This is a genomic window from Lebetimonas sp. JS032 (genome assembly GCF_000523315.1).
GTDB lineage: Bacteria > Campylobacterota > Campylobacteria > Campylobacterales > Nautiliaceae > Lebetimonas.
In genome coordinates, this window is sequence record NZ_ATHS01000001.1 from 1,014,208 (window position 1) to 1,069,794 (window position 55,587).

Sequence of the window (55,587 nt, forward strand, 5' to 3'; positions counted from 1 at the left end):
GCTTGAGCCTTGCTCCCACATAGGAAAAACACCGTCATGTGCAAATTTACTCTCAGTTTTAAAACCAAAAAAAGTAACAATCGGCTGGCTTGATCCAATAATTGAACACAGCGGCGGGGCTGGAATACTTAAAAATGCCGGTATTGAAGTTGAAGTAATTAATGATAAAAGATGTTTTGATTTGATTGAACCTTTTATAAAATGGAATAAAGATAAATTTATATTTTTTAAATTAGCCCAGAGTTTAAACGGGGTAATTACAGGAGGATATATAAGCAGTGAAAGCTCTTTAAAGTGGGTGCATCAGATAAGGGATAAAATTGATTTATTGGTAATAGGCGGGAATACCGTCAGAATTGATAGACCCACACTTGACAGCAGGAGAGTAAAAGGAATTGCTCCGGATGTGCTTATTTATTCAAAACAAAAAGAATTTGATAAAACTATTCCTTTGTTTAATGTAAAAGGACGAAGAGTTTTTATAGAGGATAATTTAAAAAGGCTAAATGATTATAATTTTATAATGGTTGAAGGCGGTGAAAAATTATATAATGAGCTTAAAGATTTTGTAGATTGGAAAGTTTTTATAATAACTCCTAAAATGTTTATGAGAAATAATTTTAAAACAAATGATGAAATTGAGATAATGCATATTGAAAAAAAAGATGATTTTGTTGTATGGGGGAGGTGATGGATTCGTTTAAAATTAATCAAAGAAGATATTTAGGAAATAAAACAAAAGTTTTAGATTTAATAAAAAAAATAGTAGATGAAAATGTAAAAGAATATTATTCTTTTTGCGATATTTTTGCAGGTACTGGAAGCGTTGGGGCTTTTTTTAATGAAGAAAATAAAAAAATAATTGTTAATGATTTTTTATATCATAATTTTATAGCTTTAAAAGCTTTTTTGAGCGATGAAAAATTTGATGAGAAAAAGATATTGGAATTAATAGATGAACTAAATAATCTAAGTGTATTTGAAGAAAATTATTTTTCTATAAATTTTGGAGATAAATATTTTTGTAAAAAAAATGCTATTAAAATAGGGGCTATTAGAAAAAAAATAAATAATTGGTTTTTGGAAAGTAAAATAAATGTGAAGGAGAAAAATATTCTTTTAACTTCTTTAATTTATGCGATTGATAAAATAGCAAATACAGTTGGACATTATGATGCATATATAAAAAAAGTGATAAAAGAAAAAGAATTTGAATTAAAAATGCCTGATATTGATTTGAAAAGAAATAAAAATAATGAGATTTATAATATGGATGCAAATACTTTAATTAGAGAAATTGAGTGTGATATATTATATGTTGATCCTCCTTATAATTCAAGACAATATTCAAATATGTATCATCTTTTAGAAAATTTAGCTTTATGGCAAAAACCGGAAGTTAAAGGAGTTGCAAAAAAATTTGATACTACTCATTTAAAAAGTGGATATAATCAAAAAGAAGCTGTTAAATTTTTTGAGGATTTAATAAAGAATGCTAAAGCTAAATATATTCTTTTTAGTTATAATAATATGGAGGATAAAGGCCATAGTAGAAGTAATGCAAGAATAAGTGATGAGAATATTTTTAGAATGCTAAAACACAAAGGAAAAGTGGAAGTTTTTGAAAAAGAGTATAAAGATTTTAGAAGTGGAAAGAGTGAAAGAAACAATCATAAAGAAAGAGTGTTTTTTGTGAAGGTTATGAAATGAATGAAATAAAGTTTCAAACATATAGTTGGAGTTATGGAACTACTTCTTTTAGAGTAAGTGAATTAAAATATAAAATAGAAAGACAACTTATTAGATTAAAAGAATTAAGAAATATTTATCCTGATAAAAATTGGAAAGATTTACAAGAAATTTATTTTGAAATGTTATTAGAAGAAGGATTAGCAAAAGAAACTTCAAAAAATAAAGCAAAAGATGCAAGACAAAAAACATCTCCATTGGTAGATTTGGGATTAGTTGATAATGAAAGACAATTAACAGAGATAGGAAAAAAACTATATAAAATTAATTATGATAAAAATTATAACTTTAATAATTTATTTTTTTTAAGAAATGATGCATTTTTATATTTTAAACAACTTTTAAAAATAAATTTTAATAAAAATAAAAGAGCATATAAAAATTTCAATATAAATCCTTTTTTGTCATTAATTTATTTACTTATAAAATTTGATTCTATTTCTAAAAAAGTTTTTATGTATGCTCTTAGTTTATGTCAAAATTTTAATGATATTTTAGATTTAGAAAAATTTTTAAAACAGAATAAAAATTTTAATATTTATGAATATTTAGAAAATAAAATAAAAGAAAAAAATAATTATGAAAAGGCATTAAAATTTTTTTTAGAAAATGATAAAAATTTAAAAACTTTTGAAATAGTCTTAATGGATAGAAAAAGTAAAAAAAATTTACAAATTTTTTTAGAACTTTTTAATGAATTGAAAACTTTTAATAATTCAAAAGATAAATTCACAAAATTAAAAGAGATAGTTAATAAATTTGATTCTTCAAAACTTAAACCAGAATTTAGAAAAAGACTTTGTTTAAATAGTTTTGAAAAATTTAAAAAATTAAAATTAGACAATTTGAAAGATGAAGAATTATTTTATTTTTTTCACACTTCAAAATGGAAAGTTAATTTAGAAGATTATTATGATTTAAATAAAAGATTTATTGAATTAAGTGAAGTAATTATTTTTGATAATGAAAATATTTATTTAGATGAGTTAGTAAAATTATATTTTGAGGATGAATTAAATAATGAAAAAGATTATAATAAATTATTATCAGGTGTATTAAAGTTTGATGAAAACTATTTTTTCAATAAAATAAAAGATAAATATAAAATTGCTAAAGATGAAAATTTAAGGCAGTATATCAAAAATATTAAGTTACAAAATAAAAAAAGAATATTTGATAAGTTAGTTAATAAATATTTTTCTAATGATAATTTGATAACATTATTTGAAAAAATAAAAAAAAGAGAAGATAAGTATATAAGTTCGTATGTGGATTGGGATGCAAATATTCCAACTATTTTTGAATATTTAATAGGGATAGTTTTTTATAAAATAAGTAAAACTATCGATTTAGATTTTTTGAATATGAGTTTGAATGCTTCTATGTTACCTATTAGATTTGCAAGTGGAAATAAAGCTGATATAGTATTTAACTTTGATGAAATGGATATGATTATTGAAGTTACTTTGACAACCGATGAGAATCAAAGGCGAATGGAACTTGAACCTGTTATTAGACATATTGGAAGACATAATTTTCAAAAAAAAGCATTTGGTGTTTTTATAGCTCCTTATTTAGACCCTAATGTTTTAGTCATTTTTAGAGCATATAAAAATTTAAATTTTTATGATATAAAGGATTATAGTAAAGTTATAAAGGGACTTGAAATTTTGCCATTAAGTATAGATGAAATAATTTATATTTTAAAGCAAAATATAGATTTGAACGATTTTTTAGATATTAAAAATAGTTGTATTTCTGATAAAGAAAATGATGGAGTTAAATGGTATAAAAGTGTGGTAAAAGGAAAATTTAATGCAAATCAATAAAATATATAATGATGATTGTCTTAATGTTTTAAACGATAAAAATAAAATAGAAGATAATTCTATTCAATTAATTTTTGCAGACCCTCCATATAATCTTAGTGGTAATGGATTAAAACTGGTGGGTAATAAAACAGGCGGGGATTACTTTATGGTAAATGAAGAGTGGGATAAAATGAGTTTTGAAGAGTATAAAGACTTTACAAATAAGTGGATAAAAGCTTGTAAGAGAATATTAAAAGAAAATGGAAGTATTTTTATTTGTTGTAGTTATCACAATATTGGTGAATGCACTATGGGGCTTAAAGAAAATGGATTTAAGATAAATAATATAATTACTTGGCAAAAAACTAATGCAATGCCAAATTTGACAAGAAGAGTTTTAACTCATTCAACTGAATTTATTATTTGGGCTGTTAAAGGTAAAAATTGGATTTTTAATTATGAAATTTTAAAAGAATTAAATCCGGAAAGAACAAAGGATGGTAGGAAAAAGCAGCTTAGAGATGTTTGGCAGATACCTTTATGTCAGGGGAAAGAGAGATTAAAAGATGAAAATGGTAAAGCTCTTCATCCTACTCAAAAACCGGAAGAGTTATTAAAAAGAATAATTTTAGGTTTTTCAAATGAAGGTGATATTGTGTTTGATCCATTTGCTGGAAGTGGAACAACACCATATGTTGCAAAAAAATATAATAGAAAATTCATTGCTATTGAAAAAGAAAAAAAATATTATAAGGCTATTTTAAAAAGATTAGGGGAGTTTTATATAGATAATATTACTGATAAAAGAAAAGAAAAAACTCTTTTTGATTTTGTAAATTAATGAAAGAGAAAGAAATTATGTCTAAATATGGAAAATACGAATTAGTAAAAAAAGAGTATCAAAGATTTAAAGCTGATAGTAACAGAAACCATAAAGCTGATAAAACTTATGAATATTTGCACATTTTAAGGAAATAGATGGATGTAAAAATATACGACAAACTTGCCCGCCGTTATGATTTGGCTACAAAAATAGTCAGTTTCGGGATAGAAGAAATCTGGAGATGTATGTTTATCAGAAAAATAAAAAAATTTATAAAAAACGGGGTGATGATTGACGCGGCAAGTGCTACGGGCGAAATGGCAAAAACAGGTTTTGATAAGATTTATTTTATAGAACCAAGCTCTGAAATGGTAAAAATAATGGTGGAAAAATTTAAGAGTGCCGGATTTGAGGAAGAAAAATTTGAAGTACAGTTCCAGGAAAGACAGTATATTAAGTTAAAAAAAGATAAAAAAGAATATATAATTATTCAAGATACGGCTGAGAATTTTAAGATTGATGAAAAAGCGGATTTGATTACTTCTTTTATGGGACTTAGGAATTTTGATAATTTACAAAAAGGAATGAATAATTTAACGGCTCATTTAAAAGATGGGGGATATTTTGCAATTGTGGAAATGGTAAAAAACGATTCATTGATAGCTAAATTAATTATGTGGTACATGAATAAAATAGTGCCTTTAATTGCCGGGATACTGCTTGGAATGAAAGAGGAATATAAGTTGCTGGGGAAAAGTATAAATTCATTGAATGAAGAGGATATTTTAAAAAATTTAAAAGGTTATGAAATAGTAATGAAAGAAAAACTTATCTTTCCCGTTGCGACATTAATAATAGCAAAGAAAAATGGACGACAGGATATTTGAAATAAAAATTGCTGACAATATTGAAGTTGTTATAGATTCAAGATTTAAGATAAAGGGTTTTATAGAATTCATCAGACTTTCTTTCAATAAACTTGAAATAAAAGAGAATGTTTATAAAATTTATTTTGACAAAAATAATATTGAAAAACACAAATTGTTGATAAACGCCATTGGCAATATGTATAAAAAGAGAAAAGATTTTAATAAAGCCACATATAAAAAACTTATTTTAAATTTTAAAAAAGACTGTATTGTAAAAATAAAAAAATATCAGGTTTTATTTGATGAAAAAGCAGTTTATATTACTGTTAGAAAAATTTCTTCCAAAGAGTTTGAAATTCTTTTTGCAAATCCGAAAGAAAAAGTTTTTAATTATATAAAAGGGATTTTTCTATTTGATATTTTGGATTTTAGCAAAGATAAAATTATCGTTTCGCTGAACGGGGAGAGTAAAAGATTGGTAAGTGCCCTTATTTCAAAGTATTCCGTTATGGGATATAAGGTTGAATTTAGGGTAAAAAAAGAGGAATTTGAAAGCACTGAGAGTTTTAACGTCGAAGGTTCGTTAAAAGAATATTTAACTAAAATAAAAAATGCATTGGAATTATTCGGTGTCGATAATATTTATGAATGGAATAAAATAAAAAAAGAATACAGACGTCTTGCAAAAAAATATCATCCCGATTTACACAGGACTAAACCAGAGCTTATTAGAAAAATATATGATAAAAAATTCAGAAGGGTAAAAGAGAGTTATGAGCTTTTGGAAGAATATTATAATAACAGAGCAAGCCGTTAAATTTTCGATATAATAAAAAAAAGGTATTTTTATGGATATTGAAGATATTTTAAAATTAGACCAAAAAGCTTTTGAGATAATTGCTTCAGCAAACAGTGAAATTTCTGATATGTATGAAGTGTGGGAAGAAGAAAAAAGGGAAATTCTTAAATCTTTTCAGGTAGACATTAAAAAATATGAAAATATTTTACAAAAACAGATGAAAAAAGAAATAGAAAATTATAAAAAAGAAATAATTAAAAAATATGAAGAAAAATTAAATTTTTTAAATTTTGATGAAAAGAAACAGATTAATAAAATTTTTGAAAGCATAAAAGAAGAATTATGTCCGCATTAAAATATGCATATATAAATGCTTTGGTAAGAAGTCTTAAAACAAAAGAAATTTCAAAAGAAAAACTTTTTGAGTGTAATAATCTCTCTGATTTATATTCATTGCTTCAAACAACTGTTTATAAAAATTTTTTAATTTCTCCAAAAAATGATGATTTATTGATTTCATTAAAAAATTATTATCTAAATTTATTTTTTAAAATAACAAAAAATCTAAATAAAAATGAAAAACATTTATTTACTCTCTTTTTTTTTGAAAAAAATCCAAATATTGATGATTTAAAAAAAGCTGTTTTTAAAATTTCAAAAAATGACAAAAAAGATATAGAAAAAATAATAAAAAATTATGTTGATGTCCTTAATCTAATTACCATTTTAAAATATAAAATAATATATTCTCTTAAAATAGAAAAATTTTTCGCATATCTTATTCCATACGGAAACAAATCATTATCGGAACTTAAAGAAATAGCGTCATCAGAAAATTTATATGATTTTTCAAGTAAGCTGGGATTAAATGTAAATGATTATTCTCTGGTTAAAAAAGCACTTTTTGATAATTATTATGATTTTTTAAGACAAGTGTGGTATGGATATCCTTTTAAGCTTTCAGTGCCTTTTGTGTTCTTGCAGATTAAACAAAAAGAAATTAAAAATATTTCTTCTTTTGTCATAGGATTGAAATATTCCCTAGACAAGCAAGAAATAAAAAAAATGGTTGTGTAATGCTTTTTCCTGAAACAATGTATAAGGTAACCTTTAAAGTTCCTGAAGATAAGATAGATGATTTTTTGGATTTTTTAATTAAAAAAAAGATTTTACATATAAAAAAAGAAGAAAATAGACTTTTCAAAGAAGAGTTTTATAAAGTAAAAAATTTACTTGCAATTGCAAAAAAATATATTTCAATTTCTCAAGTTCCTCCTGTTAATGCAAAAAAAGAAAATTTTACGCTTGATGAAATTGAAAAATATTTAATGGGTATTTCTGAAAAATTTGAAAAATATATCAATTTAAAAAAAGAAATTTTAAGAAAAGAAGAAAACTTAAATAAATTAAACACTTTTTTAAATATTGTAAAAACAGGTAAAGAATTTCTGAATTCTTTGAAATTTTTAACTTTTGAATGTGCAAATATACCTGTTGAACATTTTGAAAAAATAAAGTTTTTAATGTTGAATTACAATATTCTTTCTGTTTATGAAATAAAAAACAATAATGTATATACTGTTTTTATCTCACCACCTAAAAGGCATAATAAAATTTTTGAAATTTTAAAAGAATTTTCAATCATTACGATAAATAAAGATTTATTTTTATTAAAAAAAGAAGATATCGCAAAAGAAAAAAAGGTATTAACAGCCCTTGAAGAAGATATTAAAAAAGAAAAAGAAAAACTTATAAAAGTCTATTCCCATTTAAAATATTTGTATCAGATTTATGATGTAAAAAGTTTTTTACAGCAAAAGGACGGTTTTTATATTTTAGAGGGCTGGATTCCAAAAAGCAGATTTGAAAAACTTCCTTTTTTAATTTCAAAAAAAACAGATTATACTGACGCGCCTACTCTTTTGAATACTCCTAAAATTTTTAAACCGTTTGAACTTTTGGTAAAAAATTATTCCCTTCCGAAACCTTATGAAATAAATCCGACAGTTGCATTTGCCATTGTGTTTTTGTTTTTGTTCGGTTTAATGTTCGGGGATATGGGACAGGGGTTGATTTTGGCAATTTTAGGATATGTTTTGTCTAAAAAATCATTATTTGGCAATATTCTTTTTTTAAGCGGAATTTCATCAATGATTTTCGGTGTTATATACGGGCATTGTTTCGGATTTGAAATTTTTCATACCTTTTCCCCTTTGGAAAATATAAATTCTTTGATTGTTATCAGTATTGTAGCAGGTGTTTTTATTATTAGTTTCGGTTTTTTTATTTTTATGTTTACTAATTATAAAAAAAATAATTTAAAAAAATTAATTTGGGGTGAAAACGGAATAGTAAGCTTTATGATTTATATGTTGTTAATCTGGATAGGTGTAAAAACATTTGTTTTTAATGTTTCCATAAAAATAGATTTGGCTATGCTTTTTGTTTTAGCGGCTGTATTTTTGGGACATTTGATTTATGAGAGTAAAAAAACCTCCGAATCATTTTTTGAAGTATTGATTGCTTTTTTGGAAAACATCACAAATACTATTTCTTTTGTAAGAGCAGGTGCTTTTGCCCTGGCTCACGCTGCTTTGTTTATGGCTATTTTCAGTATTGCCAGAATGTTAAATGAGAGCGGATATTGGATTGTTGTTTTTTTTGGCAATATTTTTATTATAATACTGGAAGGGGTTGTTGTTTTTATTCAGACATTAAGACTTGAGTATTATGAATTTTTTAAAAGATTTTATGAAGGAGGAGGATATGAATACAAACCGTTTGGGAGTTAAAGTTATTTTGTTTTTGTTGCCTGTTTTAATGTTTGCAGATGATAATGCATATGCATATATTGCCGCTGCCCTTTCAGTGGGACTTTCAAGTATTGCAGCAGGTATTGCTGTAGGGCTTGTGGGTGCGGCTGCTATGGGGACAATAGGTGAAAAACCTGAAATTTCAACTAAAGCTCTTATATTTTTAGGTTTGGCTGAAGGTATAGCAATATACGGTCTTATTGTTTCAATTATGATTTTAGGGAAAATATGAAAATAGTTTTTTTAGGAATAAAAGAAGAGTGTATCGGTTTTTCTCTGTGTGGGATAGGCACGCTGGAAGTCGGCGATTTTAAAAAAGATTTCAAAGAAGTAATTAAAGATAAAGATGTGGGTTTAATTATTATTGCAGACAGGTATTATGAAATTTTTAAAGAAAATTTTTCCCATTTTATCAAAAAAAAAGCCGTGCCTTCTATTGTGTTTGTCCCTTCTTTTGAAAAAACATATTTAAACGAAAATATAAAAAGGTATCTTTCAAATGTTCTTGGAATCAGACTTTAAGTTTTTAGAAGAAGAAACTTTAAAAGAAGCCATTGAAGAGAGAAACAAAAAGATAAATGAGGCTAAAATAAAAATCAAAAAAGAAAAAGAAGAATATTTAAAGCAGCTTGATATTTCAACAGAAAGAAAATTATTAAAAGAAAAATATGAAAAGCTTATAAAAATAAAAAAACTTCAAATTACCAAGCATTATATTGATTTATATAATAATTTTTTTAAGAAAAAATATGATGTTATGAAAAGTTTGATTATGGAAAAAATTGAAAAAGAAAAAGATTATCTAATAAACTGTTTTATTAAAAAACTCGAAAAAGAATATTTTGAAGGCGAACTGTTTATTCCCGAGGATGTAAACATTACTTCAAAGTTTACAATAAAAAAGCATAAATTAAAAACGGTTATTTTTAAATATAAAAGAAAAAACATTGTTTTGGATTTTAATGAAATTATAGAAAACAAATTAAAGAGTTTAAAATGGTAGAAATCACTTCAGTAAACGGGCCTATTGTAAATGCAAGATATAAAAATGAAAATCCTTTAATGAACGAGTGTGTTTATGTAGGGGAGAATGAATTAATAGGTGAAATTATAAGGGTTACAAAAAATGAAATTACAATCCAGGTATATGAGGATACAACATCTCTTAAACTTAAAGAAAATGTAAAACTGACTTCTTCTCTTTTAAGTGCATATTTAGCCCCCGGAATTTTGGGAAGCGTTTATGACGGAATTCAAAGGAATTTGTTTAATTTAGAAGAAAGAATTGTAAAAGGGGCAAAATCTTTTCCTTTGGATATGGAAAAGAAATATTATTTCAAACCTTCTGTAAAAAACGGGGAATATATAAAAAGAGGGCAGATTTTAGGATTGGTGGAGGATAATAATTTTGTATATAAAATTTTAAGTGAATTTGAAGGAATAATAGAGGGTTTAAAAGAAGGGGAGTTTAATATAAAAGAAACAATTGCAATAGTTGGGGAAAACAGTGTTCAAATGCTTACAAAAAGACCCCTAAGGATTACAAATAAAATAAAAAGGGTGCCGTTAGACGAGCCGTTAATTACAGGACAGAGAATTATAGATTTTATGTTTCCTATAAGTAAAGGCGGGAGTGCTTCAATTCCTGGGGGGTTTGGAACAGGAAAAACCGTTTTGCAGCAAACACTGGCAAAATATTGTAATGCGGATGTGATAATTTATATCGGGTGCGGTGAGAGAGGCAATGAAATGACCGAAATTTTAGAAGAATTTCCCAAATTAATTGATCCTAGAACCAAACAGCCTTTAATGAACAGAACTGTTTTAATAGCCAATACGTCAGATATGCCCGTTTCCGCAAGAGAATCATCCATATATCTTGGCATTACCATAGGTGAATATTTTAGGGATATGGGATATAGTGTGGCTTTAATGGCAGATTCTACTTCAAGATGGGCTGAAGCTATGAGAGAACTTTCCAGCAGAATGGGTGAGCTTCCGATGGAAGAGGGTTATCCTGCAGATGTTTCGTCAAAAATCGCTTCTATTTATGAAAGGGCCGGAAAAATTGAAACGGTAAATAAAGAGGCCGGTTCTTTAAGCATAATAGGTGCGGTTTCTCCTGCAGGAGGGGATTTTTCAGAACCGATTACTATACATACCAAAAGATTTACAAGCGTTTTCTGGGCTCTTGATAAGACACTTGCAAATGCAAGATTTTATCCTGCAATCAATTACTTGAACAGTTATTCCAACTATATTGAAAATTTAAAACAGTGGTGGGGAAAAATAGGAAATTGGAGTGAAATCAGACAGGAGTTTAACAATATTCTTTCAAAAGACGAGCAGCTTCAAAAAATTGTTAAACTTTTAGGGATTCAGGCTTTACCTGAAGAAGAAAAGTTAACCGTTTATATTGCGGAAATTATAAAAGAGGCTTTTTTACAGCAAAATGCCTTTGATGAGGTGGATGCGTTCTGTTCAGCTGAAAAACAGATGGAAATTGCAAAAACCATTTTGTTAATTTATAATATTTTCAAGCAGGGGATGGTTCAGAAAATTCCTGTAGAAATATTAAAAAATCAAAAAATAATAAACGAATTTATACAGAGTAAATATTTTATAAAAAATGATGAATATGAAAAATATAAAGATTTAAGGGATAAAATAAAGCAGTATTATGAAGATTTTATAAAAAATTACGGAGAATAACATGAGAATTGAATATGAGGGTGCGCTTGAAATAAAAGGAAATCTGCTTTTCTTTGAAACAGTAGAAAATGTGGGGTTAAACGAAGAAGTTGCTATCCGTTCAAATGAAAAGATTTTAAAGGGAATTGTCTCTTCTATAAATGAACAAATTACCGTTATAGAAATATTAGGTGAAGTTTATGAACTTGATTTACAAAATATAAAGGTTGAATTCAAATACAAACCTGTACAAATACCTCTTAGTGAAGAGATGAGCGGAAAAGTGTTAAATTCTTTTGGAGAAATTTTAGATAAGAGTATAGTAAACGTAGAAAAATATCAAAATATCAATGTAGGGGCATATAATCCTGCAAAAAGACTTTATCCCAAGGACATTGTAAAAACAGGGTTTAGCTCAATTGATGCATTAAATACCCTTATAAAAGGGCAAAAACTTCCAATTTTTGCATTAAGCGGCCTTCCCAACGATGAATTTGTCGCTAAACTGGCCACCCAGATAGAAATTGAAAATTCTGTTGTAATTCTTGGGGCAATAGGACTGAGGCATGAAAGAGCCGAATTTTTAATTGACAATATTGTAAAAAATAATCAAAATGTAACGGTGTTTTTGAATCTTGCCAACGAACCTGCCGTAAATTCACTTGTATTGCCAAGAAGTGCGCTGACATTTGCAGAATATATGGCTTTTGAAAAAGGTAAAAATGTAATAGTGATTCTTTATGATATGACAAATTATGCAAATGCTTTAAGGGAAATTTCAGCTAAAAAAGAAGAAATTCCGGGTAAAAAAGGATATCCAGGTTATATGTACAGTGATTTGGCGAGTATTTATGAAAGGGCCGGTATTTTAAAAGGAAAAGAAGGTTCTATTACGCAAATTCCAATACTGACACTTCCCGATGATGACATAACGCATCCGATTCCTGATTTGACAGGTTATATTACTGAAGGTCAAATAACGATGGATAGAAATTTATACAAAAAAGGTATTTTTCCACCCGTAAATGTTTTAACCTCTCTTTCAAGACTTATGAATTCAGCAATAGATAAAACACATAAACGGTTTGCTTCACAGCTTTATTCTTCATATGCCAAAGCAAAAAAAATAGAAATGTTTGCCTCAATTATAGGAGAAGAGGAGTTAAGCGAAACAGAAAAAAAATATCTTCTTTTTTCAAAAAAATTTGAAAAAGAATTTATAAATCAGGATATTGGCAGAACTTTTGAAGAAACATTTAACAAAGGCTGGGAATTATTAAAAATACTTCCTGAAAGTGAACTTATACGTCTTACTGACGAAGAGATTAAAAAGTATATAAATGGTTAAGAATAAAACCACCTTATTGGAATTAAAAACCGAACTTGAAATAATAAAAGAAGGAGAAAATGTACTTGAACAAAAAAGAGACGCACTTATTAAAGAAATAATGAAAATAGTTGATATTGTTGATACAAGAAGAAAAAAACTTAACGAGCATATGAGGAGCTGTTATAATGTTTTGATAAAAGCTTTTATGGAAAACAGTGGAAAAATTGAAAAAGAAGGCTTTGTTAAAACTGAATTAAAAGTAGTTGAAAAAACATTTTTAGGTCTTGTTGTACCAAAAATTGATTTTAAAATATCATCAAAACCTAATATAAAAATAGATTCGAATATTTTCACAGATTTAGCAAGGGAAAATTTTTTTGAAGCATTAAAAATGATTTTAGAACTCAGCGAAATGGAGATTAAAATATGGAAACTTTCAGAAGAACTTAAAAAAACAATGATTAGAGTAAATGCCCTTAAATTTTATTATACACCAAAATATGAAAAAGAAATAAAAGAAATTAAAAATCATTTAGAAGAAAATGAAAGAGAATTTATTAGTATTATTAAAAAATTAAAAAATTATTAATTTAATTTTCAATTGCTATTACATCCATTCAATCAGTTTTTCTACTTCTTTTACTTCATAGCATTTTAGGGGTTTTTCAATAGGTAAAGTTGGCACAATGGCTTTTTTAAATCCTAAATTTGCTGCTTCTTTTACCCTTATGTCAAGCCCGGGGATTTCCCTTATGTCTCCGACCAGGCTTACCTCCCCGATAAAAACTGTTTCTTTGCTGATGGGTCTGTTTCTGAATGAACTTACTATTGCGGCAATAACGGCTAAATCCGCTGCCGTTTCGTTTATTTTTATTCCACCTGTTACATTTACGAAAACATCGTATTGATTAAAAGGGAGATTTAGTTTTTTTTCAAGCAAAGCCAAAATCATATTGAGTCTAGCGAGGTCAAATCCGGTAGCGCTTCTTTTGGGTATGCCGTAGCTTTCACTGACCAGTGCCTGAACTTCGAGAACTATTGGACGAGTCCCTTCAAGTATTACTGTAATTGCACTTCCGGGAAGCGCTTTTTTTGAAAAGAAGCTTCTGTTTTTTGCACTGACTAATCCCTGTTTTGTCATTTCAAAAATACCTATTTCGCTGGTTGAACCGAATCTGTTTTTAAATGCCCTGAGAATCCTAAGTTCCCGGCTTGCATCCCCTTCAAAATATAAAACCGTGTCTACCATATGCTCAAGCACCCTTGGCCCGGCAATTGAGCCTTCTTTTGTGATGTGGCCTATTATAAAAACAGGGATTTTAGTCTCTTTTGCCACCCTCATAAGCTCAAATGTAGCTTCCCTGACCTGCGAAACACTTCCGGGGGCTGATGAAAGGTTTTCTGAATAGATTGTCTGAATGGAATCTATTATTACCAAATCATAATTTTTTATTTCTTCAAGTATGTTTTCAATTACAATTTCGGGCATAATAAAAAGATTTTTGTTCTTAATGCCGAGCCTTTCAGCCCTCAGTTTTATCTGCCCTGGGCTTTCTTCCCCTGCCACATATAAAACTTTTTTATTAAGTTTTCCCGCAAGTTTTAGCATTAATGTTGATTTTCCGACTCCCGGACTTCCGCCTATTAATACTAAACTGCCCGGCACTATGCCGCCGCCCAATACCAAATCGAGCTCACTGTCTAAAGATGAAAAACGTTCAATTTCCTCTTTTTCAATATTTTCGAATTTTATAATTTTTGAAGGTTTTGAAGATGTTTTGCTTTTTTTTGTTTCACTCACTTCAACAAAGCTGTCCCACGCTCCGCAGGCGGGGCATTTTCCCATCCATTTTGCGCTTTTGTAACCGCACTCGGTGCATTCGTAAGCCGTTTTATTTTTTGCCATTGAATTCTTCTATCGTTTTATTGTATTTATTTATCTGCATCATTTTTGCCTCAACCATCAAATCTAAAATTCTCCAGGAGATTATGGCCATTACAAGTAATATAATATATATTGCCACAATCCATTTATGTTTTTTTAAATCAATTTCATCGTCTTCTTTAAATCTTTTTATTGCAAGGCCTGTAAAAAAAACTATTATAATAATGCTTCCAAAATAAAAAACTATGTTATTCACTGTAAATGCCCTCTAACATTCCTTCTATAAATTCATTTTTATCAAATTCAATTAAATCTTCTTTTTTTTCTCCGACCCCTACAAAATATATAGGGATTTTAAGTTCATTTACTATGCTGAATAAACTTCCGCCTTTGGCTGTTCCGTCCAGTTTTGTGACAATTATTCCGTCGATTCCCACAACTTCGTTAAATATTTTCGCCTGGTTTATTGCACTGCTTCCCTGTGTTGCGTCAATTACCAAAAATTTTTTTTGAGGTGCGTTAGGATATGCTTTTTTTGCGACATTTACTATTTTTTTAAGTTCATTTTGAAGATTTTTTTTGTTATGAAGCCTTCCCGCAGTATCAATAAGTGCTATATCAAATCCTTTTGCTTTAGCCGAGCTTATAGTGTCGTAAGTCACCGCCGCCGGGTCATGCCCCTGACGGGTTTTTATAATAGGAACATCTAAAATTTCAGCCCAGCGGCTAAGCTGTTCGATTGCAGCGGCTCTGAAAGTGTCCGCAGCCCCCAGGATTACAGAATAACCGTCATTTTTGAATTTGTATGCTAATTTGGCAATTGTTGTTGTTTTTCCAGCCCCGTTTACCCCGATAATTAAAAACACATACGGTTTATCGTTTATTTCAATTTTGTTTTCAGGCAGATTAAAAATTTTATCCAATTCTTTTTTAAGTCTTTCTCTGCTTACCTCATTTGGAAGTTTATTTAGAAGTTTTTCTACCAAATCATAATCTATGTCCGCTTCAATTAAAGCTTCTTCAAGCAAATCTTTTGGAATTTTTTCTTTTTTTTCCGCTCCTACAATCTGTTTAATTGCTTCTTTTGTTTTATTTAAACTTTTTTTTAAAATTTTGAACATTTAAAATCCTTTTAATATTTCAACAGGTGTGAAATTTTCTAATTTTACGGTTTTGTTTTTATCTAAAATAACAGTGGTAGGATAGATTTTTATTTTAAAATAATCCTGTAAAAATTTATTGTCTGTTTTTATATATTTGATTTTCAGGTAATTTAAGACATCTTCTTGCATTTTTGAATAATTTGATTTATTATAAAAAAGAAGATAAGTTTTTTTATTGGGATAAATTAATTTTTTATTTTTGAATGTTAAATTTATATCATTTAACCTAATAACTGTAATGTTTGATTCCAGGGTTTTTTTAGTGATTTTTGTTTTAGATTTTTGCAAATTATTGCTATTTTTTGTATGATAATTATTGCAGCCTAAAAATATAAGAATTATTAAAAAAAAATATTTCAAACCAATCCTTTTTATGTAATTTTATCAAAAAGGTATAAAAATGAAAAACAAGTTTAGAAAAAAATGTTTGGATAAAAAAATTTATAACAGATATTTGCTTTCAAAGAAAATATCAAAAGAAATATATAATTTGGCGAAAAATTATAAAAATATACTTTTTTTTATCCCTTTGAAAAATGAGCCTGATATAAAAGGGGTGATTAACGCTTTAAGAAAGGAAAAAAAGAATATTTTCGTCCCGTTTATGCAAGATTTAAGCTTTAAGATGGTAAAATATCAATTGCCGATAAAAAAGAAAAAATTCTCAATTTTCGAGCCTGTAAACAAACAAAAAACTTTACAAAAAATAGATCTTGCAATAGTGCCTGTTGTGGGAATAACACAAAATTTTCAAAGAATAGGGTTTGGCAGGGGAATGTATGACAGATTTTTCGCCAATCTCAAATATAAGCCAAAAATTGTTTTCTTGCAGTTAACGCCTTGTGCCACAAAATTAAATGTGGCAGATAAGTTTGATATTAAGGCGGATGAATATATAAGTTTTAATATAAGGAGAAAAAATGAACGTTTTAATAATTTTAGCCGTTTCGATATTATCCGCTCTGGCGGGATACTTTATAGCCAGAAAAATTGATGTGGCAAAATATGATATTTATCTTTCAGAAGCCAAAGCCAAAGCAAAAGCTATTGAACATGAAGCTGAAATTTTGCTTGAAAATACAAAATCAAAATCAAAAGAAATAGAACTTGAAGCTAAAAATTCTTTGGAAAAACAAAAAATCGAGCTTCAAAAAGAGTATGAAAACAAATTAAATGAAATTTTGAAAAAAGAAGAAGAAATTGAAGAATTGGTTGAGCAGCAAATGCAGGATGCACAAAAACTTGAACGGGAAAAGAATTTATTTGAAAAAGAAAAAAAAGTTATTGAAAAATTAAAAAACACTTTTAACCAAAAAATAAAAATACTTCAGGAAAAACTTGAAAATGCGGCAGGTCTTACAAAAGATGAAGCAAAAGAAATTTTATTAAATTCCTTAAAAGAGGATTTAAAAGATGATGTGGCGCATCTTACCAGAAAAATTATCAAAGAAGCTGAAAATAACGCAAAAAAAGAAGCGCAGTTTATAATAGCACAGGCAACTACGAGATATGCAGGAGATTTTGCAGGTGAGAGGCTTATAAATGTTGTTCCAATAGGAGATGATGAAATGAAAGGCAGAATTATAGGAAAAGAGGGTAAAAACATAAAAACACTTGAAATGGTGACAGGCTGCGATATTATAATAGACGATACCCCGGAAGCCATAACTGTCAGCAGTTTCAATATTTACAGACGTCAAATTGCAGTTGAAACCATAAAAAGGTTGGTGGAAGACGGAAGAATCCAGCCTGCCAGAATCGAAGAGATTTATAAAAAAGTTACAGATGAATTTGAAGAAAAAGTTTTAAAAGAGGGTGAAGATATAATAATAGATTTAGGACTTACAAGTGCCAAAATACATCCCGAAATTGTCAAATTAATAGGAAGGCTTAAATACCGTGCAAGTTACGGACAAAATGCACTTGCGCACTCTTTGGAAGTTGCACATTTGGCAGGCATTATGGCTGCTGAAATGGGAGGAGACGAACTTTTGGCAAAAAGGGCAGGTCTTTTACATGATATAGGTAAAGCTCTGACTCATGATTTTGGAGGAGACCATGTAACGTTAGGGTATGATTTATGTAAAAGATATAAAGAACCGGAAGTTGTGCTTAATGCAATAAAAGCACATCACGGACATGAAGAAGCTAAAAGTATTGAAGCTGCGGCTGTCTGTGCGGCAGATGCCCTTTCTGCCGCAAGGCCGGGAGCAAGAAGAGAAGTTCTTGAAGCATTCTTAAAAAGGGTTGAATCGATAGAAAATATCGCCACTTCTTATCCTGAGGTATTAAATGCTTATGCTCTTAATGCGGGAAGAGAAGTTAGGGTAATAGTTGAAGCCGATTTGGTAAATGATGATGAGGCGGTTCTTTTAAGCAGAGAAATTGCAAAAAGAATTGAAAATGAGGTTAGTTTTCCGGGTGAAATTAAAGTAACCGTTATCAGGGAAAAAAGGGCCATATCTTTTGCGGCGGCATAAAATAGTGAAAATGGTGAGTAGTGAGTTGTGAGTGGTGAGCATGCCCGGCCGCTTGCAAAGCGGCGGGGTAGTGAATTATGAATTATGAATTATGAATTGAAAGTGGTCAAGTTCCACCAAGTAGCCAAGTTCCAAGCGAAAAGTGAGCTTGCTCACCTGGCTGCTTGAAAAGCGGCCATGGTGTAAAATGAATAATTAAGGTAAATAATGGAAGTTTTAGCAAGGCCATTTGGAGAGTTTCAGACAAACTGTTACATACTAAATAAAAAATTAATAATAGACCCTGGAATAGGGGCGTTTGAATGGATAAGAGAGAATGTAAAAGACCCCGTTGCAATAATAAACACCCACGGACATTTTGACCATATCTGGGATGATAAAAAGATTAAAGAATATTTTAATATTCCAATTTACATTCATAAAAATGATGCATTTTTCTTGGAAAACGACCAGTTTGGTTTTAACCCTCCAAAAGTAAAGCCGGATTTTTTACTTAATGAAGGTAATTATAAAATAGGGGATTTTGATATTTTAATCAGTCATTTTCCGGGGCATACACCGGGCAGTATCACTGTTGAAATAGGGGATTTTATGTTTAGCGGTGATTTTATATTTGACGGAAGCATAGGAAGGGTCGATTTTCCTTATTCAAATCCTGAGGATATGAAGGAATCAATCAAAAAATTTTTAAAAATTCCTTATGATAAAAAAGTTTATCCGGGACACGGATCTGCCACAACAATAAAAAATGCCCAGAAATTTCTGCCGATGTGGCTTGAATATCTTTAAAACTTTATTCCTTCTTTTAACAGGGCTTTATGAATATGGCTCATTTGAACAGATTTGTTTTTACACCACTTGGGAGCAAGCAGGTTTTCAGTTCCTGCCGTCATTCTTTGTATTGATACGTTTTGCGGCAGCATTTTAATGGCTTTAATTAATGTGTCGATATAAAGTTCTTCGTCTATCGGTTCAAAATTTCCTTTTTTATATTCAAGCGCTAAAAGTGTGTTTTGTGTTACATATAACGGATGAAATTTAACTGAATCCACTCCGAGATTGATTACATCTTCTACGGATTTTAGCATATCTTTTTGTGTTTCCCCCGGAAGTCCGAAAATTATATGAGCACATACATTTATCCCCATTTCTTTTGTTTTTTTTATGGTTTTTGCAATGTCTTCAAAAATTTCGGCCCTGTTTATTTTGGCAAGTGTTTTATTGTTAGAACTTTGAACCCCGTATTCCATCCATATTTCATAATTTTTACTGAGTTCTTTTAAATAATTTAAAGTATTTTCATCTATACTGTCGGCTCTTGTGCCGATGCTGAGACCAATTGCGTCGGGCAAATTCAAAGCTTCCTGATAAAGTGTTTTCAGAGTTGAAAAAGGGGCGTAAGTGTTTGTGTAACTTTGGAAATAGACTAAAAATTTTTCACTTTTATACAAATCTTTATAAAGTTTTACGGTTTCATTATATTGGGAATGCAGCTCTTTTAACTGTTTTTTTAAAAGAGGGTTTTCTTTTTTTAAAGGGGTTAAAGTTTTCTTTTTTAAAATTGGGGGAAAAGCTTTCATTTTCACAAAACACACACCCTCCCCTGGCTTTAGTCCCGTCAATATTCGGGCAGGTGAAACCCGGAACTGAAATCGGTACTTTTTTTATTCTTTTATCAAATTTTTGTTTTAAATATTTTCCGAATGTATATAATTTATCCATCAACCTTCTTTTTTATCTTTTTATAACAAAAAAGAGAAGAAAAGTCTATATAGGTTTTAATAATGTTTAAAAAATTTTTCTATTCATAAATAAATTTTTTATAATAAAAATATATTTAAATTTGAAAAAAGAAGAAACAGTTTTAAGAGGGGCTCAAATGTTTTCTAAAAAAGTTCCTTTGTTGGTAAGAAATCCTTTTTCTTTTAGTGCTTTGTTAAGTTCAGCTATCAGTTTATTTTTTAACTCTATTTTTAAATCTATATAATTTAATTTGTTTAAATTTCTTTTTCTTATTTTTGTATTTTCCATCCTTTCCCTTTAATTATTTTAAAAAACAGGAGAAAAATATTTCCCCTTAATGTTTTAAAGTGCATGAATTAAAATGGGAGCATCCTTTACATGTATTGCATGCATTTGAATTTCCATTGGCATCTTTTTTCGTGTAATATTTATAAACATACCATATGCTTGCTATGCCTATTAATCCAATTATTAAATTTTCCATTTTTCACTCCTAAAAACCGAACAATAGTCCGATTTGATAAATTAATGTTGAAACTATATAAGGAACTATTGTTGTAAGTGCAACTGCACCCCCAACCATTTTCCATCCAAATTCCTGATAAATAGCCCCTAATGTAACAATACACGGAATCCATAGTAAACAAAATACCATATAAGAAAATGCTGAAAGCGCTGTAAAACTTTCTTTAATTTTCTTTTGCAAAGGAGTTGGTTCATTTTCTAATTCAAACATTTCGGTCATTATGCTTCCAAACATTGCGCTGATAGAATCTTTGACAGCACCAAAAAAACCTGTAAACTGTTCTTTTAAATCTTCCATAAAAGTGGTTTTTTCATCTGAATCTTCATCTTCCTGAACATTATATACCTGAGATAAAGAACCGATAACCGCTTCTTTTGCTATAGTACCAGGAATCAATGCAGCAACAGGTCTCCAGTCGTCAAATCCCGCAGGTTTAAAGATAGGCGCAATTGCTGTGGCTGTTTTCCCGAGAATTGTATCCTGAGGTTTCGCCCCGTAAGGAATATTTATAAAAGCCCATAAAATAACCATTGTAGCCGCAATAACCGTTCCCGCTTTTTTTACAAAAGCCCCGGTTCTTGAAGCAATGGATTTCCAAAGCATTTTTCCTGTAGGAAATCTGTAAGGCGGCAGTTCCATAACAAAAGGCGGAACTTCTCCTTTAAATGCGGTTTTTTTCAAGATAAGACCTACAACAATTGCCACTGCAATACCGATAAGATACATAAGTAAAACAACACTTGCCTGATGCGCTTTAAAAAATACGGCTGTAAAAAGCGCATAAATAGGCAGTCTCGCGCCGCAGGACATAAAAGGCACAAGCAGTGCTGTCAGTTTTCTGTCTTTTTCGTTTTCCAATGCTCTCGTAGCGTAAATGGCAGGCACATTACAACCAAAGCCTATAATCATAGGAACAAAAGATTTACCATGAAGTCCTATGCTTCTCATAGCCCTGTCCATAACGAAAGCGGCTCTTGCCATATATCCGCTCTCTTCAAGAAGTCCTAAAAAGAAATATAAGAAAAACATTAAAGGCACGAAAGTCAATACAAGACCGACCCCTCCGATAATTCCGTCCACAACTAAAGACTGCAGCCATCCTGGTGCTGACGAGAGCATAACACCTGTCCATTTTCCAAGAAAACCGTTTATAAGTCCGTCTGTCCAGTCGATAAACGGTCCGCTTCCGTCAAACGTCAGTTTGAAAACAATATACATCATAAAAATAAAAATAGGAATTCCCAAAAAACGGTTTAAAAATATGGAATCAAGAATATCTGTTAAATCTTTTTTCTTTGGAAGGGTGGATTTTAATGTCTGTTTAGTTAAAACTGAGATATATGCATATCTTTCTTCGGAAATAACACCTTCGGCATCATTATCAAAAAATGCTTCAAATTCATTGTGTAAATCCATACATTTTTCAGAATCAGGCAGCTTTTGAATAATTTCTTTTTCCCCTTCTAATATTTTAATAGCCGTCCATCTTTTAGGATATGAAAAATCTGAAGGGATTAATTTCATAGCCCTTGTTATAAATTCTTCGGTATCGTCTGAATATTTAGGGGTTTTTGGCTTTTCTTTTGTATTGCACATTTCTTTTATTTTATCTAAAAGTTTGTCTTTTCCCCATCCTTTCGTTGCAATAGTAGGCACTGCTTTAATTCCTGTAAGTTCATAAAATTTTTGTATATCAAACTGATATCCTTTTTCTTCAAAATCATCCCACATATTTAAAGCCGTAACCATTGGAATTTCCAATTCCATCAATTGGACTGTAAGATAAAGATTGCGCTGCAGGTTGGTAGAATCCACCACATTAACAACACTATCCGGTTTTTCCTCAAGAAGAAATTTTCTGGTAATTCTCTCTTCTATGGAATAAGGGCTTAAACTGTATGTTCCCGGAAGGTCGATAAGTTTTAAAGTCATATCTTTGCTTACAAGGTCTGCTTCTTTTTTTTCAACCGTTACCCCCGGCCAGTTCCCGACTTTTAAATTTGCACCTGCAATAGTATTAATTAATGCGGTTTTTCCCACATTCGGGTTTCCTGCAAAAGCAACTGTACAATTTTTCATTTATTCTCCTTCCACTTCAATCATTTGAGCCTCATTTTTTCTAAGGGATAGTTTATATCCTTTGATGGTTATTTCTATCGGGTCTCCAAGAGGAGCCATTTTTTCAACTTTAATTTTTTCTCCTCTGATAATTCCCATATCTCTTAATTTTCTTTTTATTGTTTTATTTTCTCCCACCACTGCTTTAACAATGGCTTCTTTTCCAACTTTTAATTCGGAAAGTTTCATTTTATCTCCTCCACAATTATTTTGTTTGCAAGTCCAAATCCAAGGGCGATTCTGGATTCTCCTGCTTTTATAAGCAAAGGTCCTCCGTCATTTTTTAAAAGTGTAATTTCAATGCCGGTTGAAATTCCCATAGCAAGTAACCTCTCCATTGCTTTTTTTCTTCCGCAGATGTCTATAATTTTTAATCTGCTGCCTACATTAGCCATACTTAGAGGCATATTTTAATTTCCTTATTTAATATATTCAACGAAAATCTTATCTGCAAGTCCTTCACCTATCACATGTTTTTTGCCTGTTTCTTTAACAGTTACCATTAAAGGTATTTTTTCTATATCTTTAATGTATAAAACTTCAATGTTTGAACCTTCTTTTATCCATAAATCATCAAGCACTTCTTCTTCCCCGTGAGATGCATATACAAAACTTATAACACCTTTTTCCCTTTTTTTCATAAGTCCGATTTGTTTTTCCCCTTCTTCTGTTTTAACAAGAATTGCTTTTGTTGCTCCGACAGGAACTACTTTTTCATCTTCAATTCTTATAATTCTTTCTTCCCCTTCCGGTAAAAATTCTTCAACTGTTACTTTTTCCCCTATATCAATACCTAAATCTTTAAATCTTTTATACTCTTCTTTCCCACCTTCAAAATTTGCAACATCTGCACTCTCCCCCGGACTTAACTCAGCCAGTCTTTTTCCGTTTTCCATAATAACAGCTCTTGCCGATTCAAATCCTATAAGTCTTTCTTTATATTCAACATTTACAAGAAGTTTAGATTGAAAATGGGTATTTATTATAATAGTAGACCCTTCATCAATATTAAATTCAACCAATTTTGTATTAGAATATTCACAAAGTGAATCTTCAAATCCCACAACCTTTAATTCTACTCCCCTGTTTGCTTCTGCTAATTTCATTTTTTTCTCCTTATATTTTTTTAATAGCCCTAAAAGGGCAGTTTTCACATGCACACTCCATTGCACATAATTCTTTTTCACATTGCGGCTGTCTTGCTATTTCATAAAATCCGTCAGAAGCTTTTTTTATCAATCCTTTTCCTGCTCTCAGGGCTTTTGCACATTTACGACATTTTGATTTGTCTATTACAAAAGTAGGCATTGTCAACTCCTTTTAGTAATTTTGATAATTACTATCAAAGAAATAGTAGCATAAAAATTTTTTTATGTTATAAAATTGACAATCATTCTCATTTTTTTAACTAATTTTTTATTTATATAAAATTAAACAAAAATGATAACTATTATCAACTTAATATTTGTTTAATAAAATGCGAGTATTATTCTTTTACAGAAATGATAATTATTATCATAATTATTTTAAAGGGGTTTTTATGAATGGTTTTTATGAAAAAGTCAAAAATAAAAAAATAAATTATTCATGGTCGAGAGAGGCAATATACCGTATATTCTCAGAGAATAAAGACAGATGTTTTTGTGTTATAGGTATAAAAAAACAATTATTAATGAAATATAACAGAAATGTTTCACTCAATACAATTTACAGGCACCTTGATTTTTTTGAAGCAAACGGTTTATTAGTAGTCGTTCAAAATGACGATAAAAAAGCATTTTACTGTTTAAAAGAAGATAAACCTATAGCGTTTATAGTCTGCAACAAATGCCACAGAGTTATAAAAACTAATATTGATATAGAGTTAGAAAAATGTAGTGAAATTTTTAAAGATATAAAATATTTAACCATTCATAAAACTTGTGAAATATGCAGTAAAAAATTCACAGGAGGGGGTTGAACCCGTTGCTACCCTTTCTCCTTTGAGTTTTTTACTCTTTTACATCAAATAAATTTACAAGGAGAATAAATGAAAAAAATAACACTTAGCGCAGTGGCGTTTCTTATGTTAGGCGGAGTTGCTTTTGCGGAAAACAATAATGTTGTAAATTCAGATCTTTTAAAAAAAGTAGATGGTTATGTTAGGCTTGGTTATCAACACGATGATAAAGATTCAAAAACTGATTTGGCAATAGGCGGTAAATTGCATGCTGAAACTAAATCTTTTAGTGGAATAAGTGCAGGGGTCAGTTTTTATACAACCAATGCTATAAGAAATAATCACGATGGGGGAAGTGTTCCTTTTTTTGATGCTGACAATAAATCTTATTCTATTTTAGGTGAAGCTTATTTACTTGGAAAATTTAAAAATACAACTATTAAAATAGGTAGACAGGAACTTGACACACCTTTTGCAGATACAGACGATAACGGAATGATTCCTAATACTTTTGAGGCTGAAATTCTTACAAATACGGATTTGCTTGGAACTACAATTGTTTTAGGTCAAATTCAAAGATGGGCCGGGGTTGATACTGACGAGCCTTCTAAATTTACTAAATTAATTGATAAACACAACGTTCAGGTAGGCGGTATTACTTATGAAGGTATAGAAAATCTTGCTTTATCGGCTTGGTATTACAATCTTAAAGATAATGATATAGACAGGATTTTTTATACAGATGCAAATTATGAGGGTGAAAAGGATGATTTTTCTTATAGCTTAGGCGTTCAATATGCAAATCAGCATTATAATGCTTCTAATGAAGATTCAGCTAAAGTTTACGGATTTAGTGCAAGTGCAGGGTATAAAGGTTTTACATTAGGTGTTGCTTATAATAAAAGCAATGATAACGGAGCTGATAACGGATTTGGGGGAGGGCCTTTCTTTACATCTGCAAACTTCTTAACAATTGCTGAGGCTGGAAAAGACGGAGATGCAGTATTGGTAAACGGAGAATGGGACGCAAGTGATGTTATAAAAGGTCTTAGTTTAAATACCGGATATGTGACTTTGCATGATAAAGATGATACAAAAAGCACAGAATTTGATGCAGGGCTAAGTTATGCGTTTAATGACAATTTGAGCTTGGATGTAATTTATTCAGATGTTGATGACAAGATTAATGATGATAAATTTAAAAATACAAGAGTGTTTGTAAATTACGCTTTTTAAAGACACTTTTTTGTGTCTTTAAAAAAAAAGGTGGATAGAATGAAAATAAAAAAATATTTAATTCAGGGTATTGTTTTATTTTTGGCAATATTTTCTTCTGTTATAATTTATACTGCTGTTTTTAATATATTAGAGAAAATTGATTTTGGAATGTTGGAATTAATTTAAAAATATTTTTTGTGTTATAATATGATTATCATTATCAAAAAAGGAAGATAAATGAAAAATTTCGATTACAATAAACTCCTGGATGAATTTAAAAATATCCTCAAAAAAGCGGGGCTTAAATTTACAAAACAAAGGGAAATTATATTTTCTACGCTTTATAAAAATCCTAATCATCTAACAGCAGAGGATTTATATCTTGTAATAAAAAAACAATACCCTGAATTGAATATAGGAATAGCAACGGTTTATCGCACACTTGCAATGCTTGAAGAAAACAGTCTGATTAGTTCTATTCACTGTAACAATGGTAAAAAATTTGAAATAGCAAAATCCCATCACGATCATTTAATCTGCACTTCTTGTGGAAAAATAGTTGAGTTCCATAATGATGAAATAGAAAAACTGCAAGAAAAAATAGCAAAAGAAAACGGATTTAAACTGACTAATCATATTTTGCAGTTATACGGGCTTTGTGAAGAATGCCAGAAAAAAGAAAAAAAATCATAAAACAGGGTAATTGTCGTCAAAACAGGCAAAACAGTAATTTTCTTTTTTATCTTTTATAGCTTTTATAATTCCGTCAATTGTAAGATATGCAAGGGAATCAGCTTCAATATATTTTCTGATTTCCTCCACATTCATTTTGCTGGCGATAAGCTCTTCTTTTGTAGGAGTGTCTACACCATAATAACAAGGTGCTATGGTTGCCGGAGCCGCTATTCTCATATGAACTTCTTTTGCACCCGCATCTCTTAGCATTCTGACTATTCTTTTGGATGTTGTCCCCCTGACGATTGAATCGTCAATTACAACAAGTCTTTTACCTTTTATTTTTTCAATAATTGGAGAGAGTTTCATTTTAACTTTTAAATTTCTTATTTCCTGTGTAGGTTCAATAAATGTTCTTCCTACGTAATGGTTTCTCATAATTCCCATTTCAAACGGGATGCCGCTTTCTTCTGAATACCCCAGAGCCGCTGCAACCCCGCTGTCTGGTACAGGAATAACCATATCGGCAACAACCGGAAGTTCTTTTGCTAATTCTCTTCCCATCTGTTTTCTTGCAAGATAAACATTTTTTCCAAAAACATCGCTGTCAGGTCTTGCAAAATAGATATATTCAAAAATACACTGCTTTGGCGAAGGCTTGAAAACCATTTCGCTTTTAATTTCATTATCTTCAAAAATAATCATTTCTCCTGGTTTAATATCTCTTATAAATTCGGCATCTACCAGCTCAAATGCGCATGTCTCGCTGGCTACAATATAACCGCCTGAGCGTATTTTTCCGATAGAAAGAGGCCTGAATCCAAACGGATCCCTCAAGGCAAACATTTTATGACGGGAAAGAATAACCAGTGAAAAAGCCCCTTTTACTTTTTTAACGGCATCTGTTATTCTTTCTTTGAGAGTGTTTTTCTGATAATCTTTGGCTATAAGATGAATTAAATTTTCTGTGTCCATATTACTTTGGAAAATAGCCCCTTTTTTTATAAGTTCTTTTCTTATTTCTTTTGCATTTACCAAATTTCCGTTATGTACTATTGAAATTTCCCCAAGTCCGTATCTTGCAAATATAGGCTGGGCATCAAGTATGGAATCGTCTCCTGCGGTGGAATATCTCGTATGGCCTATTGCCATATCGCCTTTTAAAATTTTAAAATCTTCTTCTTTAAAAATCTGTGTTACAAGTCCCCTGTTTTTAACTGTTTTGATGTGACCTTTAAAACTGCTGCTGATTCCTGCCGCCTCCTGACCGCGGTGCTGCATTGAAAAAAGAGAGTAAAATGCAAGTTTGCTCGCATTTTCATTACCGTAAATACCTACTACTGAACACATTTTTACTTCCTTAATCCCAATGCATTATTAATTGAATAAAGCCCCGGTTTTTGATTTATAAGCCATTTTGAAACTTTAATGGCGCCCCTTGCAAAGGTTTCCCTGTTTGTAGCCGTATGATTAAGTTCTAAGAATTCCCCGTCATTATAAAATCCTACAGTATGTCTTCCCACTACGTCTCCGCCACGCAAGGCAAAAACACCTATTTCATTTTTTGTTCTAGCCCCCACATGGCCGCTTCTTCCGGTAATCATTACATCTTTAAGTTCAAGTCCCCTGGCATTTGCACATGTTTTTGCTAATGTTAAGGCGGTACCGCTTGGAGCGTCGACTTTGTATCTGTGATGCTGTTCCACTATTTCAATATCAAAATCTTTAAGTTTTTCGCTGACCATTGCCACGAGTTTGTTTAAAATAGCAACACCTAAGCTCATATTTGTGGCATATAAAATAGGTGCTTTTTGGCTTGCCTCAATCATTAAATTTTTTTGGTGGTCATTAAGACCTGTAGTGGCGATAACAAGGGGTTTTGGATTTTCAAGGGCTGCCTCAAGAAGTTTTTGAGTTGCAATCGGTGCCGAAAAATCAATTGCTACATCAGAATTTTCAAGAAGTGTTTTTGCATCATTTGTTATTATAGTTTTTTCAGGAAATTCAACACTCTGTTTGCCTGTAAACATTACAGCTGAAAGAATGTCATCCGAATTTTTAATAATATTTACTAAAAGCTGACCCACTCTTCCGGTTGCACCAACAATTCCGTATTTCATTTATTCTCCTTTAGGTATTTTATAGCATTAATAGCCGCTGTTGCTCCATCTCCCGCTGCCGCAACAACCTGTTTGATGCTTGATTCCCTTACGTCTCCAGCCGCATATAGCCCTTTTAAACTGGTTTGCATTTTTAAATTTACTTTTACTTCTCCAAATTCGTTAAGTTCGGCTAAATCCTTTACCAGCTTATTATTTACATTCATACCTACAAATACAAATATTCCGTCGACTTTAATTTTTTCGTTTGAAGATAAAATTATACCTTCTACAAACTCATTTCCGATAACTTTTTTTACTCTTTCTTCATAAATTATTTTTATATTAGGGGTATTAAAGACTTTTTTTTGAGTTGACGGGGCTGCACGGAATTCAGAGCGTCTGTGGATTAAATATACTTTTTTTGCAATTTTGCTTAAATACAGGGCTTCTTCCAAAGCTGTATCTCCCCCTCCTATTACGGCTACGATTCTGTCTTTATAGAAAAACCCGTCACACACCGCGCAATAACTGACGCCTTTGCCGGTATATTCCCTTTCGCCCTCAAATCCTGCTTTTCTTGGTGTTGCACCGGTTGCCAAAATTACCGCTTTTGCCGTATATTCATTCTTATGCGTTTTAATTTTCCATTTTCCATTTTCCATTATTAATTGTAATGCTTCCTCGCTTTTTATCTCGCATCCGAATTTTTTTGCCTGCTCGGGCCAGCACATCATCATTTCAAGTCCGCTTTTAACTTCACACACTCCGGGGTAATTTTCTATTTCACTGCTCAAAGTTATCTGCCCTCCGGGATTTAATTTTTCAAGAATTAGAGTTTTTGCTCCGAGTCTGCTTGCATATATTCCTGCACTTAGTCCCGCAGGTCCTCCTCCGATTATAATTACATCATATTCCATTTTTTCCTCCATTTTTCTTTTCAACTCAGCTACTTAACTTCTTGGCAACTTGGCTACTTATAACTTGATATTTTGCAACTCACAACTCACTATTCACCACTCACTTTTTTTAATGGTCCATCTTGTTTATATAATAACTTATGATATCTTTTTATATTTACTACAACAGGTACTTCATAAATGTTAAGATATTGTATAAGTTTAATTATAGTATTTATTCCGGCTGTTGTATAGATAATATTTGGATAATTTTTGCGTTTTTGAAAAATATCCACCGCTAAAACAGGGTAATGTGTTTTTATGTGTTTTATTAAATTTTTGAGATTGTTCATACGTGAGCTGAAAATAAGCAAAGTATATTCGTTTTTTTTGGGTATAAAAATATCATTTTTGGTGTAAAGTATAATATTTTCAAAATTAACAAACTTATATTCACTGAATTTATATTTATAGTAGAAAAAAAAAGCAGCTACCATTAATGCTCCGAAAAAGGAGCTGAAAGTATAAAAAAATTTGCTTTTCAATTATAAAAGAGCGTTTATTTTTTCTTCGTACATAGCTTTTGGTGCAGCACCTATCATTGCATCTACAACTTCACCATCTTTAATAAACAAAACTGTTGGAATACTTCTGATTCCAAATTGAATAGCAAGTTCTTGTTGTTCATCTGTATTGATTTTACCTACTGCTACGCCTTTGTCTTTATATTCTTCGCTTAATTCTTCAATAATAGGAGCAACCATTCTACAAGGTCCGCACCAAGGCGCCCAAAAATCTACTACAACTAATTTATTGTTTTTTACAGTTTCTTCAAAATTTTCTTTAGTAATTTCTAATGCCATTTTAATCCTTTTTTTATTGAATTATACCCAAAATTTTATTAATTACCCATTAACAGAGGCTGTTTTTTTAAATTTTAACGATAAAATAACAAATCTTACAAACTGCCAAATTATACATTTTCTTTTCCATCTCTCAAAAGGAGTCGGATACATCCCAAATTTAGTTTCATCATATGCTCTTTTTTCCCATTCTTTTATTTTTAATCCTATTTGAGGACTTCTAATTGCCATTTTTTTCTCCTTAATTTTAATCTGGAATCAAATACCAAAAAGGTTTTGCTTTCGCTTTGTATAAAAACAGATAATGCATGAGCCACTTAAACCAGTGACCGGCACTTCCTACTTCACCTATTGTATATTTAATATCTCTTCCAAAATCCGGATATTTTTTGAAATCAGGTATTGTAGGATAAACAGACATACTTCCTGCAATTCCCCTAAATCCGTAATTTATGGAAACAATACAAATACTTGCAAGTTCTGCCATACTTGCTTTATGTCTGAAGCTTGGTTTTCCTTCAAGTATCCATTCTGCTATATTTAGAGCTGTTGCGTGAGCCATAACAGCGCTTGGCATACCTGTTCTTGGAGGTGCCGGTGTCAACGGACGGCCCGATTTAGTTTTATTTGGCATTGATATCGGATGAGGTGGTGCAAATGCAATACCAACAGCGAAAATATTTGGATATGTCGGATTTTGAAGTTTTTTTGGCCAGTCTTCACCACTCCATTCATGATACGGTTTTTGTCCGCTTGAATAATCTGCATCTACTATCATAAGACCATTTGGTTTAAACAGTTTATCTGTATAATCTTCTCCATTGGGTCCCACTGCTGTAATTCCGACACCGCTAAACGGAGGAATAAGCATTGCAAAATCATATTCGACTGTTTTTTCTTCACCTTCATATGTCTCATAATATACTTTGCCTCTCTCTACCTTATAAACACTTGCTCTTTTAATCCAGTCAACCCCATATTCACTAAACATAGAACGAATTATGTTTTTTGTATGTGTGATATAACCGTTGTTTTTAACATATGCACCGCCAAGGCCCAAATCACCTAAATCCATTTCATTAGTAATATAAGTTACATCAATATAATCCATTAAATCCAAATCATATATTAAAGATGCCACATTCATTGTATATTCAACCGCAGCACCCTGACAAGTACATCCACCATGTCCAAGACCGATAAGAACTTTTTGTTTTTCACCTTTTTTTGCTTTTTCTATAACTTTTTGAAGCTCTTTCCATGCATGATCCGCATGATTGTAACTGCATATAGATGTAGTATTTCCTGTCTCCGGTCCAAGCCCGGGAGTGGCTGAAAAATTTAATTTTGGACCGGTGGCATTAATTAAATAATCAAAATAAACTTTTTCTTTTTCTCCAGCTCTTGCACCTGCAGTATATTCAATAGTTACATACGGCTTGCTTTCTCCTGCATCACCTTCTGGATGAATACTAAGAGCTTTTGCCTGTTTAAATTCAATTCCAAGTTTAGAATATACAGGAGCTAATTCAAAATATACCTGTTCAGGCTTCATAGCACCTATTCCAACCCAGATATTTGAAGGAACCCATTGATATTTTGAATTAGGAGAAACTACAATAACTTCTGCTTTATTTTTAAGATTATGTTTTAAATTCATAGCTGCCGTATGTCCTGAAATACCTGCCCCTAAAACAACTATTTTTGGTTTCATTTTTAACCTTTTTTATTTTTTTATGTTTAATTATAACTCAAATATCTAATTTAAGATAATTTTTATCTTTATTTAATTAAAAGTTATTAAAAACTATAATCTGAAATTATTGACTATAAAGGTGACAGACACAACTTTTAATTAGAAATTATAAATGTTGAGTTATAAATTAAAAAAATAAAAATTAATTTAACATTTGAAATTTAACATTTATAATTATATTGGGTTTTGCCCAAAAGGGCAGGGAGTTAATGATGTTCGTAAGAATCTGTTACGTTTCTTATATCGAATATTTTATCAAGCAATGCAAAAACCGCTATGCCTATACCGAGACATCCTATAATTATCATCCATTCCATTGGATGAGGGGCAATATATGCATATGGGGTAATTGCGTCTAACTGGTAAACACCGTTTGCTTGATATCCCAGACCGTCAACCCTTGCGCTCATAGGAATAATATTACCTCCGAAAATAAATGCCTGTCTCATTAAAAATGCGCCTATAACTGCAGAAATGCCGCCTATTAATACAGCACCTTTACTCTTTGAAAAAAACAGGATAAAAGGAATTACAATTCCCAAAATCAGCCATCCCCAATACATCCAGCTGATTGGGCTTCCTTTAATCATTAAATTTACCCATTTAGGATCTACCAACATAAAATCTATTATTTCATAAATAGCGGCCAAAACTGTTAAAACAATCCCTGTTTTTGCTGCAATTTTAATAAAGTCGTCAAAATAAGGTTTTTCTCTTAATCCTAAAAATGCAAAAATAATTGCTCCGCCTATTCCTGTGATTCCACCTGTAATTAGGAAATAAATCCAAAGCTGAGGAATATCAGTCCATAAATGTCTTGGTGTGTTTTGGTTAAATAATAAACCTTGGATATAAAATTCTCCCAAGTCAATACATAAACTTAATATAACCAAAATTAACGCAAGTTTTTTCGCCAAATCTCTTTTGGATGTAATTAAGAAATAAATTTCGATAAATGTAAACGGTATATAAATACTGTATAAAGGCAGCATTAACCACATACCCGCCTGAGGCTGAGGATTTAAAACCATCCAGTAAATATGTAATAAGTTACCTAAGTCGCTTGCGATAGAAACTAATCCGCCAAAAACCATTGAAATACCGAAAGTCATCATAGCGGCTGCTACTTTTGGAGCAACTTTTACATGGAAAAGTTCTCCCAATGCAGTTAAGAAAATCAAGGCGCTTCCGCCGTAAAGCAGATAAACATACTGAGTTACAAATACGCCCCAAGGTTCCGCTTTGTTTACTTCTTCTATTTCCGGTAGATTAAAAATCTGCTCTTTCAAAGCAATAGCGGCATGTTTCAGTGCTTCAGGGTCACCTCCGGCTGCCACCATTCCTGCCTGGGAAATAAAATCGTGAAAATATCTTAAATGAAACAGTTCATACCAGCCTACCAAACCTATCGCTATTAAAACATATGCAATAAGCATTACTTTGTTAAAAAATAATTCTGTAAAACTGACTCTATTTATATTTAATCCGCAGCAATTTATATAATTTTTCATAGCGGCTCCTTACGCTTTTTTCCACTCAGGTTCTTTGGCCTGAGTTGCAGCTTCATATAATGGTTTAATCTCATCCCATGTGTGTGTTTTAACATCACCCAATGTTCTTTTTGCATATTCTTTATTTTCCGGTACAAGATAAAATAATTTAGGAAGCGTGCCTTCTTCTTCTTTTAAGAAGAAAAATTCTCTTTGTTTTAAAAGTTTTACCAAATCGGAATCTTCATCTTCCAAATCACCGAATGTTCTAACTTTAGTCGGACATGTCGCACTACAGGCGGTTGTTCCGTATTCCTGGATTCTTCCGTCGCAGAATGTACATTTGTCAACTGCGTGTTTTGTCTCATCCACAAATCTTGCGCCGTAAGGGCAGGCTTCCATACAACCTTTACATAAAATACACATGGAAGGGTCTACTTTAACAAGTCCCCCTTCTGCATAATGGCTTGCCCCTGTAGGACATACAGTTACACATGGTGCGTCAATACAGTGATTACATTGAGACGGATAAAAATTTAAAAACGCGTCAGCGAGTGTTTTTCCGCCTTCTACAATACCAACCCATATTCTTTGTTTATCAGCTCCTAACATTACTCCGTTTTCGTCTTTACATGCCACTTCACATGCTCTACAGTCTATACAGTTTTGATATTCAAGTGCAATTGCATAATTTGCCATGGCTTACACCTTTCTTATTTTTACAAGAGTTTCGTTCATACTTGCGGAACCAAGAATTGGATCAATTGCGTTTTCACAAATCATAGCCTGGGATATACCGTTTTTGTATCCAAGTGTCATCATTGGAGACTGAGATCCAAACCCTGTTGCGATAAACGCCGTATCTTTTCTGATTCTTTTTGTAGGATAAACTTTGGCTCTTACTTTTTTACCCTGTTCGCTTGTAAGTTCCACTTCATCCTTGAATTTAAGCCCCATTTCTTTTGCAAGTTCATCATTTATCCACATATAATTATAATTCATTAAATCAAGCAGTAAATAGTTGTTTGAATGAAAACTTTGAGTAAAATATGCGTGTCTTCCGACTACCACCCTCACTTCTTTTTCATTGGTGTTTGGAGCTTTATATAAGCTGTCTCTCCACATAGGAAACATTCTTAAAGTTTCTATTTTACCGTTTATAGGATTTGTGAATTTTTTACCTTCCAATCCTTTTAAGGCTACTTTAATATATTTTCCTTTTTTAGGGACAATATAATAATCTTTCGGAAGAGTGGTAAATTTTTGATAAACAGTTTCAGCTAATTCATTTTTATTTTGAGTATCTTTTTTGAATGCTTTTAAATGTTCATCCAAAATACCTGATTTAACTGCATTTTCTATTCCAGGCCAGTAAACCCCCCATTCTTTTGCTATTTTGGCGGCTTCTTCTCCGTATAGTTCCTTCATTGTTTCTTCGTTATACTCAGAAACAGTTTTATCATAAGCCGCTGTTAATCTGAATGTTTCAATTCCCAAATCATCATCGCTCGCATGCTCTAAAATCGCTTTTAGAAGTTTTTCATCTTTAATATCTGCTTTTAATTTTGTTTTATCTATTTTAAAATCATCTGTTAAATATTTGGTTAAATCAAAGTTTTTTGGAAGTTTTACTCCAAAACCGCCTTCGTCCCAGGTATATTTAAATGTAATTGCCGCAAAAGGCTTTTCTATTCTTTTTGAAAGTTCTTTGCACATAAAATATATATCCTGAGCGTATCCTCTAGGTTCGACTCCCTGGCTTCTCCAGGTAATGTAAGGTTCTATTGTATTAAACATTTTTAAAGGGGATTCTCTTTCTACATAAACGGTATCCGGCAAGATTACGTCTGCATAAAGAGCTGTATCGGTTCCCTGAATGTCAATTACAACCACCAAATCCATTGTTTCATACATTTTGGCGGTTTTTTCATAATCAGGAACCGATTGAAGCGGATTTTGTTTATAATGGAATGCCGCTCTTACAGGATATTCATTATCAGCTAATTTTTCGCCTTTTTTCCATCTGGTATTTACATCCAAAATTGTATCTCTGATAATAGGCCAGCTACCTTTTTGAGGGTTGCCCAATGGATATGTGTTTGGTTTTAAGCAGGCAATATCAATTCTTGTTTTTGCGTTATCATAAATAGGAAAATCCTCATATTCATAGCTTTCAAATTTTAATCCTCTTCCAAGAATAATTCCGCCCGGTCTGTTAACGCATCCGTGAATTGAATTGAAAATCGCCTGAGCACGTCTAAAATCAAAATCCTGATAATACCAGGTAGATTTTCTGCTTCTGTAGCAGTTTGCGGCACCTTTATATTTTTCAGCCGCATCTGAAAATTCTTTTGTAATTCTTCTGATTGTAGAAGCAGGAATTTCAGTTATTTTTTCAGCCCATTCAGGAGTATATTTGGCACCTTCACCCGTTGTAAAGAATTTTTCAAGTTCTTCAACTCCGGTAACATATTTTTTAATATAATCAGCCTTATAAGGAGTTTTATGAAAACCTTTATTAATGCTTTCATGAATCATTGCAAGGATTAAAGCACCGTCGGTTCCAGGTTTGATAGGAATAAATTCATCAGCCTGGGCAGCTGTATTAGTGTATCTTACATCAACATACACGATTTTTTCAATTCCTCTTTTGTGTGTTCTTTTAAACATATCAAGAGTATCCGGGGTTACAATTCCCTCAGCCCTGTTTGCTCCTAAGTTCAAAAGATATTTTGTGTTTCTGAAATCTCCCTGTCCCCAACTTCCAAATGTTAAGCTGTTTGCTATAAATGAAGGCGCAAAACATGTTGAAAAGTGGTCAATAAAATTGGCAGTACCGATTCCGTTTACCAAGTTCATTATAATTGGTTCATCAACTACCCCTGATGTTGCACCGACACCGAAAAGGAATGTGCTTCTGTTATCTTTTTCCTCATCAAGTATTTTAATCATTTTTTTAGCAATATAATCAAGCGCTTCATCCCAAGAGGCTTTTCTAAATTTACCTTCACCTCTTTTCCCAACCCTGATTAAAGGTGTTGTAATTCTATCCGGGTCGTATTCTTCCGCAATTCCCGCATTACCCCTTGCACACATAAAATTTCTGCTTTTTGGATAAAGCGGATTCGGGTCTATTTTTGTTACCTTCCCATCAACGTTTCTAACAATTACCCCGCACATGTTTACGCACATACCGCAAACATTGGGGGTAAATTTTGCGTTTTTAATATCTTCTTCTTTCTTTTCTTTTTCGTTTAAACCTTCTTCATAAGGTCCAAAAGCAAATGCTGATGAGCCGGTTACCGCTACACCTGCTGCCGCAGCTGCTGAACCTTTCAGGAAGCTCCTTCTTTTTAAATCAACAATTTCAGACATTGATTCTCCTTTTAGAAATTTACGTAGTAATTGTAGCATAGTATTGAAAAAAATATATATCCCGAAGAGGGATATAAGAGAAAATTATCTTAATTTAATTAAAAGTTATATCTGATATAAGCTCTTATGTCTTTAGCTTTTTTAACATAACTGAACATTGTGTTATCTGGGTTACCCATATCACCAAAGAATGCATCACTTCCAGGATGATTGTATTTAATGTATGTATATCTTAACTGTGCTGTTAGATGAGGAATAATCTGATGATTGTAATATACATCAAAAGCGTGTCCTCTAACTGCTGCAATGCTTCCGGCTAATGTATCTTCTCCGTAAGTAAAGCTTCTCCAGTATTTGCTTCCGTTTACATAAGATAGACCGAATCTGTCGTTATCTGCAAATCCCGGCATATCAGCACCTACCCAGATACTGTGACCTGTTCTTTTTTTATCTGAACCAAGCATAGTTTGTCCGGATTTAGGTCTTGTTTCTGAAAATGCCCAAGAAACAAATGCTGTAGTGTTGTCAAGAAAATCGCTTATCCCGTCACCGATTCCTTGAGCCGCAAATACGGCGTTTTCACCGAAATAATTTCCTAATGTTGCCATGTCAGCAACAAATGTACTAGGACCTGTGAAAGCCATTTTAAAACCTTGAAGGTTAAACGCCCAGACTGTTTCTGTTTTTAATGAATATTGTCCGTCGTCATAAGGAATTAATAAAAATCCTCCAAAATCTGCATGATGAGCATTACCTTTTGTATAATCAGGTTGAGTGTTGTTTAATGACCATTTTCCGTTAGAAGCGGTATAACCTCTTCCCAAACAGAATTTAATCCATGTTCCCCAATCAGCAAATTTATCTGATAGTTTAGAGAATAATGAGTTTCCAACTTCAAAACTGAATCCGTCAAATTCCATATTGATTAAATGTCCAAGCGGACTGTTTGCATTGTCTTCGTCAACTAAATTAGCTGGAAATCCCTGAGTCGCCGGTCTTCTACCCGCACTGAACATTAATCCGTTATCCGGACCAAACCAGTAATTAAAGAAAGCTTCTTTGATTCTGATATTTGCATCGTCAGGTGTTTCATTTACTACCCAGTCAACATTTTGGAAAGGTTGATTCATGCTGTTAATTGAAGTCATACCAAATACTTTATTGGCTTCGACTCTTACAGTTGCTTTTAAATTATCTGCGGGTTTGTATACACCTGTTAGGATAATTCTGTTTTGTAAAACCTGACCAATATGATCTTTTTTGTCAGTTTGTCCTGTAACTACACCAGCAAATTGATGTCCGCTTTGTCCTGTCATATCTGGTCCAACATTATATGTTAATCCGGCTGTTGTTTGTTTGTTAAGATAATCGAATGCCGTTCTTAAATCGAATCCCCAGAATAGATGAGAGTTTGCTACCACAGGCGATACTTTTTTATAGTATCTGCTGTTTTGTTCGTCAACTTTTTTTTCAACTTTTTGCTGGCTGGTTTTTAACTGATTTAATTGTTGCTGTAAAAGCTCAATTTGTTTTTGTAACTGCTCAACCGTAGGCTGTGCGAAAAGTCCTGCTACAACTGAAGCTGAAAGTAAAAATTTTTTCATTTTTTTCTCCTTTGATTTTTTAATTTAATTTCGCATTTTTTTAGTCAGTGCAAATTATAACAAATTTAATGTAATTGTCTACCTCTCCCGGAGGTATTTTTTTTAAAGTCATCCGGGAGGTATTCTTCCCTGCAGTATTTGGGTGAAGAATACTTTTAAATAAGGGAGTTTGCCTTTTTCAATTATCTTTTGCATTCCTTTAGCAGCTTTTGGGTTCAATGTTTTTAGCTTTTCTAAAAAAGGTTTTGCGTTATCGGCAAACAATTCATTTAACTGATCTGGTGTGACAACATTTAATTTTTTTAACAGCTCCGGCGCTTTTAATGTATGGCCGCCCGAATGTTTGATGTATCTTATGTATGCTCTGTAACCCGCTGTATAAGCGTTGATTGCATAAGCAAAAGATACAAGCATAATTGCACTGACTAAAATTTTAGAAAATTTCATAATCCGCCTTTAATGAATAAATGTTCATTTGCAAGTAGAATGATACATCATTTTTCCTTAAAGTTTGCTTAAAATAAAAAAAATTTATAACAAATTTAACAAATTTTTGCTAAATAAATGAAATTTGGAGATTTTTGTATGATTTTTCAATCCTTTTATTAATATTAGAATATGATATAATTTTATAAAAAAGGCAGTTATTGAAAGAAAAAGCGTATATACTCTTGGCAAAACAGGAAAACATATCAAATAGAAAGGCCAAAGAGCTGATTGACAGGGGTTTGGTTTATGCAAGAGAAAAAAAAATAAAGATAGCAAGAGGGCTGGTGCCTACAAATATAAAATTTAAAATTATCAATATTCCTGATATAAGAAAAATTTATGAGGATAAAAATATAGTGGTAGTTGACAAACCCCCGTTTATTACGAGCGAAGAAATTTCTCAAAAATTCAAACAGCCGCTTTTGCACAGGCTTGATAAGCAAACAAGCGGTATTCTTGTAATGGTAAAAAATAAAGAGTTTAGAAAACGGGCCATTGAAGAATTTAGAAATAAAAATGTTTATAAAGAATATATCGCATGGGTGGAAGGTATAATCGCCCAAAATGACATTATAAATCTTCCTATTGAAATTATTAAGACAAAATCGGCGTCTTTTGCTAAAATTTCAAGGGAAGGTGAAGAGGCGGTTACCCAAATTGAGCCGATTCTGGCATTCAGGACAAAGTCTAAAATAAAAGCCGTTATCCATACAGGAAGAACACATCAGATAAGGGCTCATTTAAAAGCGATTGAACATCCTATTATAGGAGATGTGAAATACGGGGGAAAAGAATATACCAGAGTAATGCTTCACCACCATAAATTTAAACTGTTTGATTATGAATTTATTTCACCAGAGCCAGATGATTTTAAAATGCAGGAAGAAAAATAATCAATTGAAAATGGAAAATTAAAAATTAGTTTTATTGTTACTATTTTTTTACAACTCACTAAAATATAAAGGAGAATAATGTTTGGAAAAATAAGTGAAGGTTTTAGAAATGCAATTAATAAAATCAAACTTAAAGATGATGAGAAATCTTTAAAAAAAGCGCTCGATGAACTTAAAAAAAACTTGTTAAAAGCGGATGTTCATTTTAAAACGGTAAAAGAACTTATTAAAAAAGTTGAGGTTGAAACAAAAAGAAAAGGTATAGGAAAAGCAAATTTTATAATGGAGCTTGAAGATGCCCTAACCCAAATACTTAAAGCCCCGGGAAATTTCGGATTTGTATTTTCTCCCAAACCTCCCACTGTTGTAATGATAACAGGCCTTCAGGGTAGCGGTAAAACAACCACAACTGCAAAATTAGCATTTTATCTTAAAACATTTAAAAAGAAAAAAGTGTTAATGGTTGCGGCCGATTTACAAAGACTTGCAGCGGTTGAACAGCTTAAACAGTTAGCCGAGGCAAACGGGCTTGATATATATTATGATGAATTTGCAAAAGACGCCGTAGAAGTTGTTAAAAAAGGTGTTGAATTTGCTAAAAGTAAATATTATGATGTTGTGCTTATAGATACGGCGGGACGGCTTGCAATAGATGAAGAGCTTATGAGCGAACTTGTTAAAATGAAAAAAGAAGTTAATCCGGATGAAATTTTTTACGTAGCAGATTCACTTACAGGTAAAGATGCAATAAATACCGCCAAAACTTTTGATGAAAAACTTGATATAACAGGGGTTATTTTAACCAAATACGATGGTGACAGCAAAGGCGGTGTCGCACTAAGTATTGCCCATCAGGCCCATAAACCTCTGAGATTCCTGGGAACCGGGGAAAAAATAGCGGATTTAGAAAGTTTTATGCCCGAGAGGATTGTAAGCAGATTATTAGGAGCCGGGGATATAGAAGGGCTTGTTGAAAAAACGGCTGCCATAATGGATGAAAAAGAAGCCAAAAAAATATCCAAAAAAATTAAAAAAGGCGAATTTAATTACGAAGATTTTATAAAACAGCTTGAACAGATTAAAAAGCTCGGGAGTATGAAAAACCTGCTTTCAATGATTCCGGGAATGGGCGGAATGTTAAAACAGCTCGGAGAAATTGATCTTGAAAATTCGGATGAAATTAAAAAAATAAAATCCATGGTAAATTCTATGACTCCAAAAGAGAGAACCAATCCGAAATTACTCAAAGAGAGTGCAAGCAGAAGAAGAAGAATCGCAAGCGGAGCAGGACTCAGTGTACAGGAAGTAAACAGAATCAATAAACAGTTTCAGAATGCGGCAAAAATGGCAAAAAAATTTGCCGGTAAGAAAATTCCAAATATGAATGAGCTTATGAATATGACAAAAGGCTTGAATTTTCCAAAATAATGTATTAAAATTTCACATTATTTTTAATGGGTCGGTTTGGGCGGGATAAAAAATAAATAAATAAACTAAGGAGATACACGTGGTAAAAATCAGACTTGCAAGATTTGGTAGAAAAAAAAGACCTTTTTACAGAATAGTTGTAACAGATTCAAAAAAAAGAAGAGATTCAGGATGGATAGAATCAGTAGGATATTATAATCCTTTAACTGAACCAGCAACAGTAAAAATGGATTTAGACAGGGTGAATTATTGGATTGGTGTAGGTGCTAAAATGAGTGAAAGAGTTGCGAAACTAAAAAAAATAGCTGAAGAAAACGTTTAATGGTTGAATCCTTTGTAAGAGAATATGCCAAACTTTTGGCATTTGAACCTGATGTAATTAAAAGTGAAATTGTGCCTCACGAGGATTTTGATGAAATAATAATTTATGCAAAAAAAGCCGATGTCGGAAGAATTATAGGTAAAGACGGGGCAATGGTCAGCGCCATAAAAACAGTTATAAGCGGCTGCAGGGCAAAAGAAGATAAAAATTATAAAATTACACTAAAAGCATATGAATAAAAAAATTCCAATTGCAAAAATTGGAAAAACTTACGGGGTGAAGGGATGGCAGAAGCTTCACCTCCTAACCGACTTTCCAGAGCAGTTCAAACCTAATGCTACATTTGAATCCTACAGAATAGATTTAACCATAGAAAAAATAGATATAAAAAGAAATCTGGTTAAATTTAAAGGCATAAATACACCCGAAGAAGCCAAGAAACTTATTAACAGAGTCCTTTATACCACTTCTGAAAAAACAAAAGAAGAAATAAAATTAAAAGAAAACGAATATTTCTGGTTTGAAATTATCGGATGTGAAGTAATGGAAAATATTGAGAATCGCCAAGTTGGAAGTTCCAAGTTCCAAGTTTTAGGAAAAGTTGTTGATATAGAAAGGGTGGATGTTGATTACATGGTAATTAAAACAAATGAAGAATTAGTGAATAAAGGTTATGCAAAAAGATTTTTAATTGATTTTAAAAGAAATGTGGAAAATGTGGATGTTGAAAATAAAAAAATTTATGCCAAAGGTGCAATAGATATTCTTGAAAGTCTTAAATGAAAATTGTTTTTGTTACTCTTTTCCCCGATTTAATAAAACCTTATTTTGAAGATTCTATTTTAAAAAAAGCATTAGAAAAATCTGTTTTTGAAATAGAATTTGTAAATTTCAGAGAATTTGCCGAAAATATACATATGCATATAGACACTCCTCCGGCCGGGGGTGGGGCCGGAATGGTTATTGATAATATTGCCCTAAGGGGATGTTTAAATTTTTTAAAAAATAAATACCAAAATGCAAAAACTATTTTTTTAATTCCCGTTGGAAAAGTCTATAATCAAAAAGATGCTGTCCGTTTAAGTTATGAGGATGTTTTAATATTAGTTTCCGGAAGATATGAGGGGTTTGATGAAAGGCTTATAGAAGATTTTGCGGATGAGGTAATAAGTATTGGCGATTTTATATTAACAGGAGGAGAACTTGGCGCTCTGATAATAGCGGACAGTGTTTTAAGAAATATTAACGGAGTTTTAGGAAACAGTGAAAGTTTAGTTGAAGAGAGTTTTAATAATAATCTGCTTGAAGCCCCCCAATTTTCAAAAACGGGTAAAATTCCGGAAATTTTAAAAAGCGGAAATCATAAAAAAATAAAAGAGTGGAAAGAAAAAACATCTTTATATAAAACTGAATTTCACAGACCGGACTTATTTCAAATAAATAATGAAAAATTGAAAATGTAAAATTAATGTTTAGAATTTAATTTGTTTTTTTGTTGATTTTTGATATAATTACGCTTCAAAATAAGTGTGGATGCCCTAAGCGGCCAATGGCACAAAGGAGAAAAATAATGAGAAACAGATACATCGAGGCTTTTGAAGCTAAACAAATTGAAGGAAAAAATGTTCCTGAATTCAGACCCGGAGACACTGTAAGGGTTGCGGTTGAAATTAAAGAAGGCGATAAAAAAAGAATTCAAAATTTTGAAGGTGTGGTAATTGCAATTAAAGGCACCGGTGCAGGCAAAACATTTACCGTGAGAAAAATCGGTGCAAACAATATCGGAGTGGAAAGAATTTTTCCATTTTACAGCGAAAGTATCGCCGGTATTGAAGTAGTAAGAAAAGGTAGAGTCAGAAGAGCAAAACTTTATTATTTAAGAGAAAAAACAGGTAAAAAAGCAAGAATCAAAGAAAGAAGAGATTAATCTCTTTCTTTTATCTTTTTAATAAATATAGTGACAGACACTATGAGTAATGTTAAATTGTGAATGTTGAGTTCTGAATTAGAGATTTTTGAATATATTTTTATTTAATATTTAATTAAACATTAAACATTAAACATTTAACATTCATAATTCATAATTCATAATTCATAATTTTTATATGGGCACTTTTTTAACACTTTGTTTTATTAAAATAATAATAAAAATATATTTTGATATAATTTTTAAAAAAAGGCAGAGGATGAGAGATTATAATGAACAGATTTTAAGTTTTGGGGAAATTCAAGAACCTCATGAATGTATTACAATTGCATACGGAAGTGTAAGGGTGGAGCAGGCAAGAATGTATGATGATGTATTGCCTACCGATGCTTTTAAACAGGTTATTATAATGCTTCAGGAACAGGCTAAAGAAATGGAAGCTGACGGGGTAAAAAATATTACTGTCACCATCACTCCTTCTAAAAATAAAGAGGGAATAGATGTACTTGATTATTATTCAATGGGAACTTTAATTAAACTTAAAGATTGATTCTCTCGACAACATCCGGTAAAAAAGTCCATTCGGCTTTTTTTAATTCTCTATGATATTCTTCGTAAGTTTTAAATTTATAAGGATTTATGTGATATTGTAAAATAATATCGCCGCTGTCAAGCTCTTCTGATGCAAAATGTATTGTTATCCCGCATGCTTTTTTTGTCTCGAAGGAGAGTTTGTCTGCATTTAAGCCTTTGAAATTCGGTAAAATGCTTGGATGTAAATTTATTATTTTGCCCTTGAATTCATTGATTATAAAAGAAGGTACAATTTTCATAAATCCGGCAAGTACTATTAAATCGGGATTTAAATTTTTTAAATATCCTAAAATTTCATTAAAATCACTGCTTATTAAAATAGGAGGTAAATCTTTTTCTTTTAAAGCATCAGAATCGGCTCTGTTTGTAATACCTGCAATTATTTTATAATTATTTTCCTTTTTTATTAAATTTAAAAAATTGCTTCCGCCTTTTCCAAAAAATACAACTACTCTTTTCATTTATTCTTTTTATTTTTGGGAATTTGCAGCCATACCGGTTTTGGAGAGTTGATGGAGGCTTTTTTAAATTTTTGATGATATTGTTTGATTAAGGCTTTTAATACCTTTAAAAATTCCGGTTTGTTTCTTGCGCCTGTTAAAATATAAAAAATTTTTCCGTCAGGTTTAGAAAAAATCAATGTAGGGGTAACACCTTTAAAATGTTTTTTTATTGTTTCGGGAATGGAATTTTGTTGAATAAAATAAAAAACAGGAATAAAATTTTTGTTTATAAAATCAGAAACTTTCTTATCTGAATATACATATTTTGAAAAATATTTTGAAGGTGGGCATTTAATACCCGCTATTTCCGTCAAAATAAGTTTATGCTCTTTTTTAGCAAATATTTTTGCCATATTATAAGATTTAACCCAGTGAATGTTTTCATACCAGTTGAATGCGAATAAATTTATTAGTAAAATAAAGGGAAACAAAAACTTTTTCATATTTTTCCTTAAATTGGTGTCAAACACTTATAATTTAAATGGTGCCCAGGGACGGAATCGAACCGCCGACACAGGGATTTTCAGTCCCTTGCTCTACCGACTGAGCTACCTGGGCAAATTTTCTAATTTTGAATGTGAATGAAATTATATATAATAAATGAAATTATATGTAATTAAACTTAATTTAATCTTAAATTCAACATTTATAATTTAAAATTCATAATTAAGTTTTTAAAAATCTCTCCTCTGTCTTTATAACTTTTAAACTGGTCGAAACTTGCACATGCAGGACTAAGCAGGGCTATTGATTCTTGATTATGTTTTTTGTCAATTAAATTTATAGCATTTTCTATAGTTTCAGAGTCATTAAAAGGTATTTGATGTTTTTTTGCTAAATTAATAAATAAATCTCTTTTTTCCCCTATTATAAAAAGTTCAATATCAAGTTTTCGCATATATTTAAATAGTTCTTCGAAATTTTGTCCTTTATCATCCCCTCCAATTATCAGATATATTTTTTTGTCTTTATATCTTTTCAGTGCATTTAATGTTGCATCAACGTTGGTGGCTTTTGAATCATCAATCCAGATTCTTCCATATGAATCTTTTATTTCTTCTAATTTATGCGGTTCTATTTTGAAATTTTTTAAACTTTTTTCTTTGAAATACAAAATATAATAAACCGCTTTTGCCAATATTTCATCAAGTAAAAACGGAGGTTTAAACTCAAATTCACTAAATCCGAAATAATTTATTAAATCCTCTTCATTTTCGTAAAGGATTTTAAAAGCTTTCGTTTTACTTTCAAATTTTTTTGGCATTATTACCACGTCTCTTTCACTCATTCTTTTTAGCGGGGACAGTTTTGCTTTTACATAATTTTCAAAACTTCCGTGCCATGAAATATGGTCTTCTTTTATAGGTAAAATAATAAAAATATTCGGTTTCGCATATTTTGTATAATGGAGCTGAAAACTGCTGGCTTCTATCACCCAGAATTGTTTGTTTTTGTCCATATTAGCAAGTGGAATACCTATATTTCCCCCAATATCAGAATTTTGTAATAGAAAATGTATCATTTCGGTAGTTGTTGTTTTTCCGTTTGTGCCTGTTACCCATATCTGAAAAGGAGCTTCATTAAAATAATCAAATTCACTAATTAAATTTTTGGCTTTTTTTATTAATGAATTATAAGGAGGAATACCGGGGGACGTTATTTCAAGAGGGCTTTTTTCCGCTTTAAAAAGAAAAGGGGGCAAAAGAATATTGCCGTATTTGTCAAACTCTATTTTTTTAAATCTGTCGTCATATATTTCCCAGCCCCCGCTTTTTGCAATGGATTTTGTGGTTAATCCGTATCCAAACAGAGATTTCATTTATTAAGATATCCTTTTAGCAGATTATCCAAATCAGTATTAAGTTCTTTTTTAATTTTTTCTTTAAATGCCGTAAGGCTTGAAGTTTGATCAACCAAAATTCCTTTTACACTGCTTGCTATATATATTTTTCCGTCTGCATATTTTTTGAGCTTATCAATTGAAATATTTCTGTCTTTTGCCACTGTGTCAAGAAAATTATTGTATGTGGGAAGTAAAAGATGCTTTAAAAGATATTTTTTTTGCTCAGGTGTTGCTTTTTTAAACCAGCTTATAGGTTCTTTGTATTTTCCGACTGTAATAGTGTCTTCTTCTATACCTAATTTTTTAGCAAGTTTTGCTATTACGTAATGCGGCATAATAACGCCTATACTTCCAACAATTGCGTTTTTGTTTGCAACAATCGGTTTAACTGCGCTTATAATATAATATCCCCCGCTTGCCGCCATACTTTCGACATATGCGTAAACTTTGAGATATGCGTTAAATTCATCGCTTCCGCTCGGACTTCCGCCGGGAGTATTAAATATAAATAAAAAGGCTTTTAAGTTTTTGTCTTTTTTAAGTCTGTTTATTTTGTCCATCAAAGAATTTATATATTTTATTGTTATGGTTTTATTTATATTAATTTCTGCCACATACGGTTTTGTAACAGGTTTATTAAACGAAAAACTTTTTTTAAAAAATAAAAACAAAATAAAAACTTCCGCAAGTAATATTAAAATAACTCCTATTAAAACAATTTTTTCTTTTAATGCTTTTAATTTATAAATTTTAAGCTCGGCTTTTAACTTCTCTTCCATATTTTTCCTTTACTTGTAATTTGCCATTCACCACTCACTACTCACTATTTTTCACCTTATCTTTATTGAAAGTATAGCAATAATATTTGTGATAAGTGCAATTATCCAAAAGCGTATGGTGATTTTATTTTCCATCCACCCTGATTTTTCAAAATGATGATGAATGGGGGCCATTTTAAAAATTCTTTTTTTTCTTGTTTTATAGCTTCCGACCTGCAAAATTACCGATACCGTTTCCATTATAAAAACAAATCCTATAAAAATAAGAAGTATTTCGTTTTTTGTAAAAATACTCAATATTCCTATAATGGCTCCAAGGCTTAAACTGCCGCTGTCACCCATAAAAACTTCTGCAGGATTTGCATTGTACCACAAAAATCCAAGAAGCGAGCCTATTAAACCAAATGCTATTATGCTGAGTTCTCCCACACCTTTTTCAAAAGGATAAAAAAGATAATGAGAATAAATCGCATTTCCTAAAATATACGCAAAAATAGCGAGTGTAAGCAGGGCAAATATGCTCGGTATGGTGGCAAGTCCGTCAAGTCCGTCTGTAAGGTTTACCGCATTACTCATTCCCACAATTACAAATGCCCAAAAAATTATAGAAAAAATTCCCATATCAAAAAGAGGATGTTTATAAAAAGGAATATAAAGTTTTGTGTCAAATCCGTTTTTATATAATAAAAAGGCAACTATAAACCCGCCTATCCATTGAAGAATAAATTTTTGTTTCGGTGTGAGGCCTGCGTGATTGGATGAAGCTTTTATTTTGCCCCAGTCGTCTATTATTCCTATAATCATAAAAAAAACGGCCGTAAAAATTGTAATCAAAACAAAATTATTGAGTTTGGCGCTTAAAAGAACGGCTATTAAGGATGAAATCATAAAAACAACCCCTCCCATTGTAGGGGTTGATGATTTGCTTTTATGGGTTTGGGGGGCGAGTTCGTAAATAGGCTGGGTCGCTTTGTTTTTTGCCCATTTTATAAATGTGGGATATGTTAATATTGCCAGAAAAAAAGCTGTAAAAAAAGCAAATATTGCCCTGAATGAAAGATAATGAAAAAGGTGTATATGAAAATGCTCATATAAAAAATATAGCATAAAATCCCTTTTTTAGGTAAAATTGTATCAAAAAAAGGGTTAAAATGACTTTTAGCGGTAAAAATGTATTAATAACCGGAGCCAGCAGGGGAATTGGTGCTGAAATTGCAAGAGTTTTAGCCAAAAAGGGCTTGAAAGTCTGGATAAATTACAAAAGCTCTGCAAACTTAGCCGATAAGTTAAAAGAAGAAATTGAATCCGACGGAGGAATTGCAGGAGTGATCGGGTTTGATGTAAGTGATGAGAAAGCTTTTATTGAAGGAATAAAAACTATAATTGAGAGTGACGGCGAACTCAGTTATTTAGTAAACAATGCGGGAATTACAAACGACAAGCTTGCAATGAGAATGAGTGTTGATGATTTTAAAAAAGTAATTGATGCCAATTTGGTTTCCACCTTTATAGGATGCAGGGAAGCACTTAAAGTAATGGGTAAAAAAAGATTCGGGGCTGTTGTAAATGTTGCAAGCGTTGTTGCCGAGTCTGGTAATGCGGGCCAGGTCAATTATGTTGCAAGCAAGGGCGGAATTATTTCCATGACCAAGACATTTGCGCTTGAAGGGGCAGCCAGAAGCATAAGATTTAATTCTGTTACGCCCGGATTTATAAAAACCGATATGACAGAAAAACTTCCAGGGAAGGTAAAAGAAGAAATTTTAAATAAAATCCCTCTAAAAAGAATGGCAAAGCCCGCTGAGGTGGCAAATGCGGTTGCATTTTTACTTAGTGACGGGGCAAGTTATATAACAGGGGAAACCCTTAAAGTAAACGGCGGAATGTATATGTAATAAGTGGTGAGCTTGCCCGGCCGCTTGCAAAGCGGCGGGGTGGTGAGTTAATAATTATGAATGTTGAATTATGAATTATGAGTTTTGAATGATGAATTTTGAATGTTGATTTTGAAGTTGTGAATTGAAAATTAGAAATATTAAAGGAGCGATATGAAATTTATAGGAACCCGTGGGACAGATAAAGAAAAAACATTCAGCGAAGTTATCTTGGACCCTGCCGCACCGAACGGAGGGTTGTATGTTCCTAAAAAACTGCCTAAAATTAATGAAAAATGGCTTTTAAAATATTATGATGTGCAAGGAGACAAACCTTATACACATATAGCAAGAGGAATTTTAAAACAATTTAAAGTTGATATTGATAATAAATTAATAGAAAAAGCACTGTTTACATATTTAAGAAATTTTGACGATGAAGAAGTCGTGCCTGTGGTAAGAATAAACGAGGATCTTTTTATAGGTGAGCTGTGGCACGGTCCTACCCGTGCATTTAAGGATATGGCGCTTCAGCCATTTGGAGTGATATTCTCAAATCTTGCCAAAAAAAGAGAAGAAAATTATTTAATTTTGGCTGCAACAAGCGGGGATACCGGGCCTGCGACCCTTAAAACATTTGAAAACAGAGAAAATATAAAAGTGGTATGCCTTTATCCTTATAAAGGAACAAGCGAAGTTCAAAAACTGCAAATGGTCACAACTGATGCTGAAAATGAAAAAGTCCTTGGAATCATGGGTAATTTTGACGATGCACAAACGGCACTTAAAAATTTATTAAAAGACAAAGAATTTAGAAAAACTTTAAAAGCAAACGATATTAAACTTTCAGCTGCAAACAGTGTAAATTTCGGAAGAATTATTTTTCAGACAGTTTATCATTTCTGGGCGTATCTGAAACTCGTTGAAAGAATGGAAATAGAAATGAATGATAAAATAGATGTTATTATTCCAAGCGGAAATTTCGGAAACGCACTCGGGGCATATTATGCTAAAAAAATGGGCTTGCCTATTGAAAAAATTGTAATTGCAAGCAATAAAAACAATGTTTTATATGAATTTGTCACATACGGAAAATATGATTTGAGAGATAAAAATTTAATTAAAACAATATCACCTGCCATGGATATTTTAAAATCATCAAATGTCGAAAGACTTTTATTCGACAAATTTGGAGAAAAAAGATGTATAGAATTGATGGAAAATCTTGAAAAAGAAGGGTATTTTGAATTAACTCTTAAAGAACACGAAAAAATAAAAGAAGATTTTATTGCTGATTTTGCAACTGATGGAGAATGCGAAGAAATTATTAACAAATATACAAAAAACAATTATTTAATGGACCCACACACCGCTACAGCCGTTAAGGCTTATGAATATTTAAAAAACAAAAGTTTGATTAATAATAAAGTTGTAGCTTATTCCACAGCCGAATGGACAAAATTCGCTCCAAGCATATATAAAGCCCTGACAGGCGAGGATGTTGAAAGGGAAATAGCCGAGTTGGAAGAGAGAACAATTTCCGATAAAGATGCAATTGCATATATTGAAGCCAGCTTAGATGTAACAGCCCCTGAAATAATCAGAGAGCTTTTTGAAAAAGAGATTAAAGAAACTGTAATCGATAAAAAAGAAATTAAAGAAAAAATTATAGAATTTATTGCTGAATGAAAACTGTTTTAGGAATATATCTATTTATTTTACTGGGGTTTTTGTCTAAAAAAAGTTTTAAAGAAATTGAGGTAAAAACCCTGGTTATTCTTTCGACCTATTTTCTCCAGCCTTTTCTTACCCTTTGGGGCATAATGCTTATTCCTTTAAATAAAGAGCTTGTTTTGGCACCGTTGATTTATCTGATGGCTGTTTTTACAGCGCTGATTTTTACATATTCTTTTTCAAGAGGGCTTGAGAGAAAAGAAAAAATAATATCAACTCTAACTCCTTTAATCGGAAATACAGGAAATTTGGGGATTCCTCTTAGTTATGCACTTTTTGGAGAAATCGGTGCAAGTGTCGCAACTTTGATTAATCTTGCAAATATATTTTTTATTTATACATTCGGTATATTTTTTTATGCAAGCTCAAAATTTGATTTTAAAAACGCTTTCAAAAAAATTATAAAAATTCCTGTTATATGGATAGGGATTTTGGCAATATCGCTTAACCTTTTTGACGTCAAATTCGATAAAGAAACAATGAAAATACTTCAAATGGGTGCTTTTGCCTCCATAGTTACCCAATTACTGATTTTTGGCATTTATATAGCTGAAATAAAAATAAAAGAGGTCAGTTTTAAACTGGCTTTTTTAACAAGTTTTAATAAATTTGTGGTTTTCCCTTTTGTCGCTTTTTTGATTTTAAAAATTTTTGGATTTAACGAAATTTTTTTTAAAACAATTTTATTGGAAGTAATGACACCTTTGGCAATTACAAATGTAAATTTGGCAAGTCTTTTTGATTTATATCCGAGAAAAGTTGCATTTTTAATTCTTTTAACTACTTTTTTGTTTTTGTGCATTACATTTATATTTATATAATTCCTCGTAATGTAAGACTCAAAAGTCCAAAATATTCATGAATTGCTTTATAACTTTTATGAAAAGCATCTTCCTTTGGAAATATATCCCATACTGTATAATAAGGTTTGTAATAAAATCCCACAGGTTTTGGAATGATTTTAAATCCGAAATGTTTAAAAAGTTTTATAGCCCTTTTCATATGAAATGCACTTGTTACTAAAAATATCTCTTTTTTTAGATGTAATTTTTTAAAAACTTTTGAAGTAAATTTTGCATTTTCATAGGTATCAAGTGAATTTCTTTTACATATTTTTTTAAATTTTCCATCATCTTTAAATGCATCGGGATATGCTTTTAATATATCGATTTATAATTTTTTAGCAAAAATACCGGCAAATATCAGTATAATTATAAAAATTCCCGGCGGCAGGAAAAGATAAGTAAACAGCTTTGAAACAACAAACATAAAGGAGCCTTTTTGAATGTAATTATAACAGGTGCGAGCAGGGGAATAGGCAGGGAACTTGCCAGATATTACGCAAAAAAGAATAAAGTTTTTGCCATTGCAAGAGATGAAAAAAAGTTAAATGAACTAAAAAAAGAAAATGAAAATATAATTCCTATAGTCTGTGATTTAAGCAATATTAATGAAGTTAGAAAACTTAGATTTGATGAAATTGATTTAGTTATTTGCAATGCCGGAATTTCACTTCCACATGCTCCAGATTTTACTCCGTATGAGGAGTTTGAAAAACTTTTTCAAATAAATTTTTTAAGCATTCACGCACTTTTAGAAAACATAGTGCCAGATATGCAAAAAAGAAAAAGAGGGAAAATTGTATTTATTTCTTCTCTTGCATCAATTATTGCATCTCCAACCTCTCTTCCTTATTCAGCATCAAAAAGGGCTCTTAATTCATATGCCCAGAGTCTTAGAAATATGTTAGCAAAATATAATATAAAAGTTATAAATATAATGCCTGGATTCATTAAAACAGATTTAACCGCAAAAAACGATTTTTATATGCCATTTTTAATGGATTTAAACGAAGGTGCTAAAAGAATTATTGATGCAATTGAAAAAGAAAAAAAAGAGTATGCCTTTCCAAAAAGATTTTATTATATTTTGAAAATGTTTAATCTGCTGCCTTTAAATATTCAGGATAAAATTTTGCAAAAATTTGCAAATTAACTTGCATTAAAAAAATTTTTTATGTATAATTTCAATCCACAAATATTCCGGCGTAGCTCAGTCGGTAGAGCAGACGGCTGTTAACCGTCGGGTCAGAGGTTCGAGTCCTCTCGCCGGAGCCACCAATTCAATGTAAAATGTAAAATGTTTATTTTATAGTGTCTGGCACTATATACTTAATAATTGATTTTGTGTTTTTCTTGCAAAAATCTCCAAAATAAGATATATTAAATCCAAAAAAGGCTTTTAATGAAATCTGTTTGCACATATTGCGGTGTAGGGTGTGAAATAGATGCCAAAATTCAGGATAATAAAATAGTAAAAATAACTCCTGTTAAAGACGGAATTTCAAGCGGCGGCGAGCTCTGTATAAAAGGAAAATACGGATTTGAATTTTTAAACAAGAGACTTAACAAACATCTGATAAGTTACAAATTTATTGAAAAAAATGCTAATAATATGCCGTTTGAACTTCAGGTTAGGCTTGCAAATTTGAAAGAATTTGATGAAAATTTTTATGAATCCCCTTTTAGTCTGGCTGTTGACATAACCGCCTGGAAATTAAAAGAGATTATAAGTAATTTTTCTTTCCATTCAATTGCCTGTATAGGTGGGGCCAGAACAAGCGTTGAAAGTGCCTGGATGTTTCAAAAGTTTGCAAGGGAAGTTATAAAAACCCCTCATATCGATAACTGTGCAAGGGTTTGCCACGCTCCAAGCCTCAGCGGACTTAAAATGAGTATAGGGGAGGGGGCGAGCAGTGTGGATTATGATGCAATTTTTGACGCTGAAGCCGTTTTTATAATCGGAAGCAATACCACAGTTGCCCATCCCATGGTTGCAAGCAGGATAATAAAAGCCAAAAAAAGAGGCGCTAAAATAATAGTTGTTGATGTTAGGGAAATTCCTATTATGAAATTTGCCGATGTTAAAGTTATTTTGCCGCTTGAAAGTAATCTTTTATTTTTAAATGCAATTGCAAAAGAACTGATTGAAAACAATTTAACTGATATTGATTTTATAAAAAAAAGATGTGCTAAATTCGAAGGATATAAAGAGCTTTTATTTCATGATAAATATGATAAACATTTTTTCAAAAAATTAAAAGGGTTTGAGCAGGTAAAAGAGCAAATCGAAGAAATTGCGAAACTGATAACCAAAAAAACAATTTTTACATGGGGACTCGGGGTAACGGAGCATATTGACGGGACTGAGGCGGTTAACGCCATAAGCAACTTGGCTATGCTTACAGGAAATATCGGCAAAATAGGTGCCGGGTTATTGCCGCTCAGGGGTCAGAATAACGTGCAGGGTGCCTGCGATGTGGGGTGTCTGCCTTATTACGGTCCTGATTATGTAATACCTGAAAAAATAGGGGATATGACTCCGGATATAATAGAAGAGATGTTAAAAGGTAAAATAAAAGCCATAATAAATATGGGGGAAGATATTTTACATATTCATCCCAATCAGAATAAAATAAACAAAGCTTTTGAAAATTTGGACTTTTTGGCAGTTTTGGAAGTTATGGCGAGTGTTATAACAAAAAAGGCCGATATTGTATTCGATGTAAAAAGTGCATATGAAAAAGTGGGTGTTTATATAAATGCGGAAAGAAGGCTTCACCTTTCAAATCCTTTAATTAAATCAGATATGCCTGATGACTGGGAAGTATTGCAGGCAATATCTGAAAAATTAGGAAAGCGTTTTAATTTTAATTCAAGCGAAGAGGTTTTTAATGAAGTAAAAAAAGAAGTCAAAAGATTTGAGGGAGCCACATATGAAAGATTAGAAAAAAAACCTCTCCAATGGCCAGTAACAAAAGACGGAAAAGATTCACCCATTTTGCATACAAAAACTTTTTCCACGCCTGATGGGAAAGGACATTTTCATTATCACAAATATCACTTGAGGGGTGAAGTAAAAGATATACTTGAAAATAAAAAAAGATGGTGGCTGAATACCGGCAGGTCACTCCCGCAGTATAATAACGCCGCACAAACCAAATATTCGGAAAAATTAACTAAAAAATATGATGATGATGTTTTATTGGTAAATCCTGTTCATAAAAACGAAATAAGCAATACTGTTAAATTAAAATCACATTACGGAGAGAGCGGGCCTTTGAAAGTAAAATTTACAAATTCCCTCAGGCCTTATACCCTTTTTACAACATTTCATTTTGCAAAAAATAAGATAAATTTTCTTTTTGGAGACGAACACGACCATAAGGTGAAAACCCCAAATTTTAAAGCTGTGGAGGTGGAAATAATAAATGTTGATTGATATGAATGATTATTTAAAGACGGATTTTGATATGATTATAGATACCAGAAGTCCCAGAGAATTTGAGGAATCCCATATTCCGGGAAGTATAAATTTATATGTATTAAATAATGAAGAGCATCACGAAATAGGATATTTATATAAACAGGTTTCTAAAAAAGCCGCCAATAAAAAAGGTGTAATATATATTTTAAAAAACATT

66 protein-coding genes, 2 tRNA genes and 1 pseudogene (2 of these 69 cut by a window edge) are annotated in these 55,587 nt (G+C 31.4%); 38 read left to right on the plus strand and 31 right to left on the minus strand.

Going from position 1 to position 55,587, the window contains the following annotated elements:
- The 16 genes and pseudogenes from ribD to DZ65_RS0105800 form a co-directional block, all read left to right on the plus strand.
- A protein-coding gene (gene ribD, locus DZ65_RS09990) for a bifunctional diaminohydroxyphosphoribosylaminopyrimidine deaminase/5-amino-6-(5-phosphoribosylamino)uracil reductase RibD (protein ID WP_035907725.1) crosses the window boundary here: on the plus strand, positions 1-691 show its 3' portion. 272 nt of this gene lie to the left of the window's left edge; the window shows 691 of its 963 coding nt (coding positions 273-963); its start codon lies off the left edge, out of view; it ends in the stop codon at positions 689-691.
- A complete protein-coding gene (locus DZ65_RS0105730) occupies positions 691-1,710 on the plus strand; it encodes a DNA adenine methylase (RefSeq protein ID WP_024787700.1) in 1,020 nt (339 codons plus the stop codon). Before ribD ends, DZ65_RS0105730 begins: the two co-directional genes overlap by 1 nt.
- Positions 1,707-3,578, plus strand: a complete 1,872-nt coding sequence (locus DZ65_RS0105735; protein ID WP_024791336.1) for an AlwI family type II restriction endonuclease — start codon at positions 1,707-1,709, stop codon at positions 3,576-3,578. The genes DZ65_RS0105730 and DZ65_RS0105735 overlap by 4 nt, the downstream gene beginning before the upstream one ends.
- A complete protein-coding gene (locus DZ65_RS0105740) occupies positions 3,565-4,401 on the plus strand; it encodes a site-specific DNA-methyltransferase (protein WP_024787703.1) in 837 nt (278 codons plus the stop codon). Before DZ65_RS0105735 ends, DZ65_RS0105740 begins: the two co-directional genes overlap by 14 nt.
- Positions 4,402-4,418: 17 nt before the next feature.
- Positions 4,419-4,538: pseudogene (locus tag DZ65_RS11505) on the plus strand (modification methylase); the annotation flags it as partial.
- On the plus strand, positions 4,539-5,270 hold the full coding sequence (locus DZ65_RS0105750; protein ID WP_024787704.1) for a class I SAM-dependent methyltransferase: 732 nt from the start codon (positions 4,539-4,541) through the stop codon (positions 5,268-5,270).
- Positions 5,251-6,069, plus strand: coding sequence for a DnaJ domain-containing protein (locus DZ65_RS0105755; RefSeq protein ID WP_024787705.1), 819 nt, complete (start codon positions 5,251-5,253; stop codon positions 6,067-6,069). The genes DZ65_RS0105750 and DZ65_RS0105755 overlap by 20 nt, the downstream gene beginning before the upstream one ends.
- 31 nt (positions 6,070-6,100) lie before the next feature.
- Positions 6,101-6,406: a hypothetical protein gene (locus tag DZ65_RS0105760; RefSeq protein ID WP_024790892.1), complete on the plus strand. Its 306-nt coding sequence runs from the start codon at positions 6,101-6,103 to the stop codon at positions 6,404-6,406.
- A complete protein-coding gene (locus tag DZ65_RS0105765) occupies positions 6,394-7,128 on the plus strand; it encodes a V-type ATPase subunit (protein WP_024790893.1) in 735 nt (244 codons plus the stop codon). Before DZ65_RS0105760 ends, DZ65_RS0105765 begins: the two co-directional genes overlap by 13 nt.
- A complete protein-coding gene (locus tag DZ65_RS0105770; protein ID WP_024790894.1) occupies positions 7,128-8,843 on the plus strand; it encodes a V-type ATP synthase subunit I in 1,716 nt (571 codons plus the stop codon). Before DZ65_RS0105765 ends, DZ65_RS0105770 begins: the two co-directional genes overlap by 1 nt.
- Positions 8,818-9,096, plus strand: coding sequence for an ATP synthase subunit C (locus DZ65_RS0105775; RefSeq protein WP_024787709.1), 279 nt, complete (start codon positions 8,818-8,820; stop codon positions 9,094-9,096). Before DZ65_RS0105770 ends, DZ65_RS0105775 begins: the two co-directional genes overlap by 26 nt.
- Positions 9,093-9,386 carry a V-type ATP synthase subunit F gene (locus DZ65_RS0105780; RefSeq protein WP_024787710.1) on the plus strand — a complete coding sequence of 98 codons (294 nt, stop codon included), beginning with the start codon at positions 9,093-9,095 and terminating at the stop codon, positions 9,384-9,386. The genes DZ65_RS0105775 and DZ65_RS0105780 overlap by 4 nt, the downstream gene beginning before the upstream one ends.
- Positions 9,364-9,867 (plus strand): hypothetical protein, encoded by a 504-nt coding sequence (locus DZ65_RS0105785; RefSeq protein ID WP_024787711.1) that lies wholly within the window; start codon positions 9,364-9,366, stop codon positions 9,865-9,867. The genes DZ65_RS0105780 and DZ65_RS0105785 overlap by 23 nt, the downstream gene beginning before the upstream one ends.
- Positions 9,861-11,576: a V-type ATP synthase subunit A gene (locus tag DZ65_RS0105790; RefSeq protein ID WP_024787712.1), complete on the plus strand. Its 1,716-nt coding sequence runs from the start codon at positions 9,861-9,863 to the stop codon at positions 11,574-11,576. Before DZ65_RS0105785 ends, DZ65_RS0105790 begins: the two co-directional genes overlap by 7 nt.
- 1 nt (position 11,577) lies before the next feature.
- A complete protein-coding gene (locus DZ65_RS0105795) occupies positions 11,578-12,903 on the plus strand; it encodes a V-type ATP synthase subunit B (protein ID WP_024787713.1) in 1,326 nt (441 codons plus the stop codon).
- Positions 12,896-13,474 (plus strand): V-type ATP synthase subunit D, encoded by a 579-nt coding sequence (locus DZ65_RS0105800; protein WP_024787714.1) that lies wholly within the window; start codon positions 12,896-12,898, stop codon positions 13,472-13,474. The genes DZ65_RS0105795 and DZ65_RS0105800 overlap by 8 nt, the downstream gene beginning before the upstream one ends.
- 18 nt (positions 13,475-13,492) lie before the next feature.
- Here the strand turns inward: DZ65_RS0105800 and radA are convergent, their stop codons facing one another.
- The 4 genes from radA to DZ65_RS0105820 are packed head-to-tail and all read right to left on the minus strand — an operon-like array spanning position 13,493 to position 16,293.
- Positions 13,493-14,791 (minus strand): DNA repair protein RadA, encoded by a 1,299-nt coding sequence (gene radA, locus DZ65_RS0105805; RefSeq protein WP_024787715.1) that lies wholly within the window; start codon positions 14,789-14,791, stop codon positions 13,493-13,495.
- Entirely contained in the window at positions 14,778-15,026 is a 249-nt protein-coding gene (locus DZ65_RS0105810) for a hypothetical protein (RefSeq protein ID WP_024787716.1), read from the minus strand. Before DZ65_RS0105810 ends, radA begins: the two co-directional genes overlap by 14 nt.
- A complete protein-coding gene (ftsY, locus tag DZ65_RS0105815) occupies positions 15,019-15,891 on the minus strand; it encodes a signal recognition particle-docking protein FtsY (protein ID WP_024791337.1) in 873 nt (290 codons plus the stop codon). The genes DZ65_RS0105810 and ftsY overlap by 8 nt, the downstream gene beginning before the upstream one ends.
- On the minus strand, positions 15,892-16,293 hold the full coding sequence (locus tag DZ65_RS0105820; RefSeq protein WP_024787718.1) for a hypothetical protein: 402 nt from the start codon (positions 16,291-16,293) through the stop codon (positions 15,892-15,894).
- A 40-nt stretch (positions 16,294-16,333) separates the two neighbouring features.
- Between DZ65_RS0105820 and DZ65_RS0105825 the strand changes: the two genes are divergently transcribed.
- The 3 genes from DZ65_RS0105825 to DZ65_RS0105835 all read left to right on the plus strand — a co-directional run bounded on the left by DZ65_RS0105825 (position 16,334) and on the right by DZ65_RS0105835 (position 19,202).
- Complete coding sequence (locus DZ65_RS0105825) at positions 16,334-16,927, plus strand: 5-formyltetrahydrofolate cyclo-ligase (RefSeq protein ID WP_024791338.1); 594 nt, start codon at positions 16,334-16,336, stop codon at positions 16,925-16,927.
- Positions 16,854-18,413: a ribonuclease Y gene (gene rny, locus DZ65_RS0105830; protein ID WP_024787720.1), complete on the plus strand. Its 1,560-nt coding sequence runs from the start codon at positions 16,854-16,856 to the stop codon at positions 18,411-18,413. Before DZ65_RS0105825 ends, rny begins: the two co-directional genes overlap by 74 nt.
- Before the next feature lie 207 nt (positions 18,414-18,620).
- Positions 18,621-19,202, plus strand: coding sequence for an MBL fold metallo-hydrolase (locus DZ65_RS0105835; protein WP_024790895.1), 582 nt, complete (start codon positions 18,621-18,623; stop codon positions 19,200-19,202).
- Here the strand turns inward: DZ65_RS0105835 and DZ65_RS10000 are convergent.
- From DZ65_RS10000 to DZ65_RS0105875, 8 genes are all read right to left on the minus strand, one after another.
- Positions 19,199-19,993: a TIGR01212 family radical SAM protein gene (locus DZ65_RS10000; protein WP_236617367.1), complete on the minus strand. Its 795-nt coding sequence runs from the start codon at positions 19,991-19,993 to the stop codon at positions 19,199-19,201. The genes DZ65_RS0105835 and DZ65_RS10000 overlap by 4 nt on opposite strands.
- Positions 19,994-20,288: 295 nt before the next feature.
- Complete coding sequence (locus DZ65_RS10725) at positions 20,289-20,444, minus strand: hypothetical protein (protein ID WP_156920222.1); 156 nt, start codon at positions 20,442-20,444, stop codon at positions 20,289-20,291.
- Between the two features lie 46 nt (positions 20,445-20,490).
- A complete protein-coding gene (locus DZ65_RS11510) occupies positions 20,491-20,640 on the minus strand; it encodes a FeoB-associated Cys-rich membrane protein (RefSeq protein WP_156920223.1) in 150 nt (49 codons plus the stop codon).
- Positions 20,641-20,649: 9 nt separating this feature from the next.
- Positions 20,650-22,761 carry a ferrous iron transport protein B gene (gene feoB / locus DZ65_RS0105855; protein WP_024787723.1) on the minus strand — a complete coding sequence of 704 codons (2,112 nt, stop codon included), beginning with the start codon at positions 22,759-22,761 and terminating at the stop codon, positions 20,650-20,652.
- Entirely contained in the window at positions 22,762-22,989 is a 228-nt protein-coding gene (locus tag DZ65_RS0105860) for a FeoA family protein (protein ID WP_024787724.1), read from the minus strand.
- On the minus strand, positions 22,986-23,207 hold the full coding sequence (locus DZ65_RS0105865; RefSeq protein ID WP_024787725.1) for a FeoA family protein: 222 nt from the start codon (positions 23,205-23,207) through the stop codon (positions 22,986-22,988). Before DZ65_RS0105865 ends, DZ65_RS0105860 begins: the two co-directional genes overlap by 4 nt.
- Before the next feature lie 12 nt (positions 23,208-23,219).
- Entirely contained in the window at positions 23,220-23,906 is a 687-nt protein-coding gene (locus DZ65_RS0105870; protein ID WP_024787726.1) for a FeoA family protein, read from the minus strand.
- 10 nt (positions 23,907-23,916) lie between these two features.
- A complete protein-coding gene (locus DZ65_RS0105875; RefSeq protein WP_024787727.1) occupies positions 23,917-24,108 on the minus strand; it encodes a hypothetical protein in 192 nt (63 codons plus the stop codon).
- A 232-nt stretch (positions 24,109-24,340) separates the two neighbouring features.
- Here DZ65_RS0105875 and DZ65_RS0105880 point away from each other — a divergent pair, with 232 nt between their 5' ends.
- The 4 genes from DZ65_RS0105880 (at position 24,341) to DZ65_RS0105895 (ending at position 26,650) form a co-directional block, all read left to right on the plus strand.
- Positions 24,341-24,760 (plus strand): transcriptional repressor, encoded by a 420-nt coding sequence (locus tag DZ65_RS0105880; protein ID WP_024787728.1) that lies wholly within the window; start codon positions 24,341-24,343, stop codon positions 24,758-24,760.
- Between the two features lie 69 nt (positions 24,761-24,829).
- The gene (locus tag DZ65_RS0105885) at positions 24,830-25,975 is read left to right on the plus strand and encodes an OprD family outer membrane porin (protein WP_024787729.1); all 1,146 of its coding nucleotides are present in this window, start codon (positions 24,830-24,832) and stop codon (positions 25,973-25,975) included.
- 39 nt (positions 25,976-26,014) lie between these two features.
- On the plus strand, positions 26,015-26,143 hold the full coding sequence (locus DZ65_RS11305) for a hypothetical protein (protein WP_255327425.1): 129 nt from the start codon (positions 26,015-26,017) through the stop codon (positions 26,141-26,143).
- Positions 26,144-26,194: 51 nt separating this feature from the next.
- A complete protein-coding gene (locus DZ65_RS0105895; protein ID WP_024787730.1) occupies positions 26,195-26,650 on the plus strand; it encodes a Fur family transcriptional regulator in 456 nt (151 codons plus the stop codon).
- Here the strand turns inward: DZ65_RS0105895 and purF are convergent.
- From purF to DZ65_RS0105955, 12 genes are all read right to left on the minus strand, one after another.
- Entirely contained in the window at positions 26,645-27,982 is a 1,338-nt protein-coding gene (purF, locus tag DZ65_RS0105900; RefSeq protein ID WP_035907728.1) for an amidophosphoribosyltransferase, read from the minus strand. The two genes, DZ65_RS0105895 and purF, sit on opposite strands and share 6 nt — an antisense overlap.
- A 2-nt stretch (positions 27,983-27,984) precedes the next feature.
- Positions 27,985-28,752, minus strand: a complete 768-nt coding sequence (gene dapB / locus DZ65_RS0105905) for a 4-hydroxy-tetrahydrodipicolinate reductase (protein ID WP_024787732.1) — start codon at positions 28,750-28,752, stop codon at positions 27,985-27,987.
- Complete coding sequence (trxB, locus tag DZ65_RS0105910) at positions 28,749-29,651, minus strand: thioredoxin-disulfide reductase (RefSeq protein WP_024787733.1); 903 nt, start codon at positions 29,649-29,651, stop codon at positions 28,749-28,751. The genes dapB and trxB overlap by 4 nt, the downstream gene beginning before the upstream one ends.
- 89 nt (positions 29,652-29,740) lie before the next feature.
- A complete protein-coding gene (locus DZ65_RS0105915) occupies positions 29,741-30,127 on the minus strand; it encodes a hypothetical protein (RefSeq protein WP_024787734.1) in 387 nt (128 codons plus the stop codon).
- A gap of 48 nt (positions 30,128-30,175) precedes the next feature.
- A complete protein-coding gene (gene trxA, locus DZ65_RS0105920) occupies positions 30,176-30,493 on the minus strand; it encodes a thioredoxin (RefSeq protein WP_024787735.1) in 318 nt (105 codons plus the stop codon).
- Between the two features lie 42 nt (positions 30,494-30,535).
- Positions 30,536-30,724: a hypothetical protein gene (locus tag DZ65_RS0105925; RefSeq protein ID WP_024787736.1), complete on the minus strand. Its 189-nt coding sequence runs from the start codon at positions 30,722-30,724 to the stop codon at positions 30,536-30,538.
- 16 nt (positions 30,725-30,740) lie between these two features.
- Complete coding sequence (locus DZ65_RS0105930) at positions 30,741-32,207, minus strand: NAD(P)/FAD-dependent oxidoreductase (RefSeq protein ID WP_024787737.1); 1,467 nt, start codon at positions 32,205-32,207, stop codon at positions 30,741-30,743.
- A gap of 248 nt (positions 32,208-32,455) precedes the next feature.
- A complete protein-coding gene (locus DZ65_RS0105935) occupies positions 32,456-33,760 on the minus strand; it encodes a sulfide reductase (protein ID WP_024787738.1) in 1,305 nt (434 codons plus the stop codon).
- Positions 33,761-33,769: 9 nt separating this feature from the next.
- On the minus strand, positions 33,770-34,438 hold the full coding sequence (locus DZ65_RS0105940; protein WP_024787739.1) for a 4Fe-4S dicluster domain-containing protein: 669 nt from the start codon (positions 34,436-34,438) through the stop codon (positions 33,770-33,772).
- A gap of 3 nt (positions 34,439-34,441) precedes the next feature.
- Positions 34,442-37,114: a molybdopterin-dependent oxidoreductase gene (locus DZ65_RS0105945; protein ID WP_024787740.1), complete on the minus strand. Its 2,673-nt coding sequence runs from the start codon at positions 37,112-37,114 to the stop codon at positions 34,442-34,444.
- 98 nt (positions 37,115-37,212) lie between these two features.
- On the minus strand, positions 37,213-38,718 hold the full coding sequence (locus DZ65_RS0105950; RefSeq protein ID WP_024787741.1) for a DUF3373 family protein: 1,506 nt from the start codon (positions 38,716-38,718) through the stop codon (positions 37,213-37,215).
- 108 nt (positions 38,719-38,826) lie between these two features.
- Positions 38,827-39,165: a hypothetical protein gene (locus tag DZ65_RS0105955; RefSeq protein ID WP_024787742.1), complete on the minus strand. Its 339-nt coding sequence runs from the start codon at positions 39,163-39,165 to the stop codon at positions 38,827-38,829.
- 200 nt (positions 39,166-39,365) lie between these two features.
- On the opposite strand from DZ65_RS0105955, the gene DZ65_RS0105960 reads away from it, so the two are divergent.
- The 8 genes from DZ65_RS0105960 (at position 39,366) to DZ65_RS0105995 (ending at position 44,327) form a co-directional block, all read left to right on the plus strand.
- Complete coding sequence (locus tag DZ65_RS0105960) at positions 39,366-40,100, plus strand: RluA family pseudouridine synthase (RefSeq protein ID WP_024789880.1); 735 nt, start codon at positions 39,366-39,368, stop codon at positions 40,098-40,100.
- Between the two features lie 78 nt (positions 40,101-40,178).
- Positions 40,179-41,528 carry a signal recognition particle protein gene (ffh, locus tag DZ65_RS0105965; RefSeq protein ID WP_024791339.1) on the plus strand — a complete coding sequence of 450 codons (1,350 nt, stop codon included), beginning with the start codon at positions 40,179-40,181 and terminating at the stop codon, positions 41,526-41,528.
- Positions 41,529-41,607: 79 nt separating this feature from the next.
- A complete protein-coding gene (gene rpsP / locus DZ65_RS0105970) occupies positions 41,608-41,850 on the plus strand; it encodes a 30S ribosomal protein S16 (protein WP_024791340.1) in 243 nt (80 codons plus the stop codon).
- Positions 41,850-42,089 (plus strand): KH domain-containing protein, encoded by a 240-nt coding sequence (locus DZ65_RS0105975; protein WP_024791341.1) that lies wholly within the window; start codon positions 41,850-41,852, stop codon positions 42,087-42,089. Before rpsP ends, DZ65_RS0105975 begins: the two co-directional genes overlap by 1 nt.
- Entirely contained in the window at positions 42,082-42,633 is a 552-nt protein-coding gene (gene rimM, locus DZ65_RS0105980) for a ribosome maturation factor RimM (RefSeq protein WP_024791342.1), read from the plus strand. The genes DZ65_RS0105975 and rimM overlap by 8 nt, the downstream gene beginning before the upstream one ends.
- Positions 42,630-43,313: a tRNA (guanosine(37)-N1)-methyltransferase TrmD gene (gene trmD, locus DZ65_RS0105985; RefSeq protein WP_024791343.1), complete on the plus strand. Its 684-nt coding sequence runs from the start codon at positions 42,630-42,632 to the stop codon at positions 43,311-43,313. Before rimM ends, trmD begins: the two co-directional genes overlap by 4 nt.
- A 107-nt stretch (positions 43,314-43,420) precedes the next feature.
- Entirely contained in the window at positions 43,421-43,777 is a 357-nt protein-coding gene (rplS, locus tag DZ65_RS0105990; RefSeq protein ID WP_024787749.1) for a 50S ribosomal protein L19, read from the plus strand.
- Between the two features lie 259 nt (positions 43,778-44,036).
- Positions 44,037-44,327, plus strand: a complete 291-nt coding sequence (locus tag DZ65_RS0105995; protein WP_024787750.1) for a hypothetical protein — start codon at positions 44,037-44,039, stop codon at positions 44,325-44,327.
- Here the strand turns inward: DZ65_RS0105995 and DZ65_RS0106000 are convergent.
- The 6 genes from DZ65_RS0106000 to mraY all read right to left on the minus strand — a co-directional run bounded on the left by DZ65_RS0106000 (position 44,317) and on the right by mraY (position 48,603).
- Positions 44,317-44,832, minus strand: coding sequence for a formyltransferase family protein (locus DZ65_RS0106000; RefSeq protein ID WP_024791344.1), 516 nt, complete (start codon positions 44,830-44,832; stop codon positions 44,317-44,319). The two genes, DZ65_RS0105995 and DZ65_RS0106000, sit on opposite strands and share 11 nt — an antisense overlap.
- Complete coding sequence (locus DZ65_RS0106005) at positions 44,829-45,317, minus strand: thioredoxin family protein (protein ID WP_024791345.1); 489 nt, start codon at positions 45,315-45,317, stop codon at positions 44,829-44,831. Before DZ65_RS0106005 ends, DZ65_RS0106000 begins: the two co-directional genes overlap by 4 nt.
- A gap of 39 nt (positions 45,318-45,356) precedes the next feature.
- Positions 45,357-45,432, minus strand: a tRNA-Phe gene (locus DZ65_RS0106010).
- An 88-nt stretch (positions 45,433-45,520) separates the two neighbouring features.
- Positions 45,521-46,693, minus strand: coding sequence for a UDP-N-acetylmuramoyl-L-alanine--D-glutamate ligase (murD, locus tag DZ65_RS0106015; RefSeq protein WP_024791346.1), 1,173 nt, complete (start codon positions 46,691-46,693; stop codon positions 45,521-45,523).
- The gene (gene sppA / locus DZ65_RS0106020) at positions 46,690-47,496 is read right to left on the minus strand and encodes a signal peptide peptidase SppA (protein ID WP_024791347.1); all 807 of its coding nucleotides are present in this window, start codon (positions 47,494-47,496) and stop codon (positions 46,690-46,692) included. Before sppA ends, murD begins: the two co-directional genes overlap by 4 nt.
- Positions 47,497-47,547: 51 nt before the next feature.
- Positions 47,548-48,603, minus strand: coding sequence for a phospho-N-acetylmuramoyl-pentapeptide-transferase (gene mraY, locus DZ65_RS0106025; protein WP_024791348.1), 1,056 nt, complete (start codon positions 48,601-48,603; stop codon positions 47,548-47,550).
- Positions 48,604-48,647: 44 nt separating this feature from the next.
- Here mraY and fabG point away from each other — a divergent pair, with 44 nt between their 5' ends.
- The 3 genes from fabG (at position 48,648) to DZ65_RS0106040 (ending at position 51,925) form a co-directional block, all read left to right on the plus strand.
- Positions 48,648-49,391, plus strand: a complete 744-nt coding sequence (gene fabG, locus DZ65_RS0106030) for a 3-oxoacyl-ACP reductase FabG (RefSeq protein WP_024787755.1) — start codon at positions 48,648-48,650, stop codon at positions 49,389-49,391.
- Positions 49,392-49,544: 153 nt separating this feature from the next.
- Positions 49,545-51,059: a threonine synthase gene (gene thrC, locus DZ65_RS0106035; protein ID WP_024791349.1), complete on the plus strand. Its 1,515-nt coding sequence runs from the start codon at positions 49,545-49,547 to the stop codon at positions 51,057-51,059.
- Complete coding sequence (locus DZ65_RS0106040) at positions 51,056-51,925, plus strand: AEC family transporter (RefSeq protein ID WP_024791350.1); 870 nt, start codon at positions 51,056-51,058, stop codon at positions 51,923-51,925. The genes thrC and DZ65_RS0106040 overlap by 4 nt, the downstream gene beginning before the upstream one ends.
- Here the strand turns inward: DZ65_RS0106040 and DZ65_RS10575 are convergent.
- Positions 51,918-52,274: a YdcF family protein gene (locus DZ65_RS10575; RefSeq protein ID WP_369792331.1), complete on the minus strand. Its 357-nt coding sequence runs from the start codon at positions 52,272-52,274 to the stop codon at positions 51,918-51,920. The genes DZ65_RS0106040 and DZ65_RS10575 overlap by 8 nt on opposite strands.
- Positions 52,275-52,385: 111 nt before the next feature.
- Here DZ65_RS10575 and DZ65_RS0106055 point away from each other — a divergent pair, with 111 nt between their 5' ends.
- The 4 genes from DZ65_RS0106055 to DZ65_RS10395 form a co-directional block, all read left to right on the plus strand.
- The gene (locus DZ65_RS0106055; protein WP_024791352.1) at positions 52,386-53,099 is read left to right on the plus strand and encodes an SDR family oxidoreductase; all 714 of its coding nucleotides are present in this window, start codon (positions 52,386-52,388) and stop codon (positions 53,097-53,099) included.
- Between the two features lie 46 nt (positions 53,100-53,145).
- Positions 53,146-53,221: transfer RNA gene (locus DZ65_RS0106060), tRNA-Asn, on the plus strand.
- Between the two features lie 127 nt (positions 53,222-53,348).
- The gene (locus tag DZ65_RS0106065; RefSeq protein ID WP_035908179.1) at positions 53,349-55,385 is read left to right on the plus strand and encodes a molybdopterin oxidoreductase family protein; all 2,037 of its coding nucleotides are present in this window, start codon (positions 53,349-53,351) and stop codon (positions 55,383-55,385) included.
- Positions 55,375-55,587, plus strand: partial view of a rhodanese-like domain-containing protein gene (locus DZ65_RS10395; RefSeq protein WP_051433540.1) — the start only. Its footprint extends 339 nt past the window's final position; 213 of the gene's 552 nt are visible here — the first part of the coding sequence; its start codon is at positions 55,375-55,377; its stop codon lies beyond the right edge, outside the window. The genes DZ65_RS0106065 and DZ65_RS10395 overlap by 11 nt, the downstream gene beginning before the upstream one ends.

Bases quoted from the DNA above. Each gene is read 5' to 3' on its own strand.
- DZ65_RS0105945 (WP_024787740.1), bottom strand. From the start codon at position 37,114: ATGTCTGAAATTGTTGATTTAAAAAGAAGGAGCTTCCTGAAAGGTTCA.
- DZ65_RS0105935 (WP_024787738.1), bottom strand. From the start codon at position 33,760: ATGAAAAATTATATAAATTGCTGCGGATTAAATATAAATAGAGTCAGT.
- DZ65_RS0105975 (WP_024791341.1), top strand. From the start codon at position 41,850: ATGGTTGAATCCTTTGTAAGAGAATATGCCAAACTTTTGGCATTTGAA.
- dapB (WP_024787732.1), bottom strand. From the start codon at position 28,752: ATGAAATACGGAATTGTTGGTGCAACCGGAAGAGTGGGTCAGCTTTTA.
- DZ65_RS0105865 (WP_024787725.1), bottom strand. From the start codon at position 23,207: ATGCCTCTAAGTATGGCTAATGTAGGCAGCAGATTAAAAATTATAGAC.
- DZ65_RS0105730 (WP_024787700.1), top strand. From the start codon at position 691: ATGGATTCGTTTAAAATTAATCAAAGAAGATATTTAGGAAATAAAACA.
- trxA (WP_024787735.1), bottom strand. From the start codon at position 30,493: ATGGCATTAGAAATTACTAAAGAAAATTTTGAAGAAACTGTAAAAAAC.
- DZ65_RS0105880 (WP_024787728.1), top strand. From the start codon at position 24,341: ATGAATGGTTTTTATGAAAAAGTCAAAAATAAAAAAATAAATTATTCA.
- DZ65_RS0105775 (WP_024787709.1), top strand. From the start codon at position 8,818: ATGAATACAAACCGTTTGGGAGTTAAAGTTATTTTGTTTTTGTTGCCT.
- DZ65_RS0105795 (WP_024787713.1), top strand. From the start codon at position 11,578: ATGAGAATTGAATATGAGGGTGCGCTTGAAATAAAAGGAAATCTGCTT.
- mraY (WP_024791348.1), bottom strand. From the start codon at position 48,603: ATGCTATATTTTTTATATGAGCATTTTCATATACACCTTTTTCATTAT.
- thrC (WP_024791349.1), top strand. From the start codon at position 49,545: ATGAAATTTATAGGAACCCGTGGGACAGATAAAGAAAAAACATTCAGC.
- DZ65_RS0105750 (WP_024787704.1), top strand. From the start codon at position 4,539: ATGGATGTAAAAATATACGACAAACTTGCCCGCCGTTATGATTTGGCT.
- DZ65_RS0106000 (WP_024791344.1), bottom strand. From the start codon at position 44,832: ATGAAAAGAGTAGTTGTATTTTTTGGAAAAGGCGGAAGCAATTTTTTA.
- DZ65_RS10000 (WP_236617367.1), bottom strand. From the start codon at position 19,993: ATGAAAGCTTTTCCCCCAATTTTAAAAAAGAAAACTTTAACCCCTTTA.
- purF (WP_035907728.1), bottom strand. From the start codon at position 27,982: ATGTGTTCAGTAGTAGGTATTTACGGTAATGAAAATGCGAGCAAACTT.
- feoB (WP_024787723.1), bottom strand. From the start codon at position 22,761: ATGAAAAATTGTACAGTTGCTTTTGCAGGAAACCCGAATGTGGGAAAA.
- DZ65_RS0105875 (WP_024787727.1), bottom strand. From the start codon at position 24,108: ATGCCTACTTTTGTAATAGACAAATCAAAATGTCGTAAATGTGCAAAA.
- DZ65_RS0106065 (WP_035908179.1), top strand. From the start codon at position 53,349: ATGAAATCTGTTTGCACATATTGCGGTGTAGGGTGTGAAATAGATGCC.
- DZ65_RS0105770 (WP_024790894.1), top strand. From the start codon at position 7,128: ATGCTTTTTCCTGAAACAATGTATAAGGTAACCTTTAAAGTTCCTGAA.
- DZ65_RS0105800 (WP_024787714.1), top strand. From the start codon at position 12,896: ATGGTTAAGAATAAAACCACCTTATTGGAATTAAAAACCGAACTTGAA.
- DZ65_RS11510 (WP_156920223.1), bottom strand. From the start codon at position 20,640: ATGGAAAATTTAATAATTGGATTAATAGGCATAGCAAGCATATGGTAT.
- DZ65_RS0105825 (WP_024791338.1), top strand. From the start codon at position 16,334: ATGAAAAACAAGTTTAGAAAAAAATGTTTGGATAAAAAAATTTATAAC.
- DZ65_RS0105930 (WP_024787737.1), bottom strand. From the start codon at position 32,207: ATGAAACCAAAAATAGTTGTTTTAGGGGCAGGTATTTCAGGACATACG.
- DZ65_RS0105760 (WP_024790892.1), top strand. From the start codon at position 6,101: ATGGATATTGAAGATATTTTAAAATTAGACCAAAAAGCTTTTGAGATA.
- sppA (WP_024791347.1), bottom strand. From the start codon at position 47,496: ATGGAAGAGAAGTTAAAAGCCGAGCTTAAAATTTATAAATTAAAAGCA.
- rny (WP_024787720.1), top strand. From the start codon at position 16,854: ATGAACGTTTTAATAATTTTAGCCGTTTCGATATTATCCGCTCTGGCG.
- DZ65_RS0105870 (WP_024787726.1), bottom strand. From the start codon at position 23,906: ATGAAATTAGCAGAAGCAAACAGGGGAGTAGAATTAAAGGTTGTGGGA.
- DZ65_RS0105735 (WP_024791336.1), top strand. From the start codon at position 1,707: ATGAATGAAATAAAGTTTCAAACATATAGTTGGAGTTATGGAACTACT.
- DZ65_RS0105740 (WP_024787703.1), top strand. From the start codon at position 3,565: ATGCAAATCAATAAAATATATAATGATGATTGTCTTAATGTTTTAAAC.
- fabG (WP_024787755.1), top strand. From the start codon at position 48,648: ATGACTTTTAGCGGTAAAAATGTATTAATAACCGGAGCCAGCAGGGGA.
- ffh (WP_024791339.1), top strand. From the start codon at position 40,179: ATGTTTGGAAAAATAAGTGAAGGTTTTAGAAATGCAATTAATAAAATC.
- murD (WP_024791346.1), bottom strand. From the start codon at position 46,693: ATGAAATCTCTGTTTGGATACGGATTAACCACAAAATCCATTGCAAAA.
- DZ65_RS0105955 (WP_024787742.1), bottom strand. From the start codon at position 39,165: ATGAAATTTTCTAAAATTTTAGTCAGTGCAATTATGCTTGTATCTTTT.
- DZ65_RS0105780 (WP_024787710.1), top strand. From the start codon at position 9,093: ATGAAAATAGTTTTTTTAGGAATAAAAGAAGAGTGTATCGGTTTTTCT.
- DZ65_RS0105765 (WP_024790893.1), top strand. From the start codon at position 6,394: ATGTCCGCATTAAAATATGCATATATAAATGCTTTGGTAAGAAGTCTT.
- DZ65_RS0105995 (WP_024787750.1), top strand. From the start codon at position 44,037: ATGAGAGATTATAATGAACAGATTTTAAGTTTTGGGGAAATTCAAGAA.
- DZ65_RS11305 (WP_255327425.1), top strand. From the start codon at position 26,015: ATGAAAATAAAAAAATATTTAATTCAGGGTATTGTTTTATTTTTGGCA.
- DZ65_RS0105860 (WP_024787724.1), bottom strand. From the start codon at position 22,989: ATGAAACTTTCCGAATTAAAAGTTGGAAAAGAAGCCATTGTTAAAGCA.
- DZ65_RS0105895 (WP_024787730.1), top strand. From the start codon at position 26,195: ATGAAAAATTTCGATTACAATAAACTCCTGGATGAATTTAAAAATATC.
- rplS (WP_024787749.1), top strand. From the start codon at position 43,421: ATGAGAAACAGATACATCGAGGCTTTTGAAGCTAAACAAATTGAAGGA.
- DZ65_RS10725 (WP_156920222.1), bottom strand. From the start codon at position 20,444: ATGGAAAATACAAAAATAAGAAAAAGAAATTTAAACAAATTAAATTAT.
- DZ65_RS0105950 (WP_024787741.1), bottom strand. From the start codon at position 38,718: ATGAAAAAATTTTTACTTTCAGCTTCAGTTGTAGCAGGACTTTTCGCA.
- DZ65_RS0105940 (WP_024787739.1), bottom strand. From the start codon at position 34,438: ATGGCAAATTATGCAATTGCACTTGAATATCAAAACTGTATAGACTGT.
- DZ65_RS0105755 (WP_024787705.1), top strand. From the start codon at position 5,251: ATGGACGACAGGATATTTGAAATAAAAATTGCTGACAATATTGAAGTT.
- rimM (WP_024791342.1), top strand. From the start codon at position 42,082: ATGAATAAAAAAATTCCAATTGCAAAAATTGGAAAAACTTACGGGGTG.
- DZ65_RS0106040 (WP_024791350.1), top strand. From the start codon at position 51,056: ATGAAAACTGTTTTAGGAATATATCTATTTATTTTACTGGGGTTTTTG.
- DZ65_RS0105925 (WP_024787736.1), bottom strand. From the start codon at position 30,724: ATGGCAATTAGAAGTCCTCAAATAGGATTAAAAATAAAAGAATGGGAA.
- trxB (WP_024787733.1), bottom strand. From the start codon at position 29,651: ATGGAATATGATGTAATTATAATCGGAGGAGGACCTGCGGGACTAAGT.
- trmD (WP_024791343.1), top strand. From the start codon at position 42,630: ATGAAAATTGTTTTTGTTACTCTTTTCCCCGATTTAATAAAACCTTAT.
- DZ65_RS0105885 (WP_024787729.1), top strand. From the start codon at position 24,830: ATGAAAAAAATAACACTTAGCGCAGTGGCGTTTCTTATGTTAGGCGGA.
- DZ65_RS0106005 (WP_024791345.1), bottom strand. From the start codon at position 45,317: ATGAAAAAGTTTTTGTTTCCCTTTATTTTACTAATAAATTTATTCGCA.
- radA (WP_024787715.1), bottom strand. From the start codon at position 14,791: ATGGCAAAAAATAAAACGGCTTACGAATGCACCGAGTGCGGTTACAAA.
- DZ65_RS0105915 (WP_024787734.1), bottom strand. From the start codon at position 30,127: ATGGTAGCTGCTTTTTTTTTCTACTATAAATATAAATTCAGTGAATAT.
- DZ65_RS0105835 (WP_024790895.1), top strand. From the start codon at position 18,621: ATGGAAGTTTTAGCAAGGCCATTTGGAGAGTTTCAGACAAACTGTTAC.
- ftsY (WP_024791337.1), bottom strand. From the start codon at position 15,891: ATGTTCAAAATTTTAAAAAAAAGTTTAAATAAAACAAAAGAAGCAATT.
- DZ65_RS0105785 (WP_024787711.1), top strand. From the start codon at position 9,364: ATGTTCTTGGAATCAGACTTTAAGTTTTTAGAAGAAGAAACTTTAAAA.
- DZ65_RS0105790 (WP_024787712.1), top strand. From the start codon at position 9,861: ATGGTAGAAATCACTTCAGTAAACGGGCCTATTGTAAATGCAAGATAT.